At 39.0% G+C, this 57,116-nt stretch carries 61 protein-coding genes and 1 pseudogene (1 of these 62 running past the window's edge); 40 read left to right on the top strand and 22 right to left on the bottom strand.

Annotation, left to right across the window (positions count from 1 at the left end; translation table 11 throughout):
• Together WIW52_RS10270 and WIW52_RS10265 are read right to left on the bottom strand one after the other, a co-directional pair.
• On the bottom strand, positions 1 to 928 hold the 5' portion of the coding sequence (locus tag WIW52_RS10270) for a dihydrolipoyl dehydrogenase family protein (protein WP_337710308.1). The gene continues 431 nt to the left of window position 1, outside the view; only the first 928 of its 1,359 coding nucleotides appear in the window; it begins with the start codon at positions 926 to 928; its stop codon lies off the left edge, out of view.
• A complete protein-coding gene (locus tag WIW52_RS10265) occupies positions 918 to 1,316 on the bottom strand; it encodes a hypothetical protein (RefSeq protein ID WP_337710306.1) in 399 nt (132 codons plus the stop codon). The genes WIW52_RS10270 and WIW52_RS10265 overlap by 11 nt, the downstream gene beginning before the upstream one ends.
• Before the next feature lie 35 nt (positions 1,317 to 1,351).
• On the opposite strand from WIW52_RS10265, the gene WIW52_RS10260 reads away from it, so the two are divergent.
• Complete coding sequence (locus WIW52_RS10260) at positions 1,352 to 1,993, top strand: tRNA(Phe) 7-((3-amino-3-carboxypropyl)-4-demethylwyosine(37)-N(4))-methyltransferase (RefSeq protein ID WP_337710304.1); 642 nt, start codon at positions 1,352 to 1,354, stop codon at positions 1,991 to 1,993.
• Here the strand turns inward: WIW52_RS10260 and WIW52_RS10255 are convergent.
• The 3 genes from WIW52_RS10255 to metG are packed head-to-tail and all read right to left on the bottom strand — an operon-like array spanning position 1,907 to position 3,850.
• Positions 1,907 to 2,557 carry a 7-carboxy-7-deazaguanine synthase QueE gene (locus WIW52_RS10255; RefSeq protein WP_337710302.1) on the bottom strand — a complete coding sequence of 217 codons (651 nt, stop codon included), beginning with the start codon at positions 2,555 to 2,557 and terminating at the stop codon, positions 1,907 to 1,909. The two genes, WIW52_RS10260 and WIW52_RS10255, sit on opposite strands and share 87 nt — an antisense overlap.
• The gene (locus WIW52_RS10250) at positions 2,526 to 3,515 is read right to left on the bottom strand and encodes an NOG1 family protein (protein ID WP_337710300.1); all 990 of its coding nucleotides are present in this window, start codon (positions 3,513 to 3,515) and stop codon (positions 2,526 to 2,528) included. Before WIW52_RS10250 ends, WIW52_RS10255 begins: the two co-directional genes overlap by 32 nt.
• A complete protein-coding gene (gene metG, locus WIW52_RS10245; RefSeq protein WP_337710299.1) occupies positions 3,509 to 3,850 on the bottom strand; it encodes a methionine--tRNA ligase subunit beta in 342 nt (113 codons plus the stop codon). Before metG ends, WIW52_RS10250 begins: the two co-directional genes overlap by 7 nt.
• Positions 3,851 to 3,961: 111 nt before the next feature.
• Here metG and purC point away from each other — a divergent pair, with 111 nt between their 5' ends.
• From purC to lysX, 15 genes are all read left to right on the top strand, one after another.
• On the top strand, positions 3,962 to 4,666 hold the full coding sequence (purC, locus tag WIW52_RS10240; protein ID WP_337710298.1) for a phosphoribosylaminoimidazolesuccinocarboxamide synthase: 705 nt from the start codon (positions 3,962 to 3,964) through the stop codon (positions 4,664 to 4,666).
• 14 nt (positions 4,667 to 4,680) lie between these two features.
• Positions 4,681 to 4,950 (top strand): phosphoribosylformylglycinamidine synthase subunit PurS, encoded by a 270-nt coding sequence (purS, locus tag WIW52_RS10235; protein ID WP_337701552.1) that lies wholly within the window; start codon positions 4,681 to 4,683, stop codon positions 4,948 to 4,950.
• Complete coding sequence (gene purQ / locus WIW52_RS10230) at positions 4,925 to 5,605, top strand: phosphoribosylformylglycinamidine synthase I (RefSeq protein WP_337710427.1); 681 nt, start codon at positions 4,925 to 4,927, stop codon at positions 5,603 to 5,605. Before purS ends, purQ begins: the two co-directional genes overlap by 26 nt.
• Positions 5,602 to 7,725: a phosphoribosylformylglycinamidine synthase subunit PurL gene (gene purL, locus WIW52_RS10225; protein ID WP_337710426.1), complete on the top strand. Its 2,124-nt coding sequence runs from the start codon at positions 5,602 to 5,604 to the stop codon at positions 7,723 to 7,725. Before purQ ends, purL begins: the two co-directional genes overlap by 4 nt.
• Positions 7,718 to 9,046: an amidophosphoribosyltransferase gene (gene purF / locus WIW52_RS10220; RefSeq protein ID WP_337710296.1), complete on the top strand. Its 1,329-nt coding sequence runs from the start codon at positions 7,718 to 7,720 to the stop codon at positions 9,044 to 9,046. The genes purL and purF overlap by 8 nt, the downstream gene beginning before the upstream one ends.
• A 4-nt stretch (positions 9,047 to 9,050) precedes the next feature.
• On the top strand, positions 9,051 to 10,262 hold the full coding sequence (locus tag WIW52_RS10215; protein WP_337710295.1) for an amidophosphoribosyltransferase: 1,212 nt from the start codon (positions 9,051 to 9,053) through the stop codon (positions 10,260 to 10,262).
• A 4-nt stretch (positions 10,263 to 10,266) separates the two neighbouring features.
• On the top strand, positions 10,267 to 11,700 hold the full coding sequence (purD, locus tag WIW52_RS10210) for a phosphoribosylamine--glycine ligase (RefSeq protein WP_337710293.1): 1,434 nt from the start codon (positions 10,267 to 10,269) through the stop codon (positions 11,698 to 11,700).
• Positions 11,694 to 12,656: a phosphoribosylformylglycinamidine cyclo-ligase gene (gene purM, locus WIW52_RS10205; RefSeq protein WP_337710292.1), complete on the top strand. Its 963-nt coding sequence runs from the start codon at positions 11,694 to 11,696 to the stop codon at positions 12,654 to 12,656. The genes purD and purM overlap by 7 nt, the downstream gene beginning before the upstream one ends.
• Before the next feature lie 57 nt (positions 12,657 to 12,713).
• Positions 12,714 to 13,160, top strand: coding sequence for a hypothetical protein (locus tag WIW52_RS10200; protein ID WP_337701561.1), 447 nt, complete (start codon positions 12,714 to 12,716; stop codon positions 13,158 to 13,160).
• 87 nt (positions 13,161 to 13,247) lie between these two features.
• Positions 13,248 to 13,388, top strand: a complete 141-nt coding sequence (locus WIW52_RS10195; RefSeq protein ID WP_337701563.1) for a ribbon-helix-helix domain-containing protein — start codon at positions 13,248 to 13,250, stop codon at positions 13,386 to 13,388.
• An 89-nt stretch (positions 13,389 to 13,477) separates the two neighbouring features.
• A complete protein-coding gene (locus WIW52_RS10190; RefSeq protein ID WP_337710291.1) occupies positions 13,478 to 14,653 on the top strand; it encodes an argininosuccinate synthase in 1,176 nt (391 codons plus the stop codon).
• 1 nt (position 14,654) lies between these two features.
• Positions 14,655 to 15,992 carry an argininosuccinate lyase gene (gene argH / locus WIW52_RS10185; RefSeq protein WP_337710289.1) on the top strand — a complete coding sequence of 446 codons (1,338 nt, stop codon included), beginning with the start codon at positions 14,655 to 14,657 and terminating at the stop codon, positions 15,990 to 15,992.
• Positions 15,976 to 17,094, top strand: a complete 1,119-nt coding sequence (carA, locus tag WIW52_RS10180) for a glutamine-hydrolyzing carbamoyl-phosphate synthase small subunit (RefSeq protein ID WP_337710287.1) — start codon at positions 15,976 to 15,978, stop codon at positions 17,092 to 17,094. Before argH ends, carA begins: the two co-directional genes overlap by 17 nt.
• Complete coding sequence (gene carB / locus WIW52_RS10175; protein ID WP_337710285.1) at positions 17,087 to 20,242, top strand: carbamoyl-phosphate synthase (glutamine-hydrolyzing) large subunit; 3,156 nt, start codon at positions 17,087 to 17,089, stop codon at positions 20,240 to 20,242. The genes carA and carB overlap by 8 nt, the downstream gene beginning before the upstream one ends.
• A complete protein-coding gene (gene lysX, locus WIW52_RS10170) occupies positions 20,239 to 21,087 on the top strand; it encodes a lysine biosynthesis protein LysX (protein WP_337701574.1) in 849 nt (282 codons plus the stop codon). The genes carB and lysX overlap by 4 nt, the downstream gene beginning before the upstream one ends.
• On the opposite strand, the gene WIW52_RS10165 is transcribed toward lysX, so the two are convergent.
• Entirely contained in the window at positions 21,075 to 21,665 is a 591-nt protein-coding gene (locus tag WIW52_RS10165; protein ID WP_337710283.1) for a haloacid dehalogenase, read from the bottom strand. The genes lysX and WIW52_RS10165 overlap by 13 nt on opposite strands.
• Positions 21,666 to 21,764: 99 nt before the next feature.
• Here WIW52_RS10165 and WIW52_RS10160 point away from each other — a divergent pair, with 99 nt between their 5' ends.
• Positions 21,765 to 22,721, top strand: a complete 957-nt coding sequence (locus WIW52_RS10160) for a 3-hydroxyacyl-CoA dehydrogenase family protein (protein WP_337701578.1) — start codon at positions 21,765 to 21,767, stop codon at positions 22,719 to 22,721.
• A gap of 35 nt (positions 22,722 to 22,756) precedes the next feature.
• Here WIW52_RS10160 and WIW52_RS10155 read toward each other — a convergent pair whose 3' ends face one another.
• On the bottom strand, positions 22,757 to 23,320 hold the full coding sequence (locus WIW52_RS10155) for a cupin domain-containing protein (protein WP_337701580.1): 564 nt from the start codon (positions 23,318 to 23,320) through the stop codon (positions 22,757 to 22,759).
• A gap of 40 nt (positions 23,321 to 23,360) precedes the next feature.
• On the opposite strand from WIW52_RS10155, the gene WIW52_RS10150 reads away from it, so the two are divergent.
• Entirely contained in the window at positions 23,361 to 23,549 is a 189-nt protein-coding gene (locus tag WIW52_RS10150) for a hypothetical protein (RefSeq protein WP_443295700.1), read from the top strand.
• On the opposite strand, the gene WIW52_RS10145 is transcribed toward WIW52_RS10150, so the two are convergent.
• Entirely contained in the window at positions 23,530 to 24,084 is a 555-nt protein-coding gene (locus tag WIW52_RS10145) for a hypothetical protein (protein ID WP_337710278.1), read from the bottom strand. The two genes, WIW52_RS10150 and WIW52_RS10145, sit on opposite strands and share 20 nt — an antisense overlap.
• 50 nt (positions 24,085 to 24,134) lie before the next feature.
• Here WIW52_RS10145 and WIW52_RS10140 point away from each other — a divergent pair, with 50 nt between their 5' ends.
• Complete coding sequence (locus WIW52_RS10140) at positions 24,135 to 24,530, top strand: hypothetical protein (RefSeq protein ID WP_337710277.1); 396 nt, start codon at positions 24,135 to 24,137, stop codon at positions 24,528 to 24,530.
• 89 nt (positions 24,531 to 24,619) lie between these two features.
• The gene (locus tag WIW52_RS10135) at positions 24,620 to 25,108 is read left to right on the top strand and encodes an adenosine-specific kinase (protein ID WP_337710425.1); all 489 of its coding nucleotides are present in this window, start codon (positions 24,620 to 24,622) and stop codon (positions 25,106 to 25,108) included.
• On the opposite strand, the gene WIW52_RS10130 is transcribed toward WIW52_RS10135, so the two are convergent.
• Positions 25,037 to 25,501: a DUF309 domain-containing protein gene (locus tag WIW52_RS10130; protein ID WP_337710276.1), complete on the bottom strand. Its 465-nt coding sequence runs from the start codon at positions 25,499 to 25,501 to the stop codon at positions 25,037 to 25,039. The two genes, WIW52_RS10135 and WIW52_RS10130, sit on opposite strands and share 72 nt — an antisense overlap.
• A 54-nt stretch (positions 25,502 to 25,555) precedes the next feature.
• On the opposite strand from WIW52_RS10130, the gene amrS reads away from it, so the two are divergent.
• The 4 genes from amrS (at position 25,556) to cyoE (ending at position 29,134) form a co-directional block, all read left to right on the top strand.
• Entirely contained in the window at positions 25,556 to 26,611 is a 1,056-nt protein-coding gene (amrS, locus tag WIW52_RS10125; RefSeq protein ID WP_337710275.1) for an AmmeMemoRadiSam system radical SAM enzyme, read from the top strand.
• Positions 26,612 to 26,643: 32 nt separating this feature from the next.
• Complete coding sequence (locus tag WIW52_RS10120; protein WP_337710424.1) at positions 26,644 to 27,417, top strand: enoyl-CoA hydratase/isomerase family protein; 774 nt, start codon at positions 26,644 to 26,646, stop codon at positions 27,415 to 27,417.
• 149 nt (positions 27,418 to 27,566) lie between these two features.
• The gene (locus WIW52_RS10115; RefSeq protein ID WP_337701598.1) at positions 27,567 to 28,130 is read left to right on the top strand and encodes a hypothetical protein; all 564 of its coding nucleotides are present in this window, start codon (positions 27,567 to 27,569) and stop codon (positions 28,128 to 28,130) included.
• Positions 28,131 to 28,261: 131 nt separating this feature from the next.
• Positions 28,262 to 29,134, top strand: coding sequence for a heme o synthase (gene cyoE / locus WIW52_RS10110; RefSeq protein WP_337710274.1), 873 nt, complete (start codon positions 28,262 to 28,264; stop codon positions 29,132 to 29,134).
• A gap of 28 nt (positions 29,135 to 29,162) precedes the next feature.
• On the opposite strand, the gene WIW52_RS10105 is transcribed toward cyoE, so the two are convergent.
• The 3 genes from WIW52_RS10105 to WIW52_RS10095 are packed head-to-tail and all read right to left on the bottom strand — an operon-like array spanning position 29,163 to position 31,151.
• A complete protein-coding gene (locus WIW52_RS10105; RefSeq protein WP_337710273.1) occupies positions 29,163 to 30,086 on the bottom strand; it encodes a homoserine dehydrogenase in 924 nt (307 codons plus the stop codon).
• Entirely contained in the window at positions 30,083 to 30,757 is a 675-nt protein-coding gene (locus WIW52_RS10100; protein WP_337710272.1) for a B3/B4 domain-containing protein, read from the bottom strand. The genes WIW52_RS10105 and WIW52_RS10100 overlap by 4 nt, the downstream gene beginning before the upstream one ends.
• Positions 30,732 to 31,151, bottom strand: a complete 420-nt coding sequence (locus WIW52_RS10095) for a CopG family ribbon-helix-helix protein (protein ID WP_337710271.1) — start codon at positions 31,149 to 31,151, stop codon at positions 30,732 to 30,734. The genes WIW52_RS10100 and WIW52_RS10095 overlap by 26 nt, the downstream gene beginning before the upstream one ends.
• A gap of 31 nt (positions 31,152 to 31,182) precedes the next feature.
• Between WIW52_RS10095 and tldD the strand changes: the two genes are divergently transcribed.
• Genes tldD through WIW52_RS10080 form a run of 3 tightly spaced genes read left to right on the top strand, consistent with a single transcriptional unit; the run spans position 31,183 to position 34,238 of the window.
• Entirely contained in the window at positions 31,183 to 32,535 is a 1,353-nt protein-coding gene (gene tldD, locus WIW52_RS10090; protein ID WP_337710269.1) for a zinc metalloprotease TldD, read from the top strand.
• Positions 32,528 to 33,769 (top strand): TldD/PmbA family protein, encoded by a 1,242-nt coding sequence (locus tag WIW52_RS10085; RefSeq protein ID WP_337710268.1) that lies wholly within the window; start codon positions 32,528 to 32,530, stop codon positions 33,767 to 33,769. Before tldD ends, WIW52_RS10085 begins: the two co-directional genes overlap by 8 nt.
• 40 nt (positions 33,770 to 33,809) lie before the next feature.
• Positions 33,810 to 34,238 (top strand): universal stress protein, encoded by a 429-nt coding sequence (locus tag WIW52_RS10080; RefSeq protein ID WP_337710266.1) that lies wholly within the window; start codon positions 33,810 to 33,812, stop codon positions 34,236 to 34,238.
• A gap of 46 nt (positions 34,239 to 34,284) precedes the next feature.
• Here WIW52_RS10080 and WIW52_RS10075 read toward each other — a convergent pair whose 3' ends face one another.
• Positions 34,285 to 34,971, bottom strand: a complete 687-nt coding sequence (locus WIW52_RS10075; RefSeq protein WP_337710264.1) for a biotin--[acetyl-CoA-carboxylase] ligase — start codon at positions 34,969 to 34,971, stop codon at positions 34,285 to 34,287.
• Positions 34,958 to 36,016, bottom strand: coding sequence for an L-threonylcarbamoyladenylate synthase (locus WIW52_RS10070; protein ID WP_337710262.1), 1,059 nt, complete (start codon positions 36,014 to 36,016; stop codon positions 34,958 to 34,960). The genes WIW52_RS10075 and WIW52_RS10070 overlap by 14 nt, the downstream gene beginning before the upstream one ends.
• 257 nt (positions 36,017 to 36,273) lie before the next feature.
• Between WIW52_RS10070 and WIW52_RS10065 the strand changes: the two genes are divergently transcribed.
• Positions 36,274 to 36,867, top strand: a complete 594-nt coding sequence (locus WIW52_RS10065) for an NADH-quinone oxidoreductase subunit B (RefSeq protein WP_443295696.1) — start codon at positions 36,274 to 36,276, stop codon at positions 36,865 to 36,867.
• On the opposite strand, the gene WIW52_RS10060 is transcribed toward WIW52_RS10065, so the two are convergent.
• Positions 36,857 to 37,396 (bottom strand): hypothetical protein, encoded by a 540-nt coding sequence (locus WIW52_RS10060; protein WP_337710260.1) that lies wholly within the window; start codon positions 37,394 to 37,396, stop codon positions 36,857 to 36,859. The genes WIW52_RS10065 and WIW52_RS10060 overlap by 11 nt on opposite strands.
• 244 nt (positions 37,397 to 37,640) lie before the next feature.
• On the opposite strand from WIW52_RS10060, the gene WIW52_RS10055 reads away from it, so the two are divergent.
• Positions 37,641 to 38,816 (top strand): M20 family metallopeptidase, encoded by a 1,176-nt coding sequence (locus WIW52_RS10055; RefSeq protein WP_337710258.1) that lies wholly within the window; start codon positions 37,641 to 37,643, stop codon positions 38,814 to 38,816.
• Here the strand turns inward: WIW52_RS10055 and WIW52_RS10050 are convergent.
• Complete coding sequence (locus tag WIW52_RS10050; protein WP_337710256.1) at positions 38,796 to 39,833, bottom strand: VIT1/CCC1 transporter family protein; 1,038 nt, start codon at positions 39,831 to 39,833, stop codon at positions 38,796 to 38,798. The two genes, WIW52_RS10055 and WIW52_RS10050, sit on opposite strands and share 21 nt — an antisense overlap.
• A gap of 165 nt (positions 39,834 to 39,998) precedes the next feature.
• On the opposite strand from WIW52_RS10050, the gene WIW52_RS10045 reads away from it, so the two are divergent.
• Positions 39,999 to 40,604, top strand: coding sequence for a hypothetical protein (locus tag WIW52_RS10045; RefSeq protein ID WP_337710255.1), 606 nt, complete (start codon positions 39,999 to 40,001; stop codon positions 40,602 to 40,604).
• Between the two features lie 21 nt (positions 40,605 to 40,625).
• Here WIW52_RS10045 and WIW52_RS10040 read toward each other — a convergent pair whose 3' ends face one another.
• From WIW52_RS10040 to WIW52_RS10030, 3 genes are all read right to left on the bottom strand, one after another.
• Complete coding sequence (locus tag WIW52_RS10040) at positions 40,626 to 42,605, bottom strand: acetate--CoA ligase family protein (protein ID WP_337710254.1); 1,980 nt, start codon at positions 42,603 to 42,605, stop codon at positions 40,626 to 40,628.
• A gap of 61 nt (positions 42,606 to 42,666) precedes the next feature.
• Positions 42,667 to 43,998: a pyruvate kinase gene (pyk, locus tag WIW52_RS10035; RefSeq protein ID WP_337710253.1), complete on the bottom strand. Its 1,332-nt coding sequence runs from the start codon at positions 43,996 to 43,998 to the stop codon at positions 42,667 to 42,669.
• On the bottom strand, positions 43,991 to 44,470 hold the full coding sequence (locus WIW52_RS10030; protein WP_337710252.1) for a DUF2299 domain-containing protein: 480 nt from the start codon (positions 44,468 to 44,470) through the stop codon (positions 43,991 to 43,993). Before WIW52_RS10030 ends, pyk begins: the two co-directional genes overlap by 8 nt.
• A gap of 71 nt (positions 44,471 to 44,541) precedes the next feature.
• Between WIW52_RS10030 and WIW52_RS10025 the strand changes: the two genes are divergently transcribed.
• Both WIW52_RS10025 and WIW52_RS10020 read left to right on the top strand, forming a co-directional pair.
• Positions 44,542 to 46,902, top strand: coding sequence for a hypothetical protein (locus WIW52_RS10025; RefSeq protein WP_337710251.1), 2,361 nt, complete (start codon positions 44,542 to 44,544; stop codon positions 46,900 to 46,902).
• 370 nt (positions 46,903 to 47,272) lie between these two features.
• Positions 47,273 to 47,917 (top strand): hypothetical protein, encoded by a 645-nt coding sequence (locus tag WIW52_RS10020; RefSeq protein WP_337701628.1) that lies wholly within the window; start codon positions 47,273 to 47,275, stop codon positions 47,915 to 47,917.
• Here the strand turns inward: WIW52_RS10020 and WIW52_RS10015 are convergent.
• Positions 47,883 to 48,476 (bottom strand): class I SAM-dependent methyltransferase, encoded by a 594-nt coding sequence (locus tag WIW52_RS10015; protein ID WP_337710250.1) that lies wholly within the window; start codon positions 48,474 to 48,476, stop codon positions 47,883 to 47,885. The two genes, WIW52_RS10020 and WIW52_RS10015, sit on opposite strands and share 35 nt — an antisense overlap.
• A gap of 38 nt (positions 48,477 to 48,514) precedes the next feature.
• Between WIW52_RS10015 and WIW52_RS10010 the strand changes: the two genes are divergently transcribed.
• From WIW52_RS10010 to WIW52_RS09995, 4 genes are read left to right on the top strand one after another with little or no spacing between them, the layout of a single operon-like run.
• The gene (locus tag WIW52_RS10010; protein WP_337701632.1) at positions 48,515 to 48,721 is read left to right on the top strand and encodes a MoaD/ThiS family protein; all 207 of its coding nucleotides are present in this window, start codon (positions 48,515 to 48,517) and stop codon (positions 48,719 to 48,721) included.
• A gap of 1 nt (position 48,722) precedes the next feature.
• Positions 48,723 to 49,397, top strand: a complete 675-nt coding sequence (locus WIW52_RS10005; RefSeq protein ID WP_337710249.1) for a hypothetical protein — start codon at positions 48,723 to 48,725, stop codon at positions 49,395 to 49,397.
• Complete coding sequence (locus WIW52_RS10000; RefSeq protein WP_337710247.1) at positions 49,394 to 50,512, top strand: FAD-dependent oxidoreductase; 1,119 nt, start codon at positions 49,394 to 49,396, stop codon at positions 50,510 to 50,512. Before WIW52_RS10005 ends, WIW52_RS10000 begins: the two co-directional genes overlap by 4 nt.
• 6 nt (positions 50,513 to 50,518) lie before the next feature.
• Positions 50,519 to 51,046 (top strand): DUF1955 domain-containing protein, encoded by a 528-nt coding sequence (locus WIW52_RS09995; RefSeq protein WP_337710246.1) that lies wholly within the window; start codon positions 50,519 to 50,521, stop codon positions 51,044 to 51,046.
• Here WIW52_RS09995 and WIW52_RS09990 read toward each other — a convergent pair.
• Together WIW52_RS09990 and WIW52_RS09985 are read right to left on the bottom strand one after the other, a co-directional pair.
• The gene (locus WIW52_RS09990; RefSeq protein ID WP_337710245.1) at positions 51,039 to 51,365 is read right to left on the bottom strand and encodes a hypothetical protein; all 327 of its coding nucleotides are present in this window, start codon (positions 51,363 to 51,365) and stop codon (positions 51,039 to 51,041) included. The genes WIW52_RS09995 and WIW52_RS09990 overlap by 8 nt on opposite strands.
• A 19-nt stretch (positions 51,366 to 51,384) precedes the next feature.
• Entirely contained in the window at positions 51,385 to 52,830 is a 1,446-nt protein-coding gene (locus tag WIW52_RS09985; protein WP_337710242.1) for a DUF790 family protein, read from the bottom strand.
• 32 nt (positions 52,831 to 52,862) lie between these two features.
• Here WIW52_RS09985 and WIW52_RS09980 point away from each other — a divergent pair, with 32 nt between their 5' ends.
• The 4 genes and pseudogenes from WIW52_RS09980 to WIW52_RS09965 all read left to right on the top strand — a co-directional run.
• A complete protein-coding gene (locus WIW52_RS09980) occupies positions 52,863 to 54,194 on the top strand; it encodes a DEAD/DEAH box helicase family protein (protein WP_337710240.1) in 1,332 nt (443 codons plus the stop codon).
• A 112-nt stretch (positions 54,195 to 54,306) separates the two neighbouring features.
• Entirely contained in the window at positions 54,307 to 55,134 is an 828-nt protein-coding gene (locus WIW52_RS09975; RefSeq protein WP_337710238.1) for a winged helix-turn-helix transcriptional regulator, read from the top strand.
• A 356-nt stretch (positions 55,135 to 55,490) separates the two neighbouring features.
• The gene (locus WIW52_RS09970) at positions 55,491 to 55,892 is read left to right on the top strand and encodes a hypothetical protein (protein WP_337710237.1); all 402 of its coding nucleotides are present in this window, start codon (positions 55,491 to 55,493) and stop codon (positions 55,890 to 55,892) included.
• 103 nt (positions 55,893 to 55,995) lie between these two features.
• Positions 55,996 to 57,025, top strand: a pseudogene (locus WIW52_RS09965) (MFS transporter); the annotation flags it as partial.
• Positions 57,026 to 57,116 lie beyond the last annotated feature (91 nt).

Below are 57,116 nucleotides of genomic sequence, written 5' to 3'. Positions count from 1 at the left end.
CGGAGAGGGGTACTCCAGCTACATCACCTACAGCGTAAACTTTTGGATTACTAGTCCTCGCCTTATTGTCTACCTTAATGTAGCCTCTTTGGTCACTGTCTACTTTTATAGCCTTCAGATCAATGCCGTTAGTTACTGGTTTCCTCCCTATAGTAATAACAGCTAAATCTCCCTTGACTTCTTCTGTAGATGAAGGCGTTTGTGCAGTAAATACAACTTTATCATCACTCTTTACTATCTTTGACTTGGTGTTAAGATAGATCTTAACACCTTTTTCTTCCAATCTTTTCTTTACTTCATTTGCAACTTCAATATCTATTCCCGGAACGGGCAATAGTCTTGGCATTAACTCTATAATTGTAACGTTCTTATTCATAGCCCTGAACAAGGTAGCTAACTCCACGCCAGCAACTCCTCCACCTACTATAATTATATCATTAGGTAAGGATGGTAAGTTCATTGCAGTCCATGGATCTACTACATTCCTCCCGTTTAGTGGAAAGTCTGCTAAAGAAAGAGGCTCTGAACCCGTCGCGATTACCATCATATCTGTGGTTATCACTTTTCCGTTAACCTCTACTTCCCCTTCCCTTTTTACACTGGCTTGTCCTTTTATGACGTCAATGTTATACTTCTTGAGGACTGAAGTGAAAGAATTCTTGACGTTCTTTATTATTTCGTTTTTGAATACTCCAAGTCTATCGTAATCTATCTCTACCTTTCCCGAGATCCAGTTTGATTTTGTAGTTTTGCTAACCAGCTTTACGGCATCTATTAGGGTCTTCGACGGAATACAAGCTCTGTTTAAACACTCTCCCCCGAGTTCATCTTTTTCAATTATAGCGACTTTTTTACCTAATTCCGAACTTCTTATCGCCGCAGTTAAACCTCCTATCCCTCCACCGATTACCACTACATCATAATTCATTCTTTTTCTTAATTCTCCTAGTAAGATAGGTTTTAAGCTTTTGCAAAACGCTTTGTAAGTCCTTATCCAACATCTTTATTTTATCATCGGGACAAAGAGCAAGGTACTCCAGCTCCGTAAAGACTTTAAACTCTTCTTGAATGTCATCTAAAGATCTAGTAAGGTCTAAATATCTCTCAACAAAATATTTTCCGTTTTCACAATTCTTCATGATGAAGCTTAGTAAACCTAAATCCATCACTCTCTTTCTACCGTTCTTATTGTTCACAACAACTACTCTGACTCCTATAGGAATATCGTCGTATAGGTCGTTTAATGAGATTTCATCTGTGGAAAGAAAAATGATGGATTCCTCAGCCCTTAGAAATTTTTCAACTACCCTATTCATTAATACTTTTTAAGTCATTAAGAGTAAAAAGTGTCGTGGAAAACTGGGAAGATTATAAAAAGAAAGCATGGGAGAGAATTCTGAGAGATAAGGAGATTGGGTACCTAGATCCAGACATATTCGAAGTATTAGAGGTGTTCTTTAAAAGGCAAAAGGCATATACACAGAGTAGCTGTAGCGGTAGGGTTTCCATTATAGACTCGTATTTACCGTGGGAGAGAAAAGATTCCACTGTAGTTTATAAGAATCATATTACCTTTAGTTTGGAAGATTTAAAAGACACAATATCTAAGGGTTATGTTAGAAGGCTCTGGTTGATCGTGCAAGGTCCAATCCTACACGTGTATACTAAAGATAAGGAAGAAGCGTGGGAATTATTGAAGATAGCTAGAGGTGCAGGGTTCAAGCACAGTGGTATTCTAACCTCAAATAATAAAGGATTTCTGGTCGAGTTAAGAACCGGAGTAAAGATGGTTCATTACCTCTCACCTTCTTTAGACCAGAAAGAGCTGGAAGAGTTAGTATCCATTTCATTAGAGGTATTACGTAAGGGTAAGGAAAAACTTAGGAAATTAAAGGAAAGTGTTGAGTCATCTATATCTAATGAGTCTATGGAGCTGAGGGAGAACTCTAAAAGGGAGACCGAACTCCATTACGGCATCGACCAGTCTCCTTAAGGATTCCTCATAATTATTCACCCTACCGTCGGGTTGTAGGATGACTTTTTCGGGGTTTATGTTATTCCTCCTGACGAATTCAGCTACTTCCTTGAGGTCTTTTTCTGGGTTGACTATCACGAATTTGTAATAGGTCGGCCATTTATCATCAATAAAATTATAGTTAAACTTGTAACCTGCGTTACTGAGTTTAGGTGATACAGAGAAGATGTCCACGAGTTCCACAAGTTTTTTCGGTGGTCTAATAGTTCCGCTGGTTTCAATCAAGACTTTCTGCTTTAGCTGGAGTTTAATCGCCGTAACAAGAGGTATAATGTTCTGGAGAAGCGGTTCTCCCCCCGTTATTGTAGTCAACGGTAAATTTCTGTTTAGCTGAGACAAAATGTCATCCAGTGTCATCTCCTTACCTTCATATTTAAACCAAGAGTACTTCGTATCACACCATATACATCTTAAGTGACAACCAGCAAGCCTGATAAAGTTTGAGGGGGTACCAATTACCTCTCCTTCTCCCTGAATGGACTGAAAAATCTCACTTATCCAGTACTTTACTTCCGATCTCACGTTTCATTAAGGATATTACATAATTTAAAAGTTCATTTATGCCGTCCCCTTTTTCAGCACTAATCTCGAATTCAGGATTGACTTTAGTTTTTATCTCTTCGTATAATTTTTCGTCTTTATCATCGATCTTATTCAGTACGGGTATTACCCTCTTTCCTAACTCTCTTACCTCTTCGTACAAGTCTAACTGTTCTTTCGCGCTGTATAATGAGGTTTTAGATACATCGAAAATGAAAAGAATTATACCATCCAGATTTTTGATCGCATTAATTGCTTGTAACTCGATCTTGTTTCTTTTAGCCATAGGTCTGTCTAATATCCCTGGTGTATCTATAACTTGGGCTTTAAAAAACCCTAAGTCTATATGTCCTACGTGTATTTCCTTAGTTGTAAAAGGATATGATGCGACTTCCGGTTTAGCACTTGATATTTTCCCTACTAACGTGCTCTTACCCACGTTAGGGGCTCCAGCTATGACAATTGTAGGTAATGAAGGATCTATTGCTTTGAATCTCCTCAATGATTTTGCCACTTGTATAGTCCAGCTAACACATTCACTTCTTTTCCTTAGAATCGAGTTTATCCTTCCTACACACTGTCTCATAAGCTTATTTGCTTCTTCATCTTGGCTCTTCCTTATTAATCCCATATACTGTCTCGTTATCTTTCTAGACAGAATTACTGCTCTGTTTATTGCGCTTAAACACATCTTTAGTTTATCGACGTCTCCAGCTACTATTCTCACCATTTCTTGATAGAAAGGGTGGAGCTCATCTACTTTTGGGAACGTGCTCACAAATTCGCTGTATCTCGATAAAGAATCCTCTAACGATTTCACTCTCCTTAATTCTCTATCTTTAGGAGTATTCCCACCAATAGAAGGTATCTTGTTTAGGTAAGACTTTATAAAGTCCTCAACTTCTGGAGGTATTTTTACTTTCTCGAAGGGGTTCAACATACTTTTGTTCCTGCGGGTACTTCCCCATCTACTGTTATAATTCTCGGTTTTATTCCTTTCTCCTCATCTTCTTTACATCCGGCAGCGAGGATCATTCCCTGACTTTCAAAGCCCCTTATTTTTCTTGGTTTCAAATTAGCAATTAAGATTACTCTCTTCCCCACTAATTCTTCTGGTTTGTAAAATTCTGCAATTCCGCTTATTATCTGTCTAGTTTCCGTTCCCAAATCTACCATGAGTTTCAGGAGCTTTGTCCCCTCTATGTGCTCAGCGCTTTTTACAATCCCTACTCTTAAATCTAACTTTGTGAAATCGTCGATAGTTATCTCGCTCATGGCCAGTATTTAGCTGTAGGCTTAAAATAAAATACTGTCTTTTACTTGGTTAAGTAAATACTATTCCTTCATTTACAATAGTTTTTTATACCGCGTGTGTAAATCACGATTATGGACTTTACAAAGGTCGCAGAAGGTAAAACGAAAATAGTATATGATTACGATAAAGATCATTACCTTCTTTACTTCAAGGACTCCATAACGGCCGGAGACGGAGCTAGAAAGGATGAAATGCCGGGAAAAGGGGTATTGAACGCTCAGACATCAGCTTTCCTCTTCAGACTTCTAGAGTCTAAGGGGATAGAGACCCACTATGTAGGAATGTATGATGAAAGGACTATGATAGTGAAAAAGTTAAGCATGGTTCCAGTAGAAGTCGTCTTGAGGAATATAGCCACCGGAAGTATTGTGAAAAGGCTTCCTATAAAAGAGGGCGAAAAGTTCAACCCTCCGATAGTGGAGTTCTTCCTAAAAGACGATGAAAGGCACGATCCTTTACTTAACTACTCTCACATGGAATACTTTAAGCTGTTTACGAGAAAGGAGGCTGAACAAGTAGAGGAAGTAATGAAGCAAGTAAATAACGTGCTGTATAAGTTATTTCTCGAAAAGGGGCTACTACTTTATGACTTTAAACTGGAATTCGGGAGGCTTGGTCACAAGCTCATTATAGGAGACGAAATTACGTTAGACTCTATGAGAATCAGGGAAAAAGATACTCTAAGAATTCTCGATAAGGATCTATATAGGAAAGGAGCCGATCTGGAGACCGTAAAGAGGAGTTACGAGGAGTTCTTCAAGAGAATAACGTCGTGAAGAGGTGGAAATGAGTGATCTACAAGGTTGAGCTAATAATACTTAATAAGGATGGGATAAGGGATCCAGAAGGAGAAACGATACAGAAATATGTCGTAGAAAAGATCAGTAAAAACGTAAATAGTACTAGAGCTGGCAAATACATTCTTTTTAACGTTGAATCTTCCAGTCCAGAAGATGCTGAAAAGACGGTAAAGAGAATCGCAGAGGAAGGTAGGTTGTACAATCCTATAGTCCACAAGATAATTGTAAGGGTGAATAGGGACGAAGACGGCGATTATTAAATTCCCCGGGACTACTTGTGAAGTTGATGTTTATAAAGCACTTCTCGAGGCTTCAGTTGATGCGGAAATAGTGAAATTTAAGGATTTCGATCCCGATAAATATAAGGCTGTAGTTCTACCAGGGGGGTTTAGCTTCGGTGATTATCTTAGGGCGGGTAGTATAGCGGCTAGCACGGAGACAATGAAAAAAGTCAAGCAAATGGCTGACGAGGGGAAAGTCGTCATAGGAATTTGTAACGGCTTCCAGATTTTAGTAGAAAGCGGATTGCTTGAAGGTGCTTTGTTGCCTAACCTGAATTTGAGGTTCATTAGCAAATGGGTTTATTTGAAGGTAGGAAGGAAAGACACTGTCCTGACTAAAGGTTTCGAGAAAGATATCATTAAAATGCCCATAGCCCATGCTGAGGGAAGGTACTATCACACCGATCCGGAAAGGGCTAAAAGACTTGCAGTACTCTATTATGCAGGTCAAGACGGTACTGTGGACGAGAAGTACAATCCAAACGGTTCTCTTTTTAATATAGCCTCTGTAGCTAATGAGGAAGGAAATGTAATTGGGATGATGCCCCATCCTGAGAGGGCTTCTTTCAAGTTGACTTCCCCTGACGGTGTTACGGACGGGTTACTATTGTTTAGGGGGTTGAGAAAATGGTGAGGTTGAGTCTTTCAGCTTACGAGATGGAACTAGTAAGGAAAAAGTTGGGCAGGGAACCTACTGAGGCTGAATGGGCTACAATAGACGCATTATGGTCTGAGCATTGCTCTTACAAGTCGTCTAAGGTTTATCTGAGGAGCTTTCCGAGTACTGGGGAAAGAGTAGTGATGGGAATAGAGGACTGGCAAGATGCTGGAGCATTGGACGTAGGTGATGGCTGGGCAATCGTATTAAAACTGGAGAGTCACAATCACCCTTCAGCAATTGACCCCTTTAATGGTGCTGCTACCGGAGTAGGGGGCATTATTAGGGACATTATAAGTAAGGGTGCTGTTCCTATAGCCTTATTGGATATGATTAGAGTCGGTAACCTAAATAAAGACAGGAATAGATGGCTCCTGAAGAACATTATTAAGGGTATAGGATTTTACGGTAATAGTATTGGCGTTCCAGTAGTAGGTGGTGAACTGTCTTTTGACGAAACTTACGATGATAACCCTCTAGTAGATGTTGCAGGTATAGGTATCGTAAGAAAGGACAAAATAGTTCCCAGTATAGCAAAACAACCTGGGCTCAGGATTGTTATAGTCGGTCTTACTGGCCTGGACGGTTTAGGAGGAGCATCTTTTGCGTCTAGGAAGCTAAGCGGAGAGAATGAGATAGGTGCTGTTCAAATTGCTGACCCCTTTGCGGGCAAGATAGTACTAGACGTTACTCTGGCTGTAGCAGATAAGGTTGATGCCATTAAGGATTTAGGAGGTGGAGGACTAGTAGTCGGGGTCACCGAAATGGCTAACGGGCTCGGTGCCGTAGTAGATCTCGACAAAGTCCCGTTAAGAGTTTCTGATTTAACTCCTGAAGAAATTCTCATCTCGGAGACTCAGGAAAGAATGCTGTTTGCTGTAAAGGAAGAAAAGGTAAAGGAAGTATGTAAAGAGTTTGAGTATTATGAATATCCATGCGCGGAAATAGGCTACTTTACAGAAGACAGTATAGTTAGATTTCGGTATAAGGGTAAAGACGTCGTAAAGTTGCCTTCTGATTTACTTCTTTCCCCACCCCTTTTCATGTGGGATGTAAAGAGACCTACAAAACAAGTTAAGGAGAGACCAGAAATTAGCATTGAAGAAGCTATAAGAAAGATGCTGATTCATCCCGATTTCGTAAGTAAGGAATGGGCTTACTCTCAGTTCGACTACGAAGTAGGTACCTCGACAGTAATAAAGCCGGGGGAAGCTGATGCGTCAGTAATAGTCTTACCGAACCAGAAATTGTTGGCTGTGAAGGGAGACGCGAATCCAGATTTATGTGAAGAGGACGCTTATGAGTGCGGTAAATACATAGTAGCAGAAACTTATAGGAACTTAGCCACAGTAGGAGCTAAAGGAATAGGGATTGTAGACCACCTTCAATTCGGTGACCCCAGAAAGCCTGAGGTTTACTACACATTCGTAGAAGCTTTAAGAGGTATTGCAGAGGCTGCGAAGTTCTTTAATACACCAGTAATCGGCGGTAAAGTTTCTTTCCACAATGAAAACAAAGAGGGTAAACCGATAAAGCCTACACCGCTCGTTGTAATGGCTGGGCTAGTTGAAAACAAATTCCTTAGACCCTCGGTAGAGAATGGTTTAAGTGTCGTGATGCTGGGATTAACGAGAAACGAATTACGCGGTACCTTCTTGACTAAACTTTATGGTAGTTTTGGTGATGTTCCTAAGGTAAGGCTAAACGAGGATCTATTAGCAAGTGAGTTGATCATCCAGGGGATAAACGAGGGTAAAGTTAAGTTCGCGAAAGATGTGGGTAGAGGAGGATTAGTGACAGCGTTATTTCCTATCCTTATAAAGGACTTCGGGTTAGAGATTCAAACCAGACAGATAAAGACTGATGCAGGAGACAATTTGCTTGTGAAACTCTTCTCTGAATCCAGCGGTAGATTCGTGGTGTTAACTGATGACCCAGAATGGTTCATCAGGAATAAGAAGGGGGTCGTAGCGTCAATAATCGGTAAAGTCAATTCCGAATCACATGTACTTAAGATAGACGGAAAGTCCTTAGATCTATCGCGGGAGGTTGAAAATTATCATCATTATCTCTATAAGGTGATCGAGAATGATTAAGGAGCATTGCGGAGTAGTTGGAGTGTGGAGTAAGGATAATAAAGCTACGTTTATTGTATACGAAGTGCTCAAGCTATTACAACATAGGGGTCAGGAATCTGCCGGTATTTCCTATATCGACGGAGGCATTAAGACCTTAAAAGGCATGGGTTTAGTTGAGGACGCGATAGATCCCATATTTCTTAAATCCTCTAGCTTGTCCATAGGTCATGTAAGGTATTCTACCACCGGAAAGGGGACGATAGACGAGGCACAACCCCTCAGCAACGGAAAGATATCCTTAGCATTTAACGGCACTATTCCTAATTATTACAAGTTTGGCACTAATACGGATACGGAATTCATACTTAAGGTATTAAGTGAGAGTGAGGATATTAAGGCAGGGATAAGGAAACTTGCAGACATTGCCGACGGTGCATACTCTATAGTTATATTAACCTCAGACGGAGAGTTAATAGGCTTCAGAGACCCCAAGGGCTTTAGACCTCTAGTTATAGGTAAGATAGGAGAAAATTATGTGATTGCGTCTGAGGACTCTGCCATCAGACAATTAGGAGGGAGTATAATAAGAGATGTTAAACCAGGAGAGATGGTTTATGTGGATAAGAACGGAAATATCGAAAGCGAAATCATAGCTTCTAGCTTGGTGTCTTTCTGCTCCTTTGAGTACATATACTTCGCCAGATCTGACTCTGTGATTGACGGAGTTTCCGTTTACTCAGCAAGAGTCAGGCTTGGTGAGATTCTTGCCGAGAAACACTACGTGGATGCTGACATAGTTGTCCCAGTACCGGAATCCTCTATCCCAATAGCCTTAGGGTATTCAAGAAAGTCTAAGATTCCTTTAGAGTTGGCATTAGTAAGGAGTATGATCGCTAAGAGGTCTTTCATAATGCCTACACAAGATAAGAGGGAAAGCGTTCTTGAGGATAAGTTTGGGGTAGTTAAGGACGTCATTCAAGGCAAAAGGATTGTGCTGATCGACGACTCTATTGTAAGAGGGAATACGATGAAGCGTATCGTTAAATTGATGAGGGATAACGGGGCAAGGGAGGTTCACGTAAGAGTTGGCTCCCCTAAAATACGTTATCCTTGCTATATGGGGATCGATTTTCCAACATCACGTGAGCTAATAGCTTATGGTAAGACGGAAAAAGAAATAGCAAGTGAAATAGGTGCAGATAGTGTAGAGTACCTCACTATTGAGGAGATGATAAGTGCGATAGGTAGGAAAGACTTATGTCACGCGTGTTTTTCTGGGGTATATCCCCTTAAATTCTCGTACGATATGTCCCAACTGGAATCCGTATTTAAGAGGTGAAAAAATGGGAGGTATATTAGGTATATATGCATTTGATAAGATATGGAACATAAGTAAGTTCTTATACTACGGTTCAATAGGGCTCCAGCATAGGGGTTATTCCTACAGCGGTATATCGACTCTTAACGACAAGGGCTTTTCAACCATTACTAGTAACGTGGCTCCGGAGGATCTAGAAGTTAAAGGTCTAGAAGGGTGGGCCGGGGTAGCTTATAATGGGACTAAACAAGGATATCCCTTAGTGACTGATTACGGTGTTGCTGTCATAGACGGCGTTGTGAGAGATGTAGAGGGTTTGCTTAAAAGCGTTTACACAGACCCGGAGAAAGGATTACAAGCAAGTAAAGGGGTTTTTTCAATGATATTCCTTACCAAGGACGGCAGGATGATCGGTTACAGAGACGAGAGCGGAGTGAAACCCTTGGAAATAGGGGGTTTCGGTTTCGATTTGGCAATACTATCTTCAGAGACCTCTGGAATTTCCGTGATAGGAGGGGAGTTCAAGAGAGAGATCCAGCCGGGCGAAATGGTTTACATAGACACTTATAATGTATCATATTCTAGAATAAAAGATCCTAAACCTAGGTATTGTTCGATTGATATAATATACCAGAGCAGGATAGATAGCCACGTATTCGGGTTAGACATATACGACATTAGAGTTAAAATAGGAGAACAATTAGCCAAGGAAAAAAGGATAGATGCCGATGTGGTCATAGGAGTTCCAGACACTGCAATTCCTTATGCGATTGGTTATTCTAGAAAGACTGGAATCCCTTTCACTCTCGGCTTTACGAGGACTGGTAGCCCTATAAGGACTATGCTTGCCTCAGATGACTTCCTTAAAGTAATCGGAGTTCAGCTAAAGCTTAACCCAATAAAGGCTTCTGTAAAGGGGAAGAGAGTAATCCTTGTTGACGATTCAATGGTGACTGGAAGAACCCTAAAGAACACCATCTTTAGCTTAAGATCTTTGGGAGCTAAAGAAGTTCATGTGCTGATTGGTAGCCCTAAGTTAATTTCTTACTGTCCTTATGGGATGGAAGTTCCTGAAGAAAAAGACTTGATTGCTGCTAATCTGCCAGATGAGGAAATATCAAAAGTAATAGGAGCAGACTCCATTTACTGGCTAAGCTTAGAAGGCTTGTATAAGGTCATTGGTCATAGATCCTTATGTGTAGGATGTATGACTAAGTCTTATCCCAAGGAGGTGTGAGAGCATGAAAGTACTTCTGATAGGAGACGGAGCTAGGGAGAACGCGTTAGCAGATTCACTGGGCAAATCCAACAGAGGTTATAAAGTGTATGCAATGTCCAGTTACGTAAATCCAGGTATAAAAGAAGTTGTAGCAAAGACTGGCGGTAAGTATTATACTGGGGATATTCTATCCGTTGAGGATGTTAAGAGAGTTATAAAGGAGGTTAATCCGGACTTTGGAGTTATAGGTCCGGAAGATCCACTCTTTGAAGGTGTTGCAAACGCTTTTAGAGAGGAAGGAATCCCGGTAGTTGGTCCTAATAAAGAGGGGGCTATGATAGAGAAGTCTAAAGTATGGATGAGGCAGTTAATGTGGAAATACAACATCCCCGGTAGGCTTAGGTTTAAGGCGTTTAATAACCTCGCTGAAGCGTCTAAATTTATCTTAGAATTTGGAGGCTCGATAGCAATAAAACCGTCGGAGCAAGTAGGGGGAAAGGGAGTGAAGGTCGTTGCGGATCTTCAAGCTTATCTGAGCGAGGAAAAGAGAAATGCCTTGAGTAAGGGTGTAAATAACATAGCAGGTTTAGTTAAGGATGATGTTAAACTTATCATTGAGGAGAAAGTTGACGGACCTGAGTACACCCTCCACGTATTAACCGATGGATATTCATACTTGCCTCTGCCTCTAGCTCAGGATTATAAGAATGCATACGAAGACGGTATAGGTCCAGAGACAGGTGGAATGGGCTCTATATCAGGCCCTGGTTGCTTATTACCATTCATAAACGAGGAAGAGTACGAGAAATCTTTAGAGATAGTAAAGCTAACTGCAGAAGCCATAAGGAAGGAAACCGGAATGGAGTATATAGGCGTATTATCTGGTCAGATGATGTTGACAGGTCTGTGGGGACCAACTATAATCGAGTATTATTCGAGACTAGGAGACCCAGAGGCTTCAGCAATAATCCCTAGAATTAGATCTGATTTCGGTGAGATCCTCGAGTTAACTGCTACAAGGCACTTGAGCAAAGCAAAGCTAGAGGTTGAAGAGAAGCCTTCGATAGTTAGGGCTGTAGCTCCCTTAGGCTATCCTTTAGACAAGAAAATGGCTTCGGGCCACAAGATCTCCTTAGATCTACCTAAGATGAGAGAATTGGGCTGTAATGTTTACTTTGGTTCTGTAGCTTTAGAGGGGATGTCCCTAGTGACCAAGGGTTCAAGAGCGATAGAGATAGTTGTTATAGATGATTTTATCAATGCAAGTAATAAATTAGATCAGTGCTTCTCTCTGGTTAGTTCCGATACGAAGCTGATTTATAGGCATGACATAGGGAACACTTTAGAAGCTCAAGTGGAGAAGGCTGAGATAGTGAGGTATACTTACAAATCGAGGGAAAAGAACGGTATGCTGGGAATATCTGCGGATTGGTCTCCTAACGGTGGTCTTTGGTGAGCGAATATTCTAAATCTGGTGTGGATTTGAACAAGTTACGAAGTTACCACTCTTTTATTTCTTCTTACCTCTCTTCTTCTAACCTTCCAATAAAAATAGGCCATTACGCTGGAGCTGTTAAATTAGGAGATAAGTATATCGTAATGCATGTTGACGGAGTAGGTACTAAGACACTGTTAGCCTTAAAGACAGGGATTATCGAGCCTACTGGCGTAGATTGTGTAGCAATGAACGTTAATGATATTGCTTGTGTAGGGGCTAAGCCAATCGCTTTGGTTGATTATCTAGCGTTAGAGAAACCTATGGACGATGTAGTGGAGAAGGTCGTGAGAGGCCTAAAACATGGAGCTGAGGAGTCACAGGCTATTATTGTTGGCGGTGAGACCGCTATTATGCCTGGGGTTATAACTGGCTATGATTTGTCTTGCTCCGTGGTGGGAGTTGCAGATAAACTCAAGACCGGTCAGGATGTCAAGCCTGGTGACGTAATTTTGGGTCTTGCAAGTAACGGAATTCATTCTAACGGATACTCCTTAGTGAGAAAACTTATAGACGAAGGCAAAATTAGATTAGAAAAATGGGCTGACGAGCTATTAAAACCTACAAAGATTTACTCAAACTCTGTTTTGTCTATCTTAGACAAAATTAAAGCTGCTGCCCATATCACTGGCGGTTCCTTCACTAAACTTAGGAGGATAACAAATTACCGCATTTCTATCCGACTTCCAGATCCACCTGAAGTGTTTAAAGTTATAGAAAATAGTGGGGTTTCACATGAAGAGATGCATAAAGTATTCAATATGGGAGTCGGCATGGTTCTATTCGTATCTAAGGAAAATGTAGAGGAGATAATAAGGACTTTAGAAGGAAAAGAGAAAGTAATAGAATTGGGAAAAGTAGAAGAAGGAGAAGGTATTAAAATAACTACTTATAAGGGTCAAGTTCTAAATCTATGAAAAGTAACAGTATTCCTTTTAAACTCTGGCGATAATAAAGGTGTCTAGTGACTATATATGAAACAGATGGATACAAAATCTCTAATTAATTATATAGCATTAAAAATACTAGGAGGTAGCGACTACATAATAGATGCTCTAGAGAAATACCTAGTGAAGGGGGAAGGTCCAGCGTCAGTTGCCTATGAATATCAGATATCAAAACATCAGCTTAGGGGTTACGCTCAGAGGATTATTGAAAAGAGTGGTAGTGAAGCAAGGGCTAAGAAGATTATTCCGATTATTAAGGAAATCTCAAAGGACATTAAACCGATAATTAAAAAGGGAGAGGATGAACTTTATACGTGTACTATATGTGATATCTCAGTTCCTAAGGAAGATGCTGAGGAACATGTTAGAAAATATCATAAAGATATACTTACAGTTACCATTAAAACTATGACAGAAAGGCTAGAGGAATACAAGAAAGCCAAGAACGCCGTAATACTTACTTCAGTAAGTTAAAACTTTTTACTCTAATTAATCGCTTTTTATGGTATATTTTTCAGTCATTACTCTTATAAGATGGTATGACCATTTTTTATTGAGATCATGAAGAAAGTTGTAAGTGTTAGACTCAGAGAGGAAATTGTTTCAAAGATTGATAAGTACATTGAAGAACTGGGATTAGAAAGTAGAACTGATTTTCTTAGGCAAGCACTTGATTATTATGTACACAAAAAGAAGGGCTAAAGGACTCCTTCAACATTCCCTACCTAGAGAATTCGTTTTTCTGATGATGACCATATCTTAAATATTAAATTTTCTCTGTAAACACGGAAATGAAAATAGTCCTTGCATATTCAGGAGGTCTTGACACAACAGTAGCCATAAAATGGCTAAAGGAAACCTTCAACGCCACCGTTATAACAGTCACAGTGGATGTAGGGCAAAAAGATAATTTTGAAGATATAGAAAAAAGAGCATATATAGCTGGGGCAGAGAAGCACTATACAATTGACGCGAAAAAGGAGTTCGCCGATAAGTTTCTTTCTTATGCCGTTAAGATGAACGGACTTTATGAGGACGTTTACCCCTTAGCGACAGCACTAGCCAGACCGCTCATCGCCCAAAAGGTTGTTGAGATAGCTAAAAAAGAAGAAGCAGAAGCTGTAGCCCACGGTTCCACTTCAAAGGGCAACGATCAGGTTAGGTTTGATTTAGCAGTTAAAGCCCTTTATCCCGAAGCCAAGATTATTGCTCCTGCAAGGATATGGAAAATGACAAGGGAGACCGAATTACAGTACGCTAAAGAGAAGGGAATTCCGGTTAAATCAGAGAGTAGTAAATACAGTATCGATGAAAACTTGTGGGGGAGAAGTATAGAAGGAGATATAATTTCAGACCCATCCGTAGAAGTACCTGAAGATGCTTTTGAATGGACGAAAAGAAAAACTAACGAAAAGCTGAAACTCGTTATTGAGTTCGATAAAGGTATACCGGTATCAGTTAATAACGAGAAAATGGATTTCGTAAAATTAGTTCAGATACTAAATGAACTGGCAGGTTCAAGAGGCTTCGGGAGGATTGAACACCTCGAGAATAGGGTTGTAGGCTTTAAGTCTAGAGAAGTTTACGAAGCTCCAGCTGCATTAGTGTTAATATACTCACATAAAGACTTAGAGAAGTCAACATACTCCCCCCTAGAGCTGAGATTTAAGAAGCTAATCGACTCTCAATGGTCGGATTTGGTATATCAAGGTCTCTGGTACGAGCCTCTGAGGGAAACCCTAGAGTTAGCTGGAGATAACTTAAACAAGTGGATTACGGGTGAAGTCCAAGTAGAGATTGACGGTAATGGAATGAGGATACTCGGAAGGAAGCCTAAATATTCGCCGTTCTCGGAGAAGGTAGCAAGTTATAATAAAGGGTGGTACCCCACGGATGAGATGGCAAGAGGTTTCATTGAGATATTCGGAATGCATTCACTTCTCACGAGAGAAGTAAGGAGTGATTAACGTGTTATATAGAAAGTGGGGGACGGATAAGGACTTCGTTGTTTCTTATACCTCCTCTAACGAGAGTGACAGAGAGATAATAGAAGAAGTAAAGACGGTGATGAAGGCTCATGTAATTGAGCTTTACCTTTCTGGATATATTAAAAAGGACACAGCAAAGAAAATCCTTCAAGCAATAAACTCCTTTAGGGAGTACACGGGAAACTATGAAGATATTCACGAAGCAATGGAAGACTATATAATAAAATTAGTAGGTGAGGAAGGGGGTTGGGTTGGCTTAGGAAGAAGTAGAAACGATCACGTATCCACGGCATTAAGGCTTAAAATGAGGGACTACTTGGTAAACGTTTTTGAGGCGTTATACTCACTTCGTATCTCTATTTTAGAAAGAGCTGAGAAAACTACTGAGGTAATTATCCCAGTTTACACTCACTTTCAACCGGCTCAACCCACTTCTCTAGCCCACTATTTGCTTTACGTAGATGAGGAGTTGGACTCTGTTTGGGATCAACTTTTTATCTCGTTAAGACTTGTTAACAGAAGTCCCTTAGGAAGTGGTGCAATAGTTGGTACTAATGTGAAACTCAACAGAAAAAGAGAGGCTGAAATGCTAGGTTTTGAAGGTCTAGTTTATAACACTATATCAGCTACCGCCTCGAGGCTCGATTTAATCTCTGCAATCTCGTCTTTGACTTTGTTAATGTTGATATTTAGCAGAATCGCAGAGGACTTAATATTGCTCTCCTCCTCCTTTGTTGGAATAATAAAATTACCAGATTCTCATGTGAGCACCAGTAGCCTAATGCCCCAGAAGAGGAACGCAGTAACCATGGAAATTCTGAGGACTAAGGCTGGGGAGTGTTTCGGACATCTTTCCTCACTTGTTACAATATATAAAGCCTTACCTTCAGGATACAATTTGGACTTACAAGAACTTAACAGACACTATTGGGAATGCGTAAAGCACGTGATTCCGAGTATCTACGTCATTAAAGACGTCTTAGAGAAAATGGAAGTTACAGGGAAATTTGACGATAAAAGTATTACGGCGACAGATGTAGCGGAGGACTTAGCTCTTACCGGAGTACCTTACAGAAAAGCTTATATGGAGGTTGCTAACAAGATTAGAGCGGGCACTTTTCAGTCCGAAATTTCATTAAAAAGTTCTATAGAAAAAAAGGCTGTAATAGGTTCTCCAAATCCAGAATTAATAAAAACAGAGATAGAGTTGAAAAAAGAGAACATAGAGCAAAAATGGAATAATTTTAGAGAATATAGATTACAATTTATAGATAAAATTTCGGAATTAAAGGTGATAGAAGATGACATTTTACAATGAAGAAATAGGTTTTCTATATCTAGAGGATGGAACACTAATTAAAGGGAAAGGATTCGGAGCTAAGGGAATCAGAGCTGGGGAAATAGTTTTCACTACAGCTATGAATGGTTATCCAGACAGTCTCACAGATCCTTCCTACAGAGGGCAAATCCTAGTCTTTACGCATCCGTTAATAGGAAATTACGGAATTCCAGAGAAACGAACCGTAAATGGTATTTTGACTAATTATGAGTCTGAAGTAATTCAGGTAGAAGGTGTGGTAATTGCGGAGCATACGGAACCTTTCAAATGGAACTCAGCAATGACCTTGGATTCGTGGTTAAAAAAAGAAGGAGTACCAGGGTTACAAGATGTTGATACTAGAGCTATAGTGAAGAAAGTGAGGTCGTTTGGTGTGATGATGGGCATATTAGCTTCTGGGATCGACTTTGATGATGTCAACGTTAAAAAGTACCTTGAGAAAAAGTACGATGAAATAGACTTTACACAATATACTTCGCCTAAAGCCCCTATTATACACCAAGGGAATTCGGAAGAGACTATAGTGTTAGTTGATTGTGGTATAAAACACGGTATATTGTACCAGCTATATCAGAGAGGTTTTACCATTGTAAGAGTTCCTTGTAATTATTCCGTTAATAAAATAATGGACTTTGACCCTAAGGGAATAGTGTTCGGGAACGGGCCAGGTAATCCGAATTTACTTAAAGACCTAGCCCAAAATTTCAGAGAAGTAACAGAATACAAACTTCCTATATTAGGTATATGTCTTGGTCATCAAATAGCCACTATAGCCCTAGGCGGAAAAGTTAAGAAAATGAAGTTCGGTCATAGGGCAGTGAACAAACCTGTTATAGATACTACGTCAAATAAATGTTATATTACAACCCACAACCACGGATATGGCATCTTGTCAAAAGAGGATCTACCTCCTAATACAAAACTCTGGTTCTATAACCCAGATGACGGCACAGTTGAAGGTTGGATTCACGAGAAATTACCCATAATCACTACCCAATTCCACCCCGAGGCTAGACCCGGACCTTGGGATGTAACGTGGGTATTTGATAAATTCAAGAAAATGGTGGTTAAAAATGTATGAGTCCCTAAAGAAAGTCCTGGTAGTAGGTTCAGGTCCTATTAAAATAGCGGAAGCGGCAGAGTTTGACTACTCAGGCAGTCAGGCGTTAAAGGCATTGAAAGAGGAAGGAATAACTACAATCCTTATAAATTCCAACGTAGCAACAGTCCAAACGAGCTATAAGTTCGCAGACAAGCTTTACTTGTTACCGGTGACGTGGTGGGCTGTAGAAAAAGTAATTGAGAAGGAAAGACCTGATGCTATAATGATAGGCTTTGGAGGACAGACTGCTCTCAACGTTGGTGTAGACCTCTATAAGAAAGGAGTTCTTCATAAATACGGTGTTAAAGTACTTGGAACTCCCATCGAAGGAATTGAGAGGGCTCTAAGTAGAGAAAAGTTCAGGGAAACAATGATAGAAGTAGGGATACCGGTTCCTCCAAGTCTTTCAGCTAGAAGTGAAGAAGAGGCACTCGAAAAGGCTCGACAAATAGGTTATCCAGTAATGGTAAGAGTTAGCTTCAATTTAGGAGGTAGAGGTTCAACAGTAGCATGGAATGAAGAGGATTTAAAGAGAGATATAGGTAGAGCGTTAAGTCAAAGTTACATTCACGAAGTCTTAATCGAGAAATACCTCCACCACTGGATAGAGCTAGAATACGAGGTCATGAGGGATAAACACGGTAACTCAGCCGTAATAGCTTGTATAGAGAACCTCGATCCAATGGGTGTTCACACTGGAGAATCTACGGTAATTGCCCCTTGTCAGACGTTAGACAACAAAGAGTTCCAAGATATGAGAAGCATGGCAATAGACGTAGCTAAGTCCATAGATCTAGTAGGAGAGTGTAACGTACAGTTTGCCCTTGATCCTAAAGGTTATAATTATTATGTAATTGAAACAAATCCAAGAATGTCAAGGTCAAGTGCCTTAGCAAGCAAAGCTACCGGATACCCGTTAGCTTATGTCTCAGCTAAATTAGCATTGGGATACGACCTATACGAGGTTCTTAACAAAGTATCCGGGTCTACTTGTGCATGTTTTGAGCCCAGTTTGGATTACCTAGTAATAAAGATACCCAGATGGGATTTGGATAAGTTCGAGAACGTGGAACAATTTCTGGCGTCAGAGATGAAAAGTGTAGGAGAAGTAATGAGCATAGGGAGGTCGTTTGAGGAAACTTTACAGAAAGCCATAAGAATGCTAGATATAGGTGAACCGGGTCTAGTGGGCGGTAAAATTTATGAGTCCAAGATGAAGAAGACTGAAGCTCTAGAGAACTTAAAGAACAGAAGACCATACTGGTTCTTATATGCAGCAAAGGCTTTCAAAGAGGGAGCTACTATAGATGAGGTATACGACGCTACTGGAATAGGGAAATTCTTCCTCAATAAGATTAAGAATGTAGTGGAGTTCTATGAGGAGTTGAAGAAGACTAAACAGCTCGACAAAAAGACTTTACTGAAGGCTAAGAAGCTCGGATTTAGCGATTACCAGTTAGCAAAGGCTTTGAACATAAGCGAAAGGGAAATCAGAGCTGCAAGACAGAAACTAGGAATTGAACCGAAAGTCAAACAAATAGATACTTTGGCAGGTGAATGGCCTGCAGTTACTAACTATCTCTACTTAACTTATAACGGGACAGAAGATGATATAGAGTTTTCCGAGACTGGTTCAAAGCTCCTGATCATAGGTGCAGGTGGCTTTAGAATAGGTGTATCAGTGGAATTTGACTGGAGTGTAGTTTCGCTTCTTGACGCGGCAAAGGATTACTTTGATGAGGTCTCAATTCTTAATTATAATCCTGAAACCGTATCCACTGACTGGGATATAACTAGGAAATTGTACTTTGACGAGATTAACGTGGAGAGGGTATTAGATATTGTAAAGAAAGAAAGGTTTACATATGTAGCCACTTTTACGGGTGGACAGATAGGTAACAGTATCTCTAAAAAGCTAGAAGATGAAGGAATTAGATTATTGGGAACTTCCGGAAAAAGTGTTGATAATGCGGAAGATAGGGAAAAGTTCTCTAAACTCTTAGATAAGCTCGGCATTAAACAACCTGAATGGGTTTCTGCAAAATCACTCGAGGAAGTAAAGCAATTCGTATCTCGTGTTGGCTACCCAGTCTTAGTGAGACCTAGCTACGTACTCAGTGGTTCGGCAATGAAGATAGTTTATGATGATAACGAGTTAATGGTTTATTTAAGGAAGGCTACAGAGCTATCCTCAGAACATCCAGTAGTTGTATCAAAGTACATAGAAAACGCTATAGAAGCAGAGATAGATGGCGCATCTGATGGCAAGGCCGTTTACGGAATAGTAATGGAACATGTAGAAGAGGCAGGAGTCCACAGCGGAGATGCAACTATGTCTATACCGTATAGAAAGTTAAGTGAAATTACAGTTGAAAAAATGAAGAACAATGTTTATGCCATTATGAGGGAGTTGGAGATTAAGGGTCCGTTTAATGTGCAATTTGTAGTAAAAGACGGAGAGCCCTATATTATTGAACTTAACCTAAGAGCTAGTAGATCGATGCCCTTCAGTAGTAAGGTAGTAGGAAATAATATAATATCGTTAGCCCTAGAGGGTATTCTGAAGGGGTTTGATTTCGATGGGTTTAAGGAACTAAAGCCTAAAGTATGGGGAGTAAAGTCTGCTCAGTTCTCATGGGCACAATTGAAAGGTGCATATCCATATTTAGGGCCAGAAATGAAGAGTACTGGAGAGGCAGCGGCTTTAGGCGTAGACTTTTACGATGCATTGCTTAAGAGTTGGTTAGCCGTAGCTCCTAACAGAATTCCTTCAAGAGGTTCAGTTGCACTGGTTTATGGAAGGACTAACAAGGAGTATTTAGCACTTTCAGCCAAGAATCTAAGCGAGTTTGGTTTAACTACTTATACGATACAAGGAGCTGAGATAGAAGGTATCGAAAGTGTCGATGTTAAGGAAGCAATTTCCCTCATTAAGGATAGAAAAGTTGATATTGTGGTAACTGATGGATATCTTAAGAAGTTAGATTATGAGGTGAGGCGTATTGCCGTCGATTATAATATACCTTTAATTTTAAACGGTAGATTAGGGAATGAGGTAACTAAGTCTTTTTCTATACAAGATAAGTTAACATTTAATGAAGTAAAGGAGTATGGTGCTGGAATATGAGAGCGGCGTTGATAGTGGATATAATAAGACAAGAAGAGAAGTTAATAGCTAAAGCACTAGATGTGAAACAAGTTCCCTACGATATAATAAACATAGGCCAAGAACCTATACCATTCAATAAGGGACTTGGAAGATATGATGTTGCAATAATAAGGCCTGTTAGTATGTACAGAGCGTTATATTCATCTGCGGTATTCGAAGCAGCTGGTGTGCATACAATAAATTCCGTTGATGCCATCAATATCTGTGGAGACAAGATATTAACATACTCAAGGTTATATAAACATGGAATACCTATACCAGACTCCATAATTGCAATGTCTCCAGATGCTGCTCTGAAAGCTTATGAGCAAAAAGGTTTCCCTCTAATAGACAAACCTCCAATAGGTAGCTGGGGAAGACTTGTTTCTCTCGTGAGAGATAACTTCGAGGGAAAGACTATTGTAGAGCATAGAGAACTTATGGGTAATTCAGCATTAAAGGTTCACATTGTTCAAGAGTATATACAATACAAAGGGAGAGATATAAGATGTATAGTAATGGGCAAAACCTTATTAGGTTGTTATGCGAGAAACGTACCTCCCAATGAATGGAGGGCAAATATAGCCTTAGGTGGTTATCCTTCTAAAATCGACGTAGATAGTAAATTGGAAGAAACTGTATTAAAGGCAGTTGGAGTAGTAGGAGGAGAGTTTGTATCTATAGATATCCTAGAACACCCAACAAAGGGATACGTAGTAAACGAGTTAAACGACGTACCAGAATTCAAAGGGTTTATGGTAGCAACTAACATTAATGTGGCTGAAAAATTAGTGGACTACATAAAAGAAACCTATTCTAAGTGAGCTAGAAATAAATCATGATTAGTCTCCTCTAAAAGTCTTCTAAGGGAGTCTATTTTCTGCCTTAGATTAGGAACAAGAGCTTTAGGATATTCAAGCTCCCAAAGTATTTCGTATAGCTCCTCCATTATAGTATAAGTTTGTTCAGCTTTTTCAACCTCTCTTTTCCTTAGCAATTCTAAAACTCTTCTCCTCAGCTCCCCTATAGCATCAGCTATTCCGAGGATGTAGTATATATCTGGAATACCGAGCTCCTCTCCCGTAGGTACTCTCTGATCGAAATAAATGGAGTAAACTACGCTAGCTTCAGCTACTTCTTGGAAAGCAGTTCCTACATCCCCATAAAGTAGTTCAGGGTAGTTGCATACTACCTCCTTTAGCTCCTTTAACTTTTGTAGTGTCATTTCGTATCTCTTAGTCGCTTCCTCCTTTTTCATTTTATGAGATAACGATATTGTCTCTCCTGCATATCTTATTACTTCTCTTGAAAGTAGAAGAAGCTTTTCCCTACTATCGAACCTCTCTTGTAGCTTGGGGGTTATCTTTTCTACGTAATCCTTAATTTGGTTTACTAAGTCCATTGCATTAGTCAATTACTCATAGCATAAATAAAAGCAACCGTTTGGTTGTAAAGTTCTCGGACAAAAAATACTTATACTCTCTAAACTTTTTTAAAAGCTATGAGACAAATACGTAAAGTCTCTGTGATTGGTGCGGGTGTAATAGGTGCAGGTTGGAGCACCCTTCTAGCACTAAAGGGATACGAAAACTATTTCTACACAGAGAAGAAAGAGACATTAGATAAGGGTCTTGTAAAGATCAAAGGTTACTTAAACGTATTATACGAGAACAAGCTAGTCGACAAAGAGCCAGATTATTACATGAAATTTATCCATCCAACTACGAGCTTTGACGAGGCGATAAAAGATACAGATCTAGTGTTAGAGGCAGTTATTGAGGACTATGACGTTAAGAAAAAACTATTTAGGGAATTAGACGAAAGGCTAGATAAGGATGTAATACTCGGGAGCAGCACTTCGGGTTTATTAATGACCGAAATTCAGAAAGCAATGCCGAAACACCCCGAAAGAGGTGTTATAATTCACCCTTGGAACCCTCCGCACTTATTACCATTGGTAGAAATAGTCCCGGGGGAGAAAACCTCTAAAGAAGTTTTAGATGCATCTAAAGACTTTATGGAGAACAAATTAGAAAGAGTAGTGGTGGTGCTGAAAAAAGAGGTTCCAGGCTTTTTAGGCAACAGGCTTGCGTTCGCTCTATTTAGGGAAGCGGTTTACCTCGTTGATGAGGGTATTGCTACAGTAGAGGATATTGATAAAGTCATGACAGCTGCAATCGGTTTAAGATGGGCATTCATGGGGCCTTTCTTAACTTATCATTTAGGAGGAGGAGAAGGAGGATTAGAGTACTTCTTTAGTAGAGGTTTCGGATATGGTGCTAACGAATGGATGCACACACTGGCAAAGTACGATAAGTTCCCGTATACGGGAGTTATTAGGTCTGTGCAGCAAATGAAGGAGTATGAGTTCCTTAAGGGTAAAACCTTCCAAGAACTCTCTAAATGGAGAGACGAAAAGTTAATATCTCTAATTAAGTTACTGAGAGGAAAAGTGTAAAAAGATAAAAAAGTAAGTTAAAAAGATTTCTAGTTTTATTCCTCCTCTTTAAATTCTAGAATGCCTAAGTTCTCTAACAAGCCTGAGTCTGTTACGTCGAATAAGATTGCATCTTCGTCCTTAGAAGTGTTTACGTGATAGTGCACCATGTTAGCTGGAACTACGAACACATCTCCTTCTTCCCACTCTAGCTTCTTTCCTCCTACCACGCTATATCCCTTCCCTCTGACGACTAGGTATATGGAAGACATATTGTGCGAATGAGGTTTAGTCTGCATCCCAGCCTTTATATACTGGAAACCTGGCATCATTGTTGGTGTTAATCCTCTAGATCTGCCTGTAGATGGTGAATAGAGCATTATCTTAGCTACTCCTTTCTCTATTGGGTTATCTTCAGCTAAGAGTTTAAGTAGTTTTATTACTTGTTGGAACTTTATTACTTTTGGCTTTACGGTTTCAGGTGGTGTGGTGTGCTCCATAAAGGCTACTATTTTGAGGTCTTCAGTTCCATCTTCAATCTCTTTAATTATTTCTTTAATTTGTTCTCTCCTTTCTACTATTTCTCCTTGTTTATCGACTCTTTGAATAACTTTAGACATATGTTCATATTGTTTAAAAAGTTTAAAAAAGTGTATGAAAGTGAGTGATTGTTATATTGAGATAGAAGGGAGAAAATGTGTAGAAATCTGCGGTAATATTGTATGTGACGATGAAACGGTGAATGATTACATGCCGTTGTGCGAGAAATGTAGAAAAGGAGACAAGAAGAGTTGCATTGAGTTATATAGTAAGTTTGGTTGTTGGAGTATCACGGGTTGGTGGATATAAGGAGTGAAAGTAAAGAGGCTATAATTCCCGCAATAAACATCATTATCGCAGTGCCTATTTTTTCCTTTATGTCTCCTTCATAAACTATTCCCAACCCCGATAAAGTAATGGCGGAAAAGATGATCGTTAGGGTAACGCTTCTTGTAGCTTGATAAATCAAGAGGCTGATCAGTCCTAGGAACGGAGATAAGGAATGGGAGAGAGTTGTGAGTATTATAGACAATTTGAAAGAATAGTCATAGATTGTTCCCTTTAATTTTCTCATCATTTGAAGCTCTAGCTGTCTCAGTTCTTCTCTCTTTTCTTTTATCTCCACTACCATGGTATTCCACATAGAGGAAATAGTGACCCCCGTAATTCCTGATAAAACTATAGGTGTAATCTTTTCAATGTTTTCTCCTGCAATGACTGAGGTTATTAAAACGCTTACAGCTACCAGAATTCCGTCAAACGCTCCAAGTATGAGATAACGTCTTATTAATTGTCTATCATTTCTTAAAGATACTTTGAAAGCTTCTAACAGCTTATCAAACACACATTATTGATGAACGAACTTATATATTAGGCTTTAAACAAACATTAGCGATGAATCATAACATATACCTCGTGTTGGCGTTAATAGTCATAATAATAACTGCCGTAGGTGTTTATATTACTGATAGTTCCTATAAAACAGTTATTTACGTTAATAATCTAGGTGGAAATGCATTACCTAACGGGGACTATAAGCTAGTAGTCAAAATTTTAGTTAATTACGGTCCTCTAGGAGGAGGTTCGAAGCCTTTAGGCTCAGCTAATATATGGCTATATTATAACGGGAAGTACTTAAATCAGACCTTGACTAACAGCAGTGGAATTGCTGTCTTTTACGTAAAGCCCGGGAATTATACTTTATTATTCACGATTTTCCACCTAGAAAGAGACGTGCAAGTTAACGGTAATACTGAAGTTGTGTTAGATTATGCTTATTTGAAGTCGTGATGAACGCGGAGTACGTCTGAACAGTGATGTGGTGGTCCTCGTCTGAATAATAGGTAGATTTTATTTTTCTCTAGTGTTTACAAATCATGATGAGTGTAAAAATTGATGTTGTGAAAGTGGAAATCCCTGAAGGTACTAACGTAATCATAGGACAATCTCATTTCATTAAGACCGTGGAGGATTTATACGAGACTCTAGCCTCATCCAGTCCCACTCTGAAATTTGGTATAGCTTTCTGTGAGGCTAGCGGCAAAAGGTTAATAAGATGGGATGGAAACGATGAGGACTTAATTAAGAAAGCTCAAGAAACTGCTATGAAGATAGCTGCAGGACATACCTTTGTGATATACATAAAGAACGGATACCCGATAAACGTATTAAATAGGATAAAAAATGTTGAAGAAGTAGTTAGGATATTTGCGGCTACAGCTAATCCCCTGCAAGTTTTAGTCGCTGAGACAGACCAAGGAAGAGGAGTAATAGGTGTTGTAGACGGTTATACGCCACTAGGGATCGAAGGCGATGCTGAGATAAAAGAGAGGAAAGAACTCCTCAGGAAGTTCGGATATAAGAGATAACGCTTTAGAAAGAAGTTGATCTGAAACATTTACTTGCCCTTTACAGTACTTTATAAGCGAGGCTGAAACTAGGATTAAAGCTTGTATGTACTTCTTTTTTTGGGTATCTTTTTCTTCCTTCCACTTCTTTTCTAATACTTCGTGGGACTCCCAAAATCTAAAATCGAAGAAGAGTTCCTCAAACGAGCAAGTGCTACAGTCTGTAAATAATGGTTCACCTAAAACGCTTTTAATCGTCTTCTCATTTTCTTCACTATAAGCGAAATCTACCTCAACGTATTTACAAGTCCTAACGTCTATTATCTCCACACCGTATGACCTCAGTTGGCTCTTTAAGTCCTCCGCTGTAAGAGAAATCCCATCTTTATCATAATAGTATATTCTCCTCTTCACGTTCTTGATGGTAGATTGCAAGTATTTAAAAGTCTCGTTCACGATATAATACTTATGAGCAAAGAAGCAGTGCTATATAAGACTGAAGGTAACAGAGTAAGATGTCTGGCTTGTGCTAGGAAGTGCCTTATCGGCGAAGGTCAAGTAGGTTTTTGCGGGGTGAGAAGTGTTAGGAATGGTAAACTCTATTTGGATGTTTACGGTAAAGTAGCAGCAGCCCATGTTGACCCCATAGAGAAAAAGCCTCTAGTTCACTTTTACCCTGGGTCTAGAGTATTCTCGTTTTCGACATTTGGCTGTAACTGGATGTGTATGTATTGCCAGAACTTCGATATAAGCCAAAGGAGGAGAGCAGAGGGCGTTGAGTTATCACCAGAAGAGCTGGTGGATATGGCGAGGGCTTATGAAGCAGAGGGGATGACGTATACATATAATGAACCTGCAATATTTGCAGAATTCGCACACGATACTGGAGTCATAGCAAGAAAATTCGGTCTTTTCAACACTATGGTAAGTAACGGATACTGGAGTGACGAATTGGTCGATTATGTAAGAGATTTTCTAGATGCTGTTACAATAGACTTTAAGGGGAACGGTGAAGAAAAGTTTATGAAAAGATACACCGGTGCTTCGGGTCCAGAACCTATTATTGAGACTATCAGGAGTCTATTAGCTTACGGTATTCATGTGGAGATCACCGATCTAGTTATTCCTAAAATCGGAGACGATCTAAATGCCGCAAAAAACCTCCTTTTGAAAATAATGGACATAGCTGGTCCTGATATCCCGATACACTTCCTAAGGTTTCATCCCGATTACAAGTTAGACTACTTACCCTGGACTCCAGTAGAGACACTGGAAAAACATTATCGTTTAGCTAAGGACTTGGGTTTCCGTTTTGTGTATATAGGTAACGTACCTGGCCATCCATACGAAAACACCTATTGTCCAAACTGTGGTAAGATGGTTATCAGGCGTGATGGTTTCAGAATATTAGAGTGGCATTTGACTGAGGATATGAGGTGCCAATATTGTGGATATAAACTACCCATCAAAGGGAAACTATCTAAGCATGCTTTTGAGGACAGGTTTGAGCCAGTGTTTATCTAACATTTTTTATGTTCATCTCTATTTAGATTATGATGGAGACGGTTCAATTAAAAAAGGAGCCTCCACTGGGTTGGATATATCTTAACAGACCAGATAAGTTAAACGCTATAAACGAACAACTCATGAAAGATTTAAGGCAAGCAGTAGACGAGTTAGTTGCAGATGATCAGATTAGGGTAATAGTTATAACTGGTCTAGGAAAGGCTTTTTGTGCAGGTGCAGACATTTCTCAGTTCAAGACTTTAAACGGGCTAACGGCATGGGAGTTTGCTAAAAAAGGCAGAGAACTTATGGACTATATAGAAAATCTTCCAAAACCTACGATTGCAATGATAAACGGATATGCACTAGGTGGAGGTCTAGAGCTAGCAATGGCTTGTGATATAAGGATAGCTGCTGAGGAAGCTCAAGTAGGATTACCAGAGATCACGTTAGGAATATATCCGGGTTTCGGTGGTACTCAGAGGTTAATTAGGCTGATAGGGAAAGGAAAAGCTATGGAGATGATGATGACTGGTGATAGGATACCAGCAAGAGAGGCGGAAAGGTTAGGATTAGTTAATAAAGTCGTGCCTCTTACAGAGCTCGAGAAGGAAACAAGAAACTTCGCCATAAAACTTGCTGAGAAACCTCCCGTAGCTCTAAAGTTAGTAAAACTATTAGTCAATCAAGGTCTAGATATACCTATTCTTGCAGGGGTAAATATGGAGAGTTTAGGATGGGGTGTGGTCTTCAGCACTGAAGATGCTAAAGAGGGAGTAAATGCGTTCTTCGAGAAGAGGAAACCTAATTTTAAAGGTTCTTAAGTTTTTCTTTCAATTTTTTTTTCATGAGTTCAAAAATTCAGAACCGTAATTCACCATTAGTTTGCCTGATTTTTAGTGAACTTTCTATTCAACCCATATTAAAGGTTTTTTGAATAAGGCTTTTAAGGTCTTTTTTCTTAATATTACTCATGGAAAAAGACAAAAAACCGATTTATTATGCTCTTTTAGGGGTTATACCATATGCAGGTAGTAGTGTAGCTTCCTTCTCTATTTCCGAATATCTTAAAGACTTCTTTGAAACTTTAAGATATATACCCTTCACCGTTGGGTTGTCTTTACTTTCCAGTTTTCTACTCACTTATTATTACTTTAGGAGTTTTCTTATCGAGGCATTGGCCATAGTTAGTGTTACTCCTATCTTAATCGCATATTTGAATACTCGAAAGTTTGAGGCTCTATCGGTTAATGTTAATGAGTACTATATAGAAATAATATTCAAAGTACCTTTAAAGGCTCTTGGCTTCGAAAGCCCTACTGAACTCTTTGACTACGTTTACACGAAGGCTTTAAAGCGAATTAAGCCCCCATACTTGTTCAAGCTAAAAGCTTTGAATAATTGCGGGAATCTTAGGGTTACGGTTAGGGAGGGAGAGGGTTATATTATACTGAGGAAAAGGTGCGGGGATACAAGTGTGGAAATAAAGATTTACAAAGACAAAGATGCTGACCTGAAAGTAGTAATGAGCTATTAGTCTTGAATTTACATTTTCTATTTCCTCATGTAGGTATCGTTTATCTCGTTATTTTAAAATTTTATAGATTTAAAATGTTAGCTATTATCTGTAATAAATTTTTTAATGTTAGTTACTGAATACATCTTAAGATGTCAATTGCTTTTTCGAGGAAATTGAATGATTACATTAAACTTGCTAAACCGAGAGTTATAAGCTTACTAGATATAGCAGCTCTAGCAGGTTTCGTACTTGGCTTGGGAAAGAGCGTGAACATATTCTCGTGGATTCATCTGCTTCCAGTGCTGATAGGAGGAAGCTTAGCTGCAGGAGGAGGTATGATAATAAATGGTGGTCTTGAAATAGAGAAAGATAAATTAATGAAGAGAACCTCATGGAGACCAACTGTTAAGGGAGAGGTAAGTAAAGGTGAAGCTTACACCGTTGGGGCAGTGTCTGCAATAATCGGTATAGCAGTTGGTTTATTAGATAATTTACTTACCTCATTCTTTATTGCTCTTGGTTTTTTAGTATATGTCTTAGTATATTCCATTTGGTTAAAACCCAGAACTTGGTGGAATATAGTTATAGGCGGTCTAGCGGGGAGTGCGGCGGCTTGGGCGGGTTATGCAGCTTCATCAGGTGTGTTCAATTTTGAATCGTTAATGCTAGGACTTTTAGTGTTCATGTGGACGCCAGGGCACTTCTGGTCATTGGCACTAAGGTTTAAGGATGATTATGTTAAAGCCGAAATACCTATGTTACCAGTTTTAGTAGATGAGAGTACTTCGGCAAAGGCTATAGCAGTTTCAAACATCTTAATGATTCCGTTCGCCCTCTCTCTAACGTTGTATTTAGGTGTAATTTACGGCGTATTAGTCTCAGTATTGTCAATGATTCTTCTTTATTATAACTTCAGGCTAATGAAGAACCCTAATAAAGATGAGGCGTGGAGATCATTTAAGTTCTCATCTCCTTATCTAGCTATCATTCTAATCATAGCTATCATTCTAAAGTTAGTTTAAGATGAATAGTTGAGAAAAACTATTTAGACTAGATAAATCCTCTCTTTAATAAAATTAGGTCAGAGAAAGCGCCATAAGCCGCGTTTATTGGTCCCGCACCCGGTCCTCTAATTACAGTAGTTTGTATATCGGTCGTAATTTCCAATGCGTTTTCTACACCGTCGATATAGTATAAGGGGTCTTCCGGCGTTAACTCTGTCGGAAATACTTCTATTTTACTATCGTCAGCATATGCAATCAGTTTAACTTTTTTATTTCCTCTTATTGCCTCTTTTACATTCTGTATCCCTTCAAACTTTATGTCCCTTATGCTTACGTTTTTCTTCATTGCGAAATTAGCCAAGATCGTCAGCTTAGCAGCTGCGTCAAACCCGTTTATGTCTAGAGTAGGGTCTTCTTCTGCATACCCTAACCTCTGTGCCTCTTTTAGAGCTTCCTCAAAGGGTTGCCCCTTATACATCCTAGTCAGTATGAAATTGGTTGTTCCATTTAGGATCCCTCTAATTCTTTTGACTTCAGCTCCAGGTAGGATCCTTAAAAGGTTAATTGAGGGTGTTCCACTCATAACAGTCCCTTGAAACCCTAGTCTACCTTTTCCCACTAAGCTCATGACTTCTCTATAGGCTAATGCTAGCGGAGCCTTATTCGTCGTAATAATACTTACCCCGTCTTTTAAAGCGGTCTTGTATAACGTGAGGGAAGGATTTCCATCTTTGTAATTTGCAGACATCATATCAATAATAATGTCCGGCTTAACTTTCTCATAAGCTGTAAAAACGTCACCTTTTAAGTTCACCTCGAACTCATCTCTATAACCTAACATGATCCCTCTTCTGTTTACAATACCGCCGATTTCTACGTCTTTTAGCTCTGGTACACTCTCCTTTTTTTGAAGGAGTAGTTTTACAAAAGTCTTTCCTACGTTCCCGTATCCTAGTATCAGCATTTTCATAATATTGTCACCTCTCCATTCCATTTACCACAAGCGTATTTAACTAATAATTCTGCAACTCTTGTCGTTGCATTCCTTACTAATTCCTCAGGAACACCCATAACACCAGCACTTACTATCAGGACATTCTCAGTAGTGTTGATGACGTTTGTCAATTGGGAGTCTCTATGTGGGTAAATGTGCATTACCTTTCCTTCATCGTCGACTAGAATAGGTATGTCCTTATCGAGTTTTTCTGGCTCTTTCTTCCCGATGCCAAGAAATGTTTCATTCCCTTCGCTCAGTCTGAGTACTAATGGATATTTGAAACGAGCTGTGTCGTATATACCTATAGGAACCATAGTGTCCGCGCTCACTAAATTTCCGATGTCCACCACGTTATTTATCCTTGGGAGTTTTCCGTTTCTAGCTATTCTCCTTCTCAGTGCTTCCCCGCTAGGTCTTGTCTTTGTAGGATCGATTTTGATTTTCCAATAAAAGTCTCTATAAGCCCTAACCACTGGGTCGTCCTTCAGGGAATCAATATCTATACCTTTATATTTCTCTTCGATCTTTTTCATCTCCTCCTCAAGTCCGTTATCGGTCTCCCTTACAATAATACTTGTCACTTCAGTATAAGCGATAAAGATTCCCAACTTCCTTGCTTCATGGCTGATGCTTATCTTGGACATGGAAATTATCTTGAACCTCTGAGACTATTAATTTTACTTTACTGACACCTTTCACAGATGTCAATTTGCTAACTAAGTCTACTAACTCTGATTTCATCCCCTTTACAGCTATGGCTTCCACGCATTTTTCTCCTTTATGGAGGTGTAATACGGAGATTATCTTGTCCTCATATTCATGCTGGATTGTCGTTACCTTGTCTGTACTTGCGTAGTCATAAACTAGGTTAACTATCCCTATAACATAGGTCTGGTCTTTCTCGTTTTCATCCAAGAAATCCCTCAAAGCAGCTTGTAGTATTTTGCTTCTGTCACTGATCCCGTTACTTTGCATGTACTTCTCAAGTCTTTCGTACAATTCTTTAGGTATAGATACGCTGATCTTTTCCACATTCATTAATTTATACTCTTTCTACGTGATTAAAAGTATGAACTATTCATTACTGGACTATGCTCAGCAACTCGGGGCGAGCTTTGCCGACTTAAGGAGGATAAGGACTAAGGAATTATCCCTCCTTGTAACTGAGGATAGAGAAATAGTTTCCACAAATGGGGTAGACGATGGATATTCGTTAAGAGTTTTATACAAAGGAAATTGGGGGTACTATTCCTCGTCTGAGGAAATCACAAAAGAGAACGTAAAGGACGCGATAGAAAGTGCAATAGGAGATGAAACAGTAAACATAGTATATTTACAGCCTAAACACGATAAGGTCGAAATCAAACCCAAGTTGCAAGTTAACAAAAGCATTGAAGAGAAGATGAATGACTTAAAGAAATTAAGAGAACAGATACTAAGGCTTGACAACAGGATTAAGAGCGTGTCTATAAGGTATTACGAGGGAGAGGTTCACAGGGAGTATTTAAGTACGGACGATAGGGATATTACGGTAGATTATACGCTTTCTGGTCTCTCTATAGTGGTTACCGGTAGAGAGGGAGATAATATTGTCTCGTCTACTTACTCTAAATATACTTACATTGGTTATCCTTTGGAAGTATTGGGAGAAGAACACATATTGGAGACAATAAAGAGAAGGATTCAGAATCAGTTCATTGGTGAGAGCGTTAAAGCCGATAATTACGAAGTGATCTTAGCTCCAGAAGTAGTAGGGGTATTCGCTCACGAGGCGGTAGGTCACTTAGCTGAAGCCGATTTAGCCATAAACGGTATCCTTCATCCTTTAAGGGGCAAACTAATAGCCCCGGATTTTGTGAATATTGTTGATTCCCCCCTGCAATATTACAATTCGGCAATTGGTGTTGTACCTTATGACGATGAGGGCGTTGAAGGAAGGGACGTATATATAGTGAAAAACGGAGTGGTAAACGAATATTTAACAGACAGATTTTATTCAGCCTATCTGGGTCAGAAACCCACGGGTAATGCTAGGGCTGAGGACTTTAGAAATCCCGTTATAGTTAGGATGAGGAATACGTTTATATCAGCTGGGGACCACTCATACGAAGAAATGGTAAGGGAGACAAAATACGGAATCTTACTCGTTTCTCCTCGAGGTGGTCAAACAAGCCCGGACGGCACTTTCCAGTTCGGAATTCAGGAAGGCTATATAATACAAAATGGTGAGGTAACAAAGCCCATAAAGATGGCTGGGATTTCCGGTTACACCTTGGAAACCCTTAGGGACATAACAGCAGTCTCGAAGCAATTAGATTTTTCCTCAGGTTTCTGTGGCAAGGAAGGTCAATCAGTGCCCGTAGGAACAGGAGGTGCTTACGTAAAGGTTAAGAGCATGAAGGTGGGTGGTCTGGTTGGTTGACGAGTACTCTATAGTTCAAAGGGCAAAAAGCTTGGGGTATCAGGCTGAAGTTTTCTCAGTAAAAGCGAAAAACTTGCAAATTAAAAGAGGGGAACAGTTCTATTCTTTCAATCTCACTGATTACGGTTACGGCGTAAGAGTCTTCAAGGATGGCAAAACGGGCTTTGCATACTCTACTGCTCTTGATGATAAGGTGTTAGACCTAGCTATAGAAAGTGCAAAAGCATCTAAAGAGGACAAGTTTAACGTTATACCATCTCCTGAGAAAGTGGAAAAGATCAGACTGAAGTACTTCGAGCTTGATGAAGCTAGGGAAAAAGCTAAAGAGTACGCGGAGGCTTTAGGAGAAGTAAGGAACTTTGCAAACGTTATCGGGGAATATTATGACTTCACCGTGTCGCAGATAAAAGTGGTTAATACTGAGGGAGTAGACGTTACTGAGGAGAGGAGCCTCGGTAGTGTGTCTCTCGTTTTTAACTTTAAGAGAGACGCTTTCATAACGCCGGAGTTTTATGAGGGAGTCACGGTAAGGGACTTGTCAAAATTAGACATAGAGAAAATAAAAGATGAAGTAACTAAAAAGAACGAGATATACAAGAGAAGAGTGGTTCTCGACAGGAAATTTAAGGAGGCTATATTCACACCCAAGGCTGTCGCATCGCTTTTGTCTCCTCTTTTGTCTTATGCCGTATCTCTCGAAAATGTCTATAGGGGTAAAAGCACGTTGAAAGAGGGCGAGTTACTTAACGATAAAATTAATATTTACGATAACCCACTAATTGAATGGGCTCCTTATAGCAGGTCATTTGACGGTGAAGGTTTACCTTCTAAAAAGGTTTGCATTATAGACAAAGGAAAAGTCACCACATTTCTGTCCAATACTTATTGGTCAAAGAAAGCGGGTAAAGAAAACACTCATTCCTCCTCAAGATCCTATTCCTCACCACCGGTAATCTCATCTTCTGTCCTTGATATTGATGTTGCCGCTAATGTCGAGGATGACGTAATAGTCGTGGATCAAGTACAAGGTGTTCATACCAGTAATTTCGACACTGGAGAGTTTTCGGTAGTAGGTTCAGTAGCATGGTATGATGGTGTTGCTGTAAGGGAAGTTGTAATAACTGGGACACTAAAAGAAATGTTGAAAGGGATAATTGGAGGTATTGGAGTGAAGGATTTAAAAGGGAATGTCTATACACGTTCACTAAAAATATCTGGCATTAATATAGCGTGAGTTTTTTAAATGAATTCTAAGAGATAGAAAGTGATCAAATATGTTTAAAAAGATTCTCATAGCGTATGATGGTTCAGACCACGCGATTAGAGCATTAGATGTAGCTATTGATCTGGCAAGTAAATATAATGCAAAATTAGACGTGGTTGAGGTCGTAGACACAGCTGCATTGTTGGGAATGGGAGTAGCCCCGATCCCTGGAGAAGTAATTCAACAAGTGTATAACAAGGCTAAAACTGATGTGGAGAACGCTAAGTCCAAAGCTCAGCAACGTGGTGTAAAAGAGGTCGATGCTGTAGTATTAGAAGGAGATCCAGCAACAGCGATCCTTGAATATGCAGCTAAGAACGGAAGTGATCTAATAGTTACGGGTAGTAGAGGATTGTCGACTTTCAAGAGGATAATATTGGGTAGTGTTTCAACAAAAATAGTTGAAGATGCTAAAGTACCGGTACTTGTAGTAAAGTAATGGAAAGAGCGATTTAATTTCTTATACCATAAGGTCTTTTTACTTGTCATAATTCTTCTACTCTTAATACTTCCTCTACTTCGAAGATACCGCATTCAGTTACCAGTCTTCCCATAAAGTCAACGAATAGAGCCTTACATTGCCTTTCCCAATCTTTCCCCAGTAGTTTAACAGTCCTATTCTTAATTGACAAGTACTTATTAATCCCTTCGATGACCTTATCGTCTTCAAGGAACAGATAGTAGTCGATTCTACCTATCACGTCCTTAAGTAGTTCATCGTTATCCGTCAACTTACCAGTTTCTAGTTTTATAGACGTGGCCTTAACTCCTTGAGGAAAGGAATCCACGTTAGTATCTATCCCCGCTCCTATGAAGACTGTAGCTTTACTTCCTTCAACTATTCCTTCAACTAATATTCCTCCTACCTTACCGTTACGGGTTACTATGTCATTAGGCCACCTTATATAGGCATCTACGTACTTACCTACAACCTCTCTGATAGCCAAAGACACTGTGAGAGTTGTAAACGGTATCCTCTCTGGATTAAAACCCTTTATTACATAAGTGAACCACAGTCCCCCCTTTGGAGAATACCATTCCCTTTTATACCTACCTCTTGCCTTAGTCTGTTCCTCAGCGACTACTACGAATTTGTCTGCATTGATCATGGTATAAATTGCTTCACTTAGGTCTTGTGTTGAAGTTACGCTAGGGAACTTAAAGACTAACATATTTGTACACATCCTCTATTTTTTTCACAATTGAAAAAGCTGAGGCTTTCCTAGCTCTGTTCATAATCGCGAAACCTATTCCTTTTTCGGGAAAACCAACCATTATTCCTATGTCTACGTTCAGCTTATCTAATTCCCTAAAAGAGTCAAACAAATTCCTAGCTACCTCGTACAAGTTTTCATCACTACCTAGTACGAGAGTGGAATAACCCTTATATTTTTCAGCTAACTCCTTGCTCAGAAGTAACCCTACCTTGTATTTCTGGCTAACCAGTTTAATTACTTGGTCAAGGATCTCTCTGTTCTCTACAACTATTAACTTGGTTGAAGGTGCATAATGCTTGTACTTCATGCCGGGCGCTAAGGCTATTTCAGCTTCTCTCTTACCCTCAGCAAATTCTGGGATTATTAAATCTGGGAAGAACTTTCTCAGTTCTTCAACCGTGAAGGGACCTGGTCTCAGAAGCACTGGTGGATTAACCGTGACGTTAATAATAGTTGATTCGACGCCGAAGAAAGTATGTCCACCATCAATTATTACGTCAACCCTCCCGTTCATGTCAGCTATGACGTCCTCAGCCTTTGTAGGGCTTGGTTTCGTGGCTAAATTCGCACTTGGAGCCGCAATAGGGACTCCGCTCTCCCTAATCAACTGTAGTGCTATAGGATGAGCCGGCATTCTAACTGCTACAGTATCTAAGTTAGCTGTTACCTCTTTAGGTACTTTCTCGGTCTTCTTCAGTATAAATGTTAAGGGCCCTGGCCAAACAGTTTGTGCTAACTCTAGTACTTTATCTGGGATTTCTGAGGCTACTTCGTATAGTTGTTCAATATCGGATATGTGAACTATTAGGGGATTATCTACCGGTCTATTCTTCGCTTGAAAGATCTTAAGGCAAGCATTGCCGTCGAATGCGTTCGCTCCTAAACCGTAGACTGTCTCTGTAGGGAATGCTACAGTACCTCCTTTCTTTATGACTTCAGCTGCTAGTCTAATTTTGTCAATCTCAGGATTTAAGGGATCAATTTTAAGGATCAAAGTCATACATTTTAAACTGCCATTGTGAATAAAAAAGTGGTGATGAGGAACCAACGAGAAGCGATTGATGGCTGGGGCGCTCTATGCTGACTTTCCTGAACGGTGATTGATGAGGTGATCTCGGATTGATGAAGACGGGCTTAAAAAGCCCTACAATGTTTAAATATCGAAGAAATTTTCATATAACAAAAATATTACTATATATACTTTTATGATAGGGGTATTAATTAAAGGTTTTAAGAAATGGTGAGAAATAGATTTTGATGTCAGATCAATTATTACTTACTGGAAATGTTCAGGAAGCTGCAAAGAAGGCTATTCAATGGTTAATAAACAGAAAGCCTATCAAAGAATTAAGAGATTGGGGATTAGCTTTCTCCTTGTGGCCACCACACTTGACTACTAGTTGTTGTGGAACCGAATTCGGTGCATTTGCGGCGGGAAGATTTGACTCAGAGAGATTTGGAGTTTTACCTTTCTCGTCAGCAAGGCAGACAAACTTATTAGTTATTGAGGGGACGTTGACTAGAAAAATGGCTAGGGCTGCTAAGATTGTTTATGATCAGATGCCCGAACCTAAGTTTGTAATTGCTATGGGGGCATGTTCGTTAGAAGGTGGAATATTCTGGAACTCTTATAATACGGTATTACCTTCAGAAATTGGAATTCCAGTGGATATTTACGCTCCGGGATGTCCAACAAGGCCAGAAGCCTTAGCTAGAGCTATAATTCAATTGCAAAAGAGAATTATGGGAGAGAAGACCAGAAATGGTGAAGATAAAATAAAACCTAAGGAAAGTTACGAGACTAAGAAAGAGAAGAGTACTAAAAAAGAAGAGAAAGTCGTTATAAGTTGAACATGCTAAACGCATAGTCAACGTCAATTAGTTTTGCCTTAACTAGATGTTTGTGTTCTACCTTAAACTTAGCTGGGATGCGATCAATTTCGATTCCGTGAAAAGTTCTCAAATGACCCTTTATTTGATCAATTAAGTCAGTCTTATTTTTGGCTAGAACAGGGACGTCGTGCAAGATTAGAGCTTTTTCGGGGCTCCCTTTTTTCAGACCTATAAAAATTAAGGTCGTAGTCATAAACTCATTATATTTTTTTGCTTTCATAGTGAGGATTACTTGGTCAACGTCATATAGCGACGTTAATCCTCCGTCACCTTCCTTAACTTCTAAATCGTATTTATAACCGGTGATGATCTTCTTCCCCGTCCTTTCTGAGAGTATTATTAGTTCTCTTAACTTTACTTTCTCTCCATTATATGACGTGAAAACAGGCACTTCATCAGCTAAATTTGGCAGAAATTTTGAAGTAATGGTAACGTATCTTGCTTCTGGTGATAATATTGAGGAAATTTCAATGTTTTGAAGTTTCATAAGATTACATCAGATTCCTACCTTTTCACTTTTTCATTTATACAGACTTTAATTGATTTAAAAATTAAATGAACAATATTTCACATTATTAATTACTGTACATTCATTCCTTAATTAATATCTTGTATTTAACGTTTATTCACACGTAGTGAACATTTATCTAATTAATAATTATGGATTACGTTGATTTTATGAATACTATTTAGAACAATTATTTATGATTATAAAACACCAAAATCTCAATATGAACAATAAAGTTGAAGAAGTGGTAGACATAACATCAAAATTAATTAAAATACCAACACTTAATCCCCCAGGGAATAGCCTAAAAGAAGGAGCCGAGTTTATCAAGGACTATCTTAGTCAGAAAGGGTTTTCCGCTTCAATTATAGAATTCGATAGAGGGTGGCCAGTAGTAATTTCTCAAAGCAAACCGAGGGATAAAAATCATGTCATGTTGAACGGACATTACGACGTAGTGCCGGCGGGAGATGAAAAAAGGTGGAAGAATAATCCTTTTTCAGGCTTAATATTAGAAAACTTTGTCTATGGTAGAGGGGCAACTGACATGAAAGGTGGTTTAGCCGTACTTATGAAGGTTTTCTCTGACTTGGCCGATAAACTGGAATACGATTTGATTTTCACTGCCGTTCCCGACGAAGAGACAGGTGGGTTTCACGGGTCTATGAAATTGGCTGAGGTGTTTAAACCGGACTTAGTACTAATCAGTGAACCCTCGGGTTCAAATTCGATTTGCCTCGGTGAAAAAGGACTTCTTCAAGTTAAATTAGTCAGTGTAGGCAAATCTGCTCACGGAAGTTTACCCTCACTCGGTGAAAATGCTATTATGAAGCTTATTCGCTCATTAACGTCTCTACAGAAGATATCCGATTACAATATAAGCACTTCTAAAGAAGTTGTGGAACTGTTAAGAGCTAAGGCTGATATGAATACTGAGAAAGATTACCTCTCCATATCATTCAATCCTGGTGTCATTAGGGGTGGTGTTAAGGTGAACGTTGTTCCTGATTACGCTGAGGCTGAAGTGGACATGAGGATTCCTCCGGGTATTACCGTAAATGATGCCATAGCTCTGGTAGAGGAACTAGCGGAAGGAGTTAAGGTTGAACCGTTTAATATCTCTGAGCCAAATTATACTTCACCAGATAATACTTATGTCAAGCTTTTGGAAAACGTGATTATGAGGAGGTTAAACGTCAAGCCTACTAAGTACATCATGACTGGGGCTACTGACGGGAGGTTTTTCAGATATAAAGGGGTTCCCACCATAATTTATGGCCCTGGTGAACTTAACCTAGCCCACTCTTATGATGAATATGTAACATTTCAGGAGTTAGAAAAAACCTACGAAGTAATAAGTTCATTCCTTCTTGATATCTCAAATTACCAGCGAAGCTAGTAGCCCTATTAAATGCGTTGCAATTGCAGCACTTATACCTAACCCCATCATTTCTAAGCCTTTTTTCTTGGGATTTACGTCGCTGAGTAGCCCTATCATAAATCCTACCAAGAAAATCGATATCCCGGCTATAACATAAGAGGTTATCAGTCCTAACATCCCACCGAGCCTTAGAAAATAGGGTATTATCGGTATTATTGCTCCCACGATATAAGAGAGTCCGGTTACTGCTGAGCTTTTCAGAGGACTTTCGTCAACCTTTGGTGCAATTATATCTTCAGCCACATCTACCAGTTGTGGAGAGATATTTTGTGCTATTTTATCCTTGATTCCGAGTTCTGACAAGATGTGGGATAATTTTTTCGAGACTTCTCCTCTATCTACCAATTTCTGTATCTTTACTTTTTCCCTCTTATGCTCATTGATTTCTTTCTCGGATTTAGTAGATAGATAAGCTCCTATGCTCATGGAGAGTGTCCCCGAAATTCCTACAATGAGCCCAGATAATGCAACAACTAATGGGTTACTTACTGCTCCTGCTATCCCTGATGTAGCTGCCAATACCTCAATCAGACCATCACTAATCCCGTAAACGAAATCGCTCACATCCTTTGCTTTTATTGTAGTTAACATTTCCTCGTGAACGGCTTCGTCGATGCTTATTTCTCTCATTTTTTCTCTCTCATTCTCGTCTAGTTCTTCACTTTTCGCCAATTCGTTGTATTTCTCTATATCGTTTTCCTCGTTACTTTCCAATAGTTTGAGTGTGAGTTCCAGTCCTAGAACTTTTCTTATAATCCCGTAAAATTTTATCATTAACTTATCATTAATTCCTAGTTTTCCAATCCTAATTCCTCTTTTTTCACTGATCTCCTTCCAGATTGAGGCATGTTTTTTCTCCATTTCTGCCATTCTGAAGAGAAAAGCTTTAGCTACTGGATCAGATTCTTTTTTGCCGAGCTCTAAGTAAACTTCTGAGTCAAATAATTCCTCTTTGTACTGCTTATTAAAGTCCATCAAGTAAATTAGAATTACTCTAAATTAAAAGCTTTTCTAATTTCTGTCAACTTAGAGATTAAGATACCTACATTTAGTTTTATCTTAATTAGTCTAATAAAATTGACAAAAATTAAACAATACTTGGATAAAATTAATAAATCTTATACGTTATATCTTTTATAAATGAGAAGGCTGATATTATCTTTATTTTTCCTAGCAATAGCAATTTTAGTAATTCCTACAAATGCGGAAGCTCCTTTCACTGCACAACCTTTATATCTAGCAGTCTATCCCCTTTATACTGTTATTAACGTTGTAAACACCACGTATGTCGGTGCTACGAGCTATTTCAACAACAACGTAACACATATAATAAATTTTGTCGCTCATAACTCTTCTATAAAAATTATAATAAGCAATGCCACTACCGGGGCTCAGATAGCGTGTTTACAAGCTATAATACCTTCTCAAATTTACAAGTATGTCTATTACAGTCCTCAGTTAGGTTCTGCAATATTTCTTGTAAATGTTAGCGATGCAAACAAGTTTTATCAGATACCCGTGGGAGATTTGCATTTGGGAATTTTACAATTAGAAACAGCTAACGCTACGTTTGTTAATAGTATTTATGTCATACCACTAGGGCAGTTATATACCTTGCAAGGAGGAATACTCGTTTATGTGAACACTACTTCAATATTTCAGCATTATCTGAACGGAACTCAAACAATATACCAAGATGTGAAAGAAAATTTAGAAGGATCATACGTCCTTATTTTTGTAAGCTAATTCTTTTTTAAAAATTTTTCATTACTTTAACACAATCCTAACGTCGGTAGCAAAGGCTCCTCTTTCGTTTACGAATAGCGGGTTTATGTCCATTTCTTTAATGTCGAGGTCTACTATCATTCTCGAGACAGTAATTATAGTCCTAATTAGAGATCCTTCATCATAACCTCTTTTTCTTGCATGCAACATGTCATGAATCTTACTCTCTTGCAACAATTCTTGTGCCTCGTCTTCGTACACTGGGGATAATGCATAGGAAACGTTTTTCAGGACGTCAACGTAGATTCCACCACTTCCTACCAACACAACATGCCCGAAAACTGGATCCTTCAGTCCCCCCACGAATATCTCTAAGCCTGAAAGTTGCTCCTGAATTAACACTCTTTTTGTCTGCTTGCTCAACTGTTTATATACTTCTTTAACCTGATCCTTTTCAACGTTTACAATTACTCCTTTCAACTCCGTTTTATGAAGTGGCTGGTCAGGAGAGATCTTCATCACAACCGGATAACCTATGTTGTCTGCAATTCTCTGAGCTTCATCTTCGCCCTCTGCTACACCCCATTTAGGCGTCCTGATACCGTAAATTTCCATTAATTTTAACGCTTCGTAATCACGTAAAGTAGACTTTCCTTTAGTGAGTTCAACAGCAGCCTCGATGGGTTGTGCTACTCTTATTTTCTTTCTAGGCTCGGGTTTTTTAACAAGATACCTTATTGCCTTAACGGCATCTTCTGGGAAAGTATACGCCGGCATTCCAGCGCTCTCGAGTATTTTAAGTGCAAAGTCCTCATCGAGACCCATCGTTATTCCGATTATTCCCTTTCCCTTATAAGATGTGATAACCCTAGCTACGTCAGAGCAGCTTACCATCGGTAAGGCTTGGACTATTACTAGTTTAGTACAGTCTAAGTTAGAGACAACTTTTAGCGTAGACAAGTATCTGTCTCTGTTAGCATCTCCGGTTAAATCTAAAGGATTTTTAGGCATTGAGGTAGGAGGTAAGACTTTCCTTAATTCCTCCTGCATCCATGATGGTATTTCAACTAACTTCAACCCGTTCTTTTCGATTTCGTCAGAAGTCAAAACGCCATGTCCTCCTGAATTAGTGATCACTAATATTTGATCTCTTATAGGTTCGGAATACATTAGTATCTTAGCTAGGTTTAATAGGTCATGGAGGTTTTCAACTAAAATTCCTCCACCAGTCCTCACGGCAGCTTTGAAAACTTCAAATGAGCCAGCTAAAGAGCCGGTATGGGTTTTAGCAGCTGCTGCACCGTTAGATGTTGTTCCTCCTTTCAGGAATACTACTGGTTTTCTCTTGGTTACTTCAGGCAGAGTCTCTAAGAAAGCGCTTCCGTCTGATACTCCTTCTAAATACACGAATATTGCTTTAGTTTCGGCATCATGTGATAAGTACTCCAACACCTCATACTCCTTTACATCAGCCTGATTGCCTAAGCTCACCATATAACTTATGCCTATTCTGTTTTTCTGAGCCCAGTTTAACATGTAGACCCCTAGCCCACCGCTCTGAACCACTAGTGCGATATTCCCCCTCTTGACATCGGAGTAAGCGAAAGTAGCGTTTAACTCTGGAGTAATAATTCCAAAGGTATTAGGCCCTAATACCCTAATACTACCTTTTCTGGCTATATTGATAATCTCGTTCTCCAGTTTTTCCTCTCCAACCTCCTTAAACCCAGCAGTTATCACTATAGCAGCCTTGACTTGTTTCTCGACTGCCTCTTCCATTACAGTCGGTACTGCTTCTCGGGGGACTGTAATTATTACTAGGTCTACCGGGTCTGGGATCTCTTTTACGCTTTTAAAAGCCTTTATTCCTTCAACGTCCTCAGCCTTTGTGTTTACTGGATATAATTTGCCGTGATATGTTGCGAGTAAGTTTCTGAAAACAACGTTTCCTACCTTTTCTTTGTGCCTCGAAGCTCCTATAACAGCTATACTCTTGGGTTTAAACAGAGCATCTAATGTCATAACTTTCTCTTTTTGAAATAATGTATAAAAATTTTTAATTCGGCCTCTAGGTGGTAAATCACTAATCTAACTCTTCTACTTTTAAAAATCTAGTAGTTTCTCCTTTATCTCCGTACACTCCTCCGACTATAACTATAAATCCCTTATGACCCATTTGAATCGCTTCTTCTCTAGCTCTCTTTACAATGTCGTCCAAACTTTTTAGTTCCTCCACTTTTTTGGGGCATACACCGTAACATATTTTCAGGAGTTTAATTAAGTCCTCAGACGGTGTTAAGGTTATAATCGGCACAACAGGTCTTAATCGTGATATTCTTAAGGCTGAGGATCCAGTCCTAGTATATGTGATGATAAGTGAGGCGGAAGACAGTATGCTAGCTATTACTGCAGAATATGCTACAGCCTCATCAACATTCATGTATAGCTGAGTCTTTTTAGGTTTGAAAGTTCTTTCGACGGACATTATCAGATCGTTTAAAGTCTTAACCGCTTCTAGAGGGTACTTACCCATAGCAGTCTCGTCACTTAGCATTATCGCATCAACTCCTTGTGAAACGGAATTCGCAACATCTATAGTCTCCGCTCTTGTAGGTAAAGGAGAGTTAACCATTGACTCGAGAACTTGTGTGGCTAGAATGACGGGCTTACCGTGCTTTCTTGACACGTTAACTATTTTCCTTTGTGTCTGAGGAAGATTAGGTAGCCCTACTTCTACACCTAAATCGCCTCTGGCGACCATTATTGCGTCAGCTTCCTTCACGATATTTTTCAAGTTCTTGAGGGCAGCTTTCTTCTCGATTTTAGCTACGACCCAAGCTTTTCCTTTTACTATTTCCTTAACTTTTCTGATATCGTCCTCACTTACCACAAAAGATAAGCCTATGTAGGTTGCACCTAAATCTAATGCCTCTTTTAAAAGCTCAAGATCCTTTGGAGTGATCCCTAAAGGAATATCGGCGTCAGGGATATTAATCCCTTTTCTCGAAGTTAGCAACCCTCCTTCTTTTACTACGCCCTTAGCTGAGTTTTCATTGACTTCAGTTATTTCTACTCTTATTACGCCATCGGCTATGAGTACTTCAGTCCCTACTTTTATCAGTTTGAAGAAAATAGGATCTTCAACTGGAATCCCTTCATCTCCGAAGGTTAATAGATCACCGTTTTTTAATGTGATAGGTTCTTTCTCTAATACACCTATTCTTAGCTTGGGTCCCGGTAAGTCTACTAGAATAGGAGCTCTATTATTGACCAGTTCAAAATATCTTTTATGCTGATCTTTGTCCCCATGTGCAAAGTTCAGCCTTATAATGTCTACGTATTTCAGCAACTCGTCGATGACTTTTTCGCTAGCAGGACCTAAAGTCGAAATTATCTTTGTTTTTCTTTTAGACATACCTAAGAGATCCCTTGCTTTCTCCTAGGACATTACCGAATTTGTAATTTATTTTAGCTATAACTAACATCCCAGCGTTTCTAACTGTATAATATGCGTTTAAGAACTCGTTAGGGGTTAGTGAGTCTATGAAGACTAGTCTTAAGACTTGAATTACCTCAGGTGTTTCAGTCCCTGGAGGTAAAAAGGCAAAGTCTACACCCATCTTAAGGAGGTCTTCCGTTAGTTCCTGAAAGAACTTCTTCTTATCTTCCTTTTTCATTTCATTGATAGCAGCTTTGTGGTTAGGGTGAATTAGTATTCCCATTGAGATGAGATAGAACTTCGATGAGTCATTCGGTCTGATAATGTCTATTGAGGGAAACCCTTGGGGTGGTGCCGTTACTATATGATAAGCTTCTTTAGCTTGTGGTGGAATAGTTATGGAAAGACCTAGCTCTTTTATTAAAGCTTCTAATTCTTTGTCATTCATCACATTTAATTGGAAACCTAAATTATAGCACTTTCGCTTAATCTTTTAATCCTTCTTAGTTAATAAAGCATGTGGAAGTAAATAACAAGGTCGTACTCGGACTTCTAGTACAGTTTTCAATTGCCATAATTGTAGTGTCTTTTCGCCAAGAATTGAGTGTATATTACTTCCTTGCTATTTTTCTAGCCGGAATCTCGATAAATACACTTTTCGGAGAGCCAAAGATTAACCTTCTAACAATAGGTTTAGCATTTCCTTTCATCTCAATTTATTCTTATCCTGAGTTTACCTTGGTAATATTAGGGTTATCAACCATATCTTCGTATTATTATAGGGATTTCGCTCAAGTCCTCCTAGTCCTAGCCTTTAACTTGTTCGTCCTCAACTTCTCCGACTTAGTACTTTTTCTCTCCTTCGTTACACTGGTTATAGTCTTTAGGCTTAGCAAGCTGGACATGAGAGCTATAATCGCCTCAGGGCTTATCATGATAATGATAGCGGCTTATGAGTCTGCTCTGACCGTAACTCTGGGGGACATAGCTTACTTTGACTTATTGTTTGGTACTATAGGAATAATAGTAGAAGGAGCTAGGTCAAAGATTCCGAGTAAGTTAGTGGTTCCCTTGTCCCTACTAGTAATGCCTCTCGTCTCCTGGTTACTACCCTTACCTGAAGCGTACTACTGGTGGTCTTCTAAGTCCTTCTTCTTCAATTATGGGATCATAAACGCGTGGCTTCCGGGTCTACAGTATTTTCCTTTAATCGAGATGTTCCCGGTATATTATATAGCTCACTTTCTTGTGTATAAAACGAACGATTATGTAGGCTCTCACTTGTTCATTTCTCTAGTTTATTACGTGTCGTCCCTTTCTTCGTATCTGTTTTTTTCCAGCTTTCACAAGCCCAGAAGGGTACTACTGATTTCTTCCGTTCTATACGCAATGTTAACTCCTATTACTTCTATACCTTTGTCCGTAACATACTCGCTCTTACCTTTTGCACTTTATTTGGCAAGGACAGTGAGTTTACGTAATTATGTAATCTTCTTCACTACTTCATTGATCTCTTCAAGTGTAGCTTACCCCTTTAACTTCACTTTTGCGAGTATAACTAACGAAAAAGTTCGAAAGGAATATGTGGCGATAGCCTTTACAGCGTCTCTGTTCTGGATTATTCCATATTTCTTACTTGGTTACCCGTCTTCATCGTTGTCGTTTTACACGATTTTCACACCCATAGCAATATATTATGCACTTTTCATCGTGGGATTGGGTGTAGCGTTCGTTACGAGAAACAAAGTATCCGGTATTAGCATGCTAATTAGTTTAGCATATATCTTGTTGGGTTTACCTTACTTCTATCTGATCTATCCCTTCGCGATTTTAACCTTATTTGCAGCTTTCCTTTCCACAGAACTCAAGAGTTTAATACCAGTATTCTTTATTTCAATTTTCTTAATATCTGCGTATGCAAATGCAACTCAACCTTTTTTAAATATTCCTTCTTCGGTTACTTCCGTTGTAAAGCAGTTAGAAGGTTTACCCTTCGGTCTAGTCTACTGGAATTCATCTTATGAGTTGCTGTCTCCTCTTCCCGTCACAAATATCACAGCTTATGCATATTATATAGTAGAAAATGACACTGTCATGAACAACACTAACTTTGTAGGTTATTCGTTAGTAGCAATTCTCCCTAAACAACATAATAATCTCAACGTGAGTCCGTTATTAAATTCCCATGTAGTCAGATATAACGGGTCTTTTGAATGGGTATCAGAACAAGGAGGTAAGGAGAGTGAAGTGGCTCTAACTTTAAATCCTCCTCAATACCTGGTGGGGAATCTGCTAGTTGTTATTAATATAACGAATTTAGAATACTTCTACATAGAGGTTGTAACTAACAATGAAGTTAAGTACTATCATAACACGACAGTTATACCCCTTAATACTACAGTATATGCTATAGATCTCACTTGTTATAACCCACAACCTCATCAGGTCTACAACGTGAGTATCTTCTACGTTAACTCCTCTAATAAAAAGCTCAACTTACTCCTTATTCCTCCTAAATCAGAAACGCCCCTATTTATTCAAAAAGATAACTTTACCGACGGAAACCTAGTGATTCAGATAACCTCTGACGTCAGCTTCAACATAACACTTAACCGAGATCTACAACTTAACTTTACCATTAACGGAGCGATTGCTAACCTTACACAGACTTACGAGCTAAAACCTGGAAAGTATATCATTGTAGGCTCATTCGCTTACAAGGACTATTTTATTTACGGGGAGTACGCGACTATAGCCGGTTTTATAATAGGTTTTGTTTACGTCATGGTTGTATCAAATGAGAATCTCAGGAGTAAGCTCTATCGCGTACTTAAAATAGAGAAAATAAAAAGATATATAGAAAGCGGAGAAAACAAATGAGACCTCCCATTTAACCGCGTAAATAGCCCTATAAACAATAATCAGCGGTAAAGCCGATAGGATGAGTCCTATATCACCGAGTAAGGTTACGAAAAGCGAACATATCATTATACTGAGCAGAGCAGAGAAAAAACCCCTAATTATTTGAAAGCTGTGAGTAAATATTTTCGATAGGAATTCCAAAAATATCAGTGAAATGAAGAGAACTATTGCGAAATGCACTGACAGTATCACAATGAGCGGTACGTGAAACTCACTCACTTTAACATAATCATTAAGTGGCGTTTTAAATGTTTTCTAGCTAGAGTATAAACTTTTGTTAAATATTTTTAATAAAAGATTAATTAAATTTATCTTATTCATTTTTAGTATGGACTCTAACTGGAGGAGTACACCAGTCGAGGTTAGAGAAGGGATAAGGTATCTTTCGGCTCATTTCTACCCAGAAGGGATGATGAGTAGATGGAGCGAGTTAAAGAAACTATCATTTAATGCCGCCAAGATGATAAAACTTTACTCACTACAGCAGGTGATAGAGGAGTTGGAACACTTCGACTTTTTCAAGGAGTACTTCAAGGAAGAGCCACTTAAGGATGTTAAGCTTCCTCCATCATATATAGAGTTATTTGACGGTTTAATTCAAGATTTTAAGACTTCTAATTGGAAGGACAACGTGGCGACTAGGTTCCACATGATCACTGAAGGAGTTTTAGCTACTGTAGGTCTGAAAATCCTTAACGAGACCTCCAAGAAATACGGTCTTAATAAATTTAACGAGGGTATAAGGGCTATCATAGAAGATGAGGCAAGACACGTAAACTTCGGGTTTTCGCTCATAGAAAATAGAGAGTATGCGATAAAGCGTATTGAGGAACTCTTTCCGTTAGCGGTGAGAATAGTAAAGGAAGGTAAAGAGAAGATAGAGCCAATGGGGTACAATGTCGACGAACTGATAGGTCTGATGGAGGATCTGAAGAGGGCTAGGATCGAGAAAATTTCTTCCCTAAGTAAATAGAGTTGTTTGGAAAAATCGAATTAACTCTGTAATTTTTTGAAAATAATGTAGTGAAACCGAATTTTTCCATGAGCTTTTTCAGCTCCCACGGGTAATAGAGCTTATAGAACCTCTCGACCCTTTTACCATTTATCGAGCTCCTGATAACGACGTTTCTTCTAAAGAGGAACTTAGGCTGTATTAACCAAACCGTAACTAAGACGTTACCCCCCTCTTTAAGTATCCTGACCGCTTCGCTGACGGCTTTGTTCGGCTCTCTTAGGTGGTGTAAAGAGGCTATGTAAAGTAGCCCGTCTACTGACCCATCTCTAAAAGGCATGAATTCCATGTCGGCTAACACGAGGTTCTCACACCCTCTCTTCTTAGCTTCCGATAGTTGTCTTTCGGAAAAGTCTAAACAAACTTTGAAATTTGCGTTTGTCGCAAGGCAGTTTTGTCCAGAACCGCATCCTACGTCCACGATTGTCTTTTTCTTTCCTAGTAGTCTCAAGTATTCCAAAGGCTTTCTTCTGTGTACAATGTATTCGTAGGCCTCTTTTGTTATTTCTTTCTCGTCCACATAAGATTTTTCAGCTCGGTTGAATAATTAAATATCTTGTGAAGATTATAGTGAACCTAGTAAGGGAAAATAAAAGGCTTGAAGTAGAGCTTCCTGAAAAAGCTACCGTTAGGGATTTGCTCAAGAAAATCGGGTACAGAGTTCAAGGAAGTGTGGTCGTTAAGGATGATGTTCCTTTGATAGAAGACGAAAGACTGAACGACGGAGACGAGATTAAGGTATTCTTGGCAGCTTCAGGTGGTTAAAGTGAAGCAGAGCATTAACATAAGGGAGGTTTTAAGAGACAAGAAGGTCTGGTTGGACAAACTAAAAAGCCCTAACGAGGACGAGAGGAAAAAAGCTTGGGAAATGATAAGGTTTATAACTGATACCGGTAACGGTAACGAACTCAAGGGGTATTTGGGTTATTTACGCTCATTGTTGTGGAACTCGTTGCAAGGTGTCAGAGAAGACGCTTGGAATAACTTGGATATATATAAGAAGCTTCTCGTGAAAGGAATAGAGAGGGGTTTGACGGCTAATTCGGACAGAATAAAGTGGAGTGCTTGGTCAAAAGCCATCGATATGATCTCTTTGGGTTTAGTTACTAAAGACCAAGTGATTCAAGTACGTTATTCCTACTGGAGGTTGTTGAGGAGCAGGTGGATGACGATAAGGAAAAAAGCGTGGAGACTTTTCGTTAGGTTGGTGGAGGAGGGGATATTCCAAAGTAAGGACAAGGAGAGATTCATAGACTTTTTAAGGCATAGGAAAGCGAGTGTGAGAATTTATGCGTGGGAGTCTGTACCGCGTTTACTTAAACTAGGTTTTATCACGAAAGAAGATGTAGTATCTCAGATACGGTACTTAAAAGATCTTACTTCTCAAGAAAGTAATATAAAGAAGAGGGCAGAAAAAATCTTAAAAGGTTTTGAGAGTTGAAAGTAGCCGTAATAGGAGGAGGGATTGTAGGTTTATTCACAGCTTATTACTTATTAAAGGAAGGCGCTGACGTAACGATATATGAGAGAGCTTTTCTCGGAAACGGTTCTGTTCACGCTGCAGGTCTGATTGAGCCCTACAGGTTTGATAAGATCAATACTATGGCTATGATAAGAAAGATGATGAAATATAAGAAGCTTGGAGTAACCGATGTGAAGTCTGTAAATACATCTTGGTTATTGGCACTCCTTACTGAATTAGAGAGACCGGCTCCTCCGGAAGCATGGGAAATAATGAGGTTTATGGCTTCGTTTTCCTTAAGAGAATACAAGTATCTTGCAGAAGAGAAGAACGACTTCGACTATGAGGAAAGCGGGCTTTTAGAGTTATATTATGACAAGAACGCATTGGAAAAAGCTGTGGAGGAGGAGAAACTGAGTCCCTTCAAACCTAAATTCGAGGTGGTAGATGTTAAGAATTTCGCTGGTGGGGTGTACTTCCCTGAACTATCTAAGGTCGACACATTCAAGTTCGTAGACAGAATGACGAGAGAGATAGCTAAGGCTAAAGTTGTAATTAAAGAGGTAGAAAGGGTGACTTCTGACGGTGTAGTGGACGGTGCAGAAAAATACGACAAAGTAGTTCTAGCTTCAGGTATTTCCTTAAGAAAGTTTGGTTTACCGATTACGGCATTTAAGGGATACGGTTATAGAGTTAAAGGTGATGTGGGTATAAATTACCCGTTTGTCTTAGCAGAATACGGAGTTGCAGTTGCTAAAAACACAGATAATATAAAAATAACCGGAGGGTTTGACGCTGACTTCTCTGACGATTCCAGTAGGGCTGAGTTCTTCCTTAACATGGCTTCGAAAGTCGTTGACGTAAATTATGTTTATGACTTAACCATGGGTTACAGACCTTGTTCTCCTGACGGATTTCCTATAATAGGACAATATGATAATCTAGTGTTCAGTACCGGAGCGTGTAGGTTGGGATGGAGTTTCGCCCCTGCCATGGGAAAGATGGCTTCTGATATGGTCTTAGGGAGAGTGAGTTCTTACGGTTATCTCTCTCGGTATATTAGTGGAAGAAATTTAAGAGTGGACACAAGATAATATCATATGACTATTGTCAAGTCTGACCTAATTAAACGTCTAATGGACGCAAAGAAGTTCTTCGTCAACGGATATGTTGATGAAGGTGTCAAGATAGTTCAAGATGTTCTGAAACTGTCACCTCAGAAGGAGGAGTATAATTGGTTTATATGCAATGTAATTGAGAGTGTAGATTGTAAATACTTATTCACGATCCTTGACAAGATAGGATCGAATTTTGACGTCTCAAAGTGTCAGAATCTTAAAAACGTGGTGATGTGTGGTATCATGCAAAACGTGTACAACGCTCACGTGGATTTAGCACTGAATTCCCTAGTAACCCAAGGAAAAAGGGATAGACTGGAGGACATAACTAAGGATATATTTAAGGTAAATCCCGATGTAAATGGAGAGATTTTATACAAATTGGCTGAGGCATTAAGGAGAGCAGGAGATGAGAGAGATGCGGTATTACTGCTACAAGAGGCGTGTAAGAAAGGAATAAAGGAGGCATGCTCTAACGCCGTGGTTCCTCCGCCAAGATCTGTCATGTAATCTCCTCTATTTTCCATTCGATCTCTTCCCCGAACTCTTTTCCTATTTCGTAAACAGTTACGCTCACAGTTTCGAAAAGTTCGGGATATATCTTATCAACGAAAACTCTCACCTTGTTTTCTTCGAATATAACTTTCCTAACTCCGTTTATTTGTGTTAATCTCTCTTTCAGTTCCTCTTTGACGGACTTAAACTTGATGTCGTCTACAGTAAAATCGACTTTATCTCTAACATACACTACTATCTCGTTTTTGTTCTCTTCGAGAGTAACTTTAATTAAATTATCTCCTAATTTCTCTCTTAATTCAATAAATTTCATTATAAAACGAAAAATTCTTTCATCGTTTTTCAGTTCCACCATTTTGTCGAATAGCTACAGCATCCGTTATATTCTTCCACACTATTTTGTAGCCTAAATATTCTAATACTTCCACGATATAGTCTCCATATTTAGACCTCAAAGAAGATAGGCTCTTTCCATTGAAATCTACCTCACGTAACTTCTCCAACAGTTCCTCCTTTATGTAATAGTTCTTGAGGAATACATAACCTGGAAACTGCCTAAGGTTCTTTCTGATCAAGTTAGTGGGGACTTTAAGTTCCTCGGCTATCTCCTTAATACTCACCACATCTTTATTGAGGGAGTATTCAATTTTCACGTTCTCTAAGCTCTTTGTCTCGAGGTCTTTAAGCCACTTATAAACTTTCATTACGTCTACTTTTTTCTTAAATTTGATTACGTTATCTCCGTCATAATCTCCTAAGCTCAGTTCTTCGTTTAAAAGTATTAAGATCGGTTCTTTTACCTCCTTAAGTTTCCTTACTTTTTCCCTGATATAATCATCAGTCCAGAAGCCTACAATCTCTATATAGACTTTCAGGTTCCCCTTCTCGGCTAGGAAATCAGGAATGAATATCTTATCTCCAACCACTATAGGTTCCGGTTCCCTCAGTAATTTCCAGCCTGATGACAAGGAGTTAAACTCATAATAAAACCTCTCTTCAACTGAACTGTCGAATACTTTTTCGTCTACGATTTCCTTTAGAATGTCCTTATAATCTTCTACCTCCAGCTTGTATATCCTCTTCTTCTTTTTTCCCAATACGATGTCAGCCTCTATCCTCCAGTGTTCTGTAGAGACGATATAAGGTAATAAAATGGCGAAATTCCGTCCGTATTTTTCACTCATTTTTAATAAGGTAGCAGGTCCGATGAACTCAAGCCTTAAGGGTTTATACGCGAAATACATTAACCCTAACCATTTTGCTCTTCTCACTATTTCCTTCCAGTTTGACGATACGTAAACAGATAGCTTGTAAGCTTTGAACAGTAGAGTTTGCAATAGGGATAGGTTATAAGCTTTAATCACATCTTGTGGTGTCAGGGGCGGTAATTCCGTAATTTTCCTTTCATCTTCTAGATCGGAGAACATGTACTTTATAGGGTCTATTCCTAATTCTAGACTAATTTTTTCTATGACTTTTTCTCTTTCTTCAGCGTCTATTACCGGACCGTACTCGTATAATTTTCTTCTTATAACTAAAGGATCTGTAGGGGAGTCCTCTTCAAATTTCGTGTATTTAGCTATGACTTTGAATATACCCCTTACGAGTTTATAATCATAAATTTTCTCTAAATATTTTAGTTCTTCTTTTATCTCTCCTAAAGTTAACCCTACCTTAAACTTAGAGAGGATCTCCTCGACTATATCAGGGTCTTCACAGAACAAAGGTACTACTTTATTCTTTGCGAGCTTAAATCTCGCTAACGACCAAGGTAACACATTTAATATTAAATGTAGAAATTTAAAACAGTTTGGTAACGCTCAGATACTTTAAAGGTCTACTAGTATTAGACGTATATGCTCCGGGAGCTAAATGGTCTGAGGAGCTAAAGGCTTACATAACTTACGCCTATAAATATGCCGAAGTAAAAAAGTATTTCAGAAGCGAGGGCGTAGAAATAGAAGACTATGTGTTTGATTACACTCCTCCTTTTCCGTCTATTGTTGATGAGATAAAACTTAGGGACTACCAGATCGAGGCTCTGAAGTCTTGGATATTACGAGGAAAGAGGGGCGTTATAGTACTTCCTACTGGAGCTGGAAAAACTATTGTCGCGTTAAAGGCTATTGCTTCCTTAAGGGAGAGCACACTGGTGGTAGTGCCGACAATTGATCTAATGCATCAGTGGGCAAATTCAATAAAGGAGATATTGAAGGCAGATGTAGGGGAAATAGGAGGAGGAGTGGACAAAGTCTCTGGTATCACGGTAATAACTTATGACTCAGCTTATACAAGGGCTGAAGAGTTGGGTAACAAGTTCTTTTTCGTAATTTTCGATGAGGTTCATCATCTTCCTTCCGAAGGTTACTCTCTCATGGCTAAAATGTATGCAGCACCGCACAGAATGGGCTTGACAGCGACTCCTGAAAGGGAGGACGGAAAGCATATAATGTATCCGGATTTGGTAGGACCTATAGTCTATCGAAAAGGGGTAGAGGACTTTGCGGGAAAATACATAGCCAGTTTCGATATAAAGAAGGTTTATGTTAAAATGACCGAAGAGGAAGAGAGAAAGTATAAAGAATTAAGGTCTAAGCTAAAGAAATTTCTTGAGAAGAGGAACCTGACTTTACGTAGCTTAGATGACTTTAACAGACTTGTGAGATTAGCCTCGAAAGATAAGGAGGCTAGAGAAGCTCTTTTAGCTTGGCATGAATCCTTAAAGATTGCGGTAAACTCAAAAGCTAAGGTAGACAAATTAAAGGAGCTTTTAAAGGAGTTCAAGGACGAAAAAATAATCATATTCACGAGGGACACACAATTAGCCTATGACCTTAGTAAGTTATTTTTAATTCCCGTTGTGACTTATAAGACCAGTAAGGACGAAAGGAAGGAAATTTTGGAAAAGTTCAGGAAGGGAGCTTACAGAGTGATAGTTGCATCTACTGTATTTGATGAAGGAGTGGACGTTCCTGACGCTAACATAGGCATAGTATTGGGCGGTTACGGTACTAAGAGACAGTACTTACAGAGGCTCGGCAGGTTATTGAGAGGGAAGGACAAGAATGCTCTCCTAATAGAGATAGTAACTAAGGGTACAGCAGACTACAAGCTAAGTAAGAGGAGGAGTTATATCTCGTAATACTAATACGGCTCTGAGGTCGTGGGGTCGCTACTTAGTACTTACTTAGAAATTTTTGTATTAGAGAGATTTAGATAAAAGTATATAAATAAGAACTCCGACTAGGGAATTAATGGATGGAATAGATAAAAAAATTATTATTTCATTATTCAAGGACGGTAGGATTTCACAGAGGAAGATTGCTGAAGATGTTAATCTCTCTGCTACTTCACTTAATTATAGGTTTAACAAGTTGATTGAAGATGGCGTTATAAGGTCATTTAAGCTTATTGTCAATCCCAATTTTTATAATAAGTATTACGCGTTCGTCTCTTTCAAGAACGAAAAGGACTTTAACGCACCATTTATAAACGTGAAAATAAAGTGCTTAGAGGAACTTAACGTTTACAGAATACACGGAGAATCTTACAATGACTTAACAGATAAGATATCTACAATGGCTAAGGAATTAGGAGATCCAAAGATGACTTATATTCCTGCACAAACACCTGTTAAGCCCTCTGGAGTAGATATAGAGATAGTTAAGGAGTTGTTAAAGAACCCAAGGGCTGAACCTAGTGATATGGCGAAGGTAATAAATATACCTACAAAGACGATTCAGAGGAGAATAAGTGCGTTAATAAGTAAAGACGCTATAAAGGTGATACCTATAGTCGATTTGTCAAAGGCTGATATTGTAGTATTTGGTGTGTTCTCTAAGATAGTCACGAAACTGTCTATGTTGGATAACTGTAAGTTCTTATCATTTGTGGAAGGAGAAAGAGGACTGACCGTTTGTGCCGTAGAGAACATAAAGGTTGCAGAAGGTTATGTGAAGAAAGTTAGGGAAATAGATAATGAAGCTGAAGTAATGATCGCTACAGAGTATGATATAAGTAATGACGTAGCACTAAAGGAACTTGAGGATATAGAGAATAGGGCTATAACATCGGTTAAATGATCATTTTCGACAATTAACAGTTTATTGTGCTCTTATAACATTATTTAAAATAACCTTGTAAGGAGAGATCATTTCCCATCTCCTGAACACAGTTGAAATTAAGCTTACTATTACTCCTCTTGTCAATTTCACTACTATTGCTCGATATACTAATTTCCGTATAGGATATTTTGAAACTTTACGAGAAAAAATTCGAAAAAGGAGATGAAATATGGATTAAAACAATATTGGGAGATCAGAAGACTGAAAATACAAAAATTAACGACTTAAGTGAAATTAATAAGTTCAAATTGGAAATTCTATCTACATTTTTGGGAAAAGTAAGCTAGATAGTACCAGAAGATTTTCTATCCACTATGGATACACAGTTAAGGGAATACGCTCTCAAAATGCTAGTTAAGGTAATGAAAATAAAGTCAGCAAGTTTAGTCCTATTTAATCCCTCTGTGATTTATCCCTATGTCTTTGACAAAATAGTGATTTTATTTGGTAACGAAATAGTAGAGGAGTCTACTAAGAAGGAGCTCTACCACCCTTACTCTCAGCTTCTTCAAAACACGAAGCTCACATTAGGCAAGCCTAGAGAGAAAATTCCTATAAAGGAGATAGGAGATCCATCAGACCACGGCTGTCCGTATCACCCTTATTGTGATCTAATTAATAAGGAGTTGAGGAAACGATGTTATACTGAAAATCCCAAATTATTTAACGTTAGAGACAATAAGGTAAGATGTTGGTATTATGAAAACATTAAATAAGGTATTTTAAGATATTTTTAAATAAAATGAATATAGTATTTATATAGTGACTTAAACATTAGTAGTTAAGCTTAAATTCGGTATCGAACTATTTTCTCAAGCCATGGCTGAGCACAAGTCTAGTCTAATATATGCAGCTATATTTCTTGTTTTAATAACAGTATCAGATAGAGCAACTAATAACATGGTAACTACAACAGTCCCCTTACTCGGAAAATATGTTCTGCACTTCTCTAATACAGTAGTAGGACTTCTCTCTACGGTAATCTTTGCCTTTACTTTCGTGGCTACGTCGTATATTAATCCTTCGTTAAATGCAATTACTAGAAAGAGAGCCTTCATACTCTCTAATGGTTTTATCGTTTTGTCCCTTCTACTTTATTATTATTCTAACGTATTTACAGTCTGGTTTATATCAGCTTTAGCAGGTCTGACATTTGGCTTAATTATGCCGAATTTAATAACCGCAGCGAGTTTAGCAAACGATCAAAAATCAGCTGAAAGGTTGTTGGCATTATATTCTACAAGTCTGAGCCTGAGCCTGATCATAGGTCCTGCACTTGAAACATACCTCCTGACGAGAGTTGGTTACAGAGAGATCTTCTTGTGGTTCATTCCGCTGGCTACGGTAGCGTTTATTTTATCCACTAAGCTGAAATTCCCAGAAGTGAATAGGGAAAGTAAAGGAATATCAGCTTTAAAGAACAAAGGTTTCGTCTCCTCGATACTGTCAATAACGACTTACAACGTACCCTTTGCGGCATTTACAACGTTCTTAGCTATCTTAGCCAAAGAGAGATTTAATGTTCCAGACTTTGAAGCATATTCTGTTTTTCCTACCTTTCTTTACAATATCATTTCTGACTAGACTTTCAATGACTATCAGACCCTTCAGTGATCTTAGAATGCCTTTAGCAATATCGATAGGTATTACAATCGCTGGATTACTTGGAACACTTTATGCTCCTTCATACATAGCTTTTCTCCTGGTAATAGCTTTGCTCGGTATACCTCACGGCTCTATCTTTCCAATGTCTACCATAATGATAAGCAGAGCGACTACAATCGCGGAAAGAAACGCTGTAAATTCATATTTCTTGGCTTATATAGTCTTTTTCATAATAGTTGCAACAGGCTTTTAACTTCCCTCAATACAAAATATAGAAAAACATCGAGAAAAGCTTGTATTATTGTGAGATAAAACTTGATAAAACTTGTTAACAG

Origin of the sequence: Stygiolobus sp. RP850M (genome assembly GCF_037389295.1) — an archaeon.
Lineage (GTDB): Archaea > Thermoproteota > Thermoprotei_A > Sulfolobales > Sulfolobaceae > Stygiolobus.
The sequence above is the reverse complement of the archived record's forward strand: the minus strand, read 5'-3'. Positions and strand labels throughout refer to the sequence as shown.

Excerpts from the sequence above, each read along its gene's own strand:
- WIW52_RS10265 (WP_337710306.1), bottom strand. The coding sequence starts at position 1,316 with ATGAATAGGGTAGTTGAAAAATTTCTAAGGGCTGAGGAATCCATCATT.
- WIW52_RS10250 (WP_337710300.1), bottom strand. The coding sequence starts at position 3,515 with ATGTTGAACCCCTTCGAGAAAGTAAAAATACCTCCAGAAGTTGAGGAC.
- metG (WP_337710299.1), bottom strand. The coding sequence starts at position 3,850 with ATGAGCGAGATAACTATCGACGATTTCACAAAGTTAGATTTAAGAGTA.
- purC (WP_337710298.1), top strand. The coding sequence starts at position 3,962 with ATGGACTTTACAAAGGTCGCAGAAGGTAAAACGAAAATAGTATATGAT.
- purF (WP_337710296.1), top strand. The coding sequence starts at position 7,718 with ATGATTAAGGAGCATTGCGGAGTAGTTGGAGTGTGGAGTAAGGATAAT.
- WIW52_RS10215 (WP_337710295.1), top strand. The coding sequence starts at position 9,051 with ATGGGAGGTATATTAGGTATATATGCATTTGATAAGATATGGAACATA.
- purD (WP_337710293.1), top strand. The coding sequence starts at position 10,267 with ATGAAAGTACTTCTGATAGGAGACGGAGCTAGGGAGAACGCGTTAGCA.
- WIW52_RS10200 (WP_337701561.1), top strand. The coding sequence starts at position 12,714 with ATGAAACAGATGGATACAAAATCTCTAATTAATTATATAGCATTAAAA.
- WIW52_RS10195 (WP_337701563.1), top strand. The coding sequence starts at position 13,248 with ATGAAGAAAGTTGTAAGTGTTAGACTCAGAGAGGAAATTGTTTCAAAG.
- WIW52_RS10190 (WP_337710291.1), top strand. The coding sequence starts at position 13,478 with ATGAAAATAGTCCTTGCATATTCAGGAGGTCTTGACACAACAGTAGCC.
- carA (WP_337710287.1), top strand. The coding sequence starts at position 15,976 with ATGACATTTTACAATGAAGAAATAGGTTTTCTATATCTAGAGGATGGA.
- carB (WP_337710285.1), top strand. The coding sequence starts at position 17,087 with ATGTATGAGTCCCTAAAGAAAGTCCTGGTAGTAGGTTCAGGTCCTATT.
- lysX (WP_337701574.1), top strand. The coding sequence starts at position 20,239 with ATGAGAGCGGCGTTGATAGTGGATATAATAAGACAAGAAGAGAAGTTA.
- WIW52_RS10165 (WP_337710283.1), bottom strand. The coding sequence starts at position 21,665 with ATGGACTTAGTAAACCAAATTAAGGATTACGTAGAAAAGATAACCCCC.
- WIW52_RS10160 (WP_337701578.1), top strand. The coding sequence starts at position 21,765 with ATGAGACAAATACGTAAAGTCTCTGTGATTGGTGCGGGTGTAATAGGT.
- WIW52_RS10155 (WP_337701580.1), bottom strand. The coding sequence starts at position 23,320 with ATGTCTAAAGTTATTCAAAGAGTCGATAAACAAGGAGAAATAGTAGAA.
- WIW52_RS10140 (WP_337710277.1), top strand. The coding sequence starts at position 24,135 with ATGAATCATAACATATACCTCGTGTTGGCGTTAATAGTCATAATAATA.
- WIW52_RS10135 (WP_337710425.1), top strand. The coding sequence starts at position 24,620 with ATGAGTGTAAAAATTGATGTTGTGAAAGTGGAAATCCCTGAAGGTACT.
- amrS (WP_337710275.1), top strand. The coding sequence starts at position 25,556 with ATGAGCAAAGAAGCAGTGCTATATAAGACTGAAGGTAACAGAGTAAGA.
- WIW52_RS10120 (WP_337710424.1), top strand. The coding sequence starts at position 26,644 with ATGGAGACGGTTCAATTAAAAAAGGAGCCTCCACTGGGTTGGATATAT.
- WIW52_RS10115 (WP_337701598.1), top strand. The coding sequence starts at position 27,567 with ATGGAAAAAGACAAAAAACCGATTTATTATGCTCTTTTAGGGGTTATA.
- cyoE (WP_337710274.1), top strand. The coding sequence starts at position 28,262 with ATGTCAATTGCTTTTTCGAGGAAATTGAATGATTACATTAAACTTGCT.
- WIW52_RS10105 (WP_337710273.1), bottom strand. The coding sequence starts at position 30,086 with ATGAAAATGCTGATACTAGGATACGGGAACGTAGGAAAGACTTTTGTA.
- WIW52_RS10100 (WP_337710272.1), bottom strand. The coding sequence starts at position 30,757 with ATGTCCAAGATAAGCATCAGCCATGAAGCAAGGAAGTTGGGAATCTTT.
- WIW52_RS10095 (WP_337710271.1), bottom strand. The coding sequence starts at position 31,151 with ATGAATGTGGAAAAGATCAGCGTATCTATACCTAAAGAATTGTACGAA.
- tldD (WP_337710269.1), top strand. The coding sequence starts at position 31,183 with ATGAACTATTCATTACTGGACTATGCTCAGCAACTCGGGGCGAGCTTT.
- WIW52_RS10080 (WP_337710266.1), top strand. The coding sequence starts at position 33,810 with ATGTTTAAAAAGATTCTCATAGCGTATGATGGTTCAGACCACGCGATT.
- WIW52_RS10075 (WP_337710264.1), bottom strand. The coding sequence starts at position 34,971 with ATGTTAGTCTTTAAGTTCCCTAGCGTAACTTCAACACAAGACCTAAGT.
- WIW52_RS10070 (WP_337710262.1), bottom strand. The coding sequence starts at position 36,016 with ATGACTTTGATCCTTAAAATTGATCCCTTAAATCCTGAGATTGACAAA.
- WIW52_RS10065 (WP_443295696.1), top strand. The coding sequence starts at position 36,274 with ATGTCAGATCAATTATTACTTACTGGAAATGTTCAGGAAGCTGCAAAG.
- WIW52_RS10060 (WP_337710260.1), bottom strand. The coding sequence starts at position 37,396 with ATGAAACTTCAAAACATTGAAATTTCCTCAATATTATCACCAGAAGCA.
- WIW52_RS10055 (WP_337710258.1), top strand. The coding sequence starts at position 37,641 with ATGAACAATAAAGTTGAAGAAGTGGTAGACATAACATCAAAATTAATT.
- WIW52_RS10050 (WP_337710256.1), bottom strand. The coding sequence starts at position 39,833 with ATGGACTTTAATAAGCAGTACAAAGAGGAATTATTTGACTCAGAAGTT.
- WIW52_RS10045 (WP_337710255.1), top strand. The coding sequence starts at position 39,999 with ATGAGAAGGCTGATATTATCTTTATTTTTCCTAGCAATAGCAATTTTA.
- WIW52_RS10040 (WP_337710254.1), bottom strand. The coding sequence starts at position 42,605 with ATGACATTAGATGCTCTGTTTAAACCCAAGAGTATAGCTGTTATAGGA.
- pyk (WP_337710253.1), bottom strand. The coding sequence starts at position 43,998 with ATGTCTAAAAGAAAAACAAAGATAATTTCGACTTTAGGTCCTGCTAGC.
- WIW52_RS10030 (WP_337710252.1), bottom strand. The coding sequence starts at position 44,470 with ATGAATGACAAAGAATTAGAAGCTTTAATAAAAGAGCTAGGTCTTTCC.
- WIW52_RS10020 (WP_337701628.1), top strand. The coding sequence starts at position 47,273 with ATGGACTCTAACTGGAGGAGTACACCAGTCGAGGTTAGAGAAGGGATA.
- WIW52_RS09995 (WP_337710246.1), top strand. The coding sequence starts at position 50,519 with ATGACTATTGTCAAGTCTGACCTAATTAAACGTCTAATGGACGCAAAG.
- WIW52_RS09990 (WP_337710245.1), bottom strand. The coding sequence starts at position 51,365 with ATGAAATTTATTGAATTAAGAGAGAAATTAGGAGATAATTTAATTAAA.
- WIW52_RS09975 (WP_337710238.1), top strand. The coding sequence starts at position 54,307 with ATGGATGGAATAGATAAAAAAATTATTATTTCATTATTCAAGGACGGT.
- WIW52_RS09970 (WP_337710237.1), top strand. The coding sequence starts at position 55,491 with ATGGATACACAGTTAAGGGAATACGCTCTCAAAATGCTAGTTAAGGTA.